Origin of the sequence: Microbacterium testaceum, assembly GCF_029761935.1 — a bacterium.
Taxonomy (GTDB): Bacteria; Actinomycetota; Actinomycetes; order Actinomycetales; family Microbacteriaceae; genus Microbacterium; species Microbacterium testaceum_A.
This window is the reverse complement of the sequence record NZ_CP121699.1, coordinates 1,467,601-1,524,295: the sequence shown is the minus strand read 5'-3', so window position 1 is coordinate 1,524,295 and position 56,695 is coordinate 1,467,601. Positions and strand designations below refer to the sequence as shown.

General features: G+C 69.3%; 54 protein-coding genes (2 of these 54 running past the window's edge). 27 read left to right on the top strand and 27 right to left on the bottom strand.

Annotation, left to right across the window (positions count from 1 at the left end):
* Positions 1–1,843: the 3' portion of an ATP-dependent helicase gene (locus tag QBE02_RS07375; RefSeq protein WP_279367731.1), read on the top strand. Its footprint begins 593 nt before the window's first position; the window shows 1,843 of its 2,436 coding nt (coding positions 594–2,436); the start codon falls outside the window, past its left edge; the stop codon is at positions 1,841–1,843.
* 545 nt (positions 1,844–2,388) lie between these two features.
* Positions 2,389–3,483 carry an SseB family protein gene (locus QBE02_RS07370; protein ID WP_279367730.1) on the top strand — a complete coding sequence of 365 codons (1,095 nt, stop codon included), beginning with the start codon at positions 2,389–2,391 and terminating at the stop codon, positions 3,481–3,483.
* A gap of 53 nt (positions 3,484–3,536) precedes the next feature.
* Here the strand turns inward: QBE02_RS07370 and QBE02_RS07365 are convergent, their stop codons facing one another.
* Positions 3,537–4,163, bottom strand: a complete 627-nt coding sequence (locus QBE02_RS07365; protein ID WP_279367729.1) for a DUF1684 domain-containing protein — start codon at positions 4,161–4,163, stop codon at positions 3,537–3,539.
* Between the two features lie 486 nt (positions 4,164–4,649).
* Here QBE02_RS07365 and ligD point away from each other — a divergent pair, with 486 nt between their 5' ends.
* The gene (gene ligD, locus QBE02_RS07360; protein WP_279367728.1) at positions 4,650–5,675 is read left to right on the top strand and encodes a non-homologous end-joining DNA ligase; all 1,026 of its coding nucleotides are present in this window, start codon (positions 4,650–4,652) and stop codon (positions 5,673–5,675) included.
* On the opposite strand, the gene QBE02_RS07355 is transcribed toward ligD, so the two are convergent.
* A complete protein-coding gene (locus tag QBE02_RS07355) occupies positions 5,672–6,622 on the bottom strand; it encodes an ArsR/SmtB family transcription factor (RefSeq protein ID WP_279367727.1) in 951 nt (316 codons plus the stop codon). The genes ligD and QBE02_RS07355 overlap by 4 nt on opposite strands.
* Positions 6,623–6,677: 55 nt before the next feature.
* Here QBE02_RS07355 and QBE02_RS07350 point away from each other — a divergent pair, with 55 nt between their 5' ends.
* Entirely contained in the window at positions 6,678–7,949 is a 1,272-nt protein-coding gene (locus QBE02_RS07350) for an MFS transporter (protein WP_279367726.1), read from the top strand.
* A 171-nt stretch (positions 7,950–8,120) separates the two neighbouring features.
* Here the strand turns inward: QBE02_RS07350 and QBE02_RS07345 are convergent, their stop codons facing one another.
* The 4 genes from QBE02_RS07345 to QBE02_RS07330 form a co-directional block, all read right to left on the bottom strand.
* Entirely contained in the window at positions 8,121–9,164 is a 1,044-nt protein-coding gene (locus QBE02_RS07345; RefSeq protein WP_279367725.1) for an ATP-dependent DNA ligase, read from the bottom strand.
* Positions 9,165–9,169: 5 nt separating this feature from the next.
* Positions 9,170–10,342 (bottom strand): AI-2E family transporter, encoded by a 1,173-nt coding sequence (locus QBE02_RS07340; RefSeq protein WP_279367724.1) that lies wholly within the window; start codon positions 10,340–10,342, stop codon positions 9,170–9,172.
* 204 nt (positions 10,343–10,546) lie between these two features.
* Entirely contained in the window at positions 10,547–11,788 is a 1,242-nt protein-coding gene (locus QBE02_RS07335) for an acyl-CoA dehydrogenase family protein (RefSeq protein WP_279367723.1), read from the bottom strand.
* A 187-nt stretch (positions 11,789–11,975) separates the two neighbouring features.
* Positions 11,976–12,644, bottom strand: a complete 669-nt coding sequence (locus QBE02_RS07330; protein WP_279367722.1) for a TetR/AcrR family transcriptional regulator — start codon at positions 12,642–12,644, stop codon at positions 11,976–11,978.
* Positions 12,645–12,809: 165 nt separating this feature from the next.
* Between QBE02_RS07330 and QBE02_RS07325 the strand changes: the two genes are divergently transcribed.
* A complete protein-coding gene (locus tag QBE02_RS07325; protein WP_279367721.1) occupies positions 12,810–14,291 on the top strand; it encodes an FAD-dependent oxidoreductase in 1,482 nt (493 codons plus the stop codon).
* Positions 14,292–14,394: 103 nt separating this feature from the next.
* On the opposite strand, the gene QBE02_RS07320 is transcribed toward QBE02_RS07325, so the two are convergent.
* From QBE02_RS07320 to QBE02_RS07290, 7 genes are all read right to left on the bottom strand, one after another.
* Positions 14,395–15,027, bottom strand: a complete 633-nt coding sequence (locus QBE02_RS07320; RefSeq protein ID WP_279367720.1) for a LysE family translocator — start codon at positions 15,025–15,027, stop codon at positions 14,395–14,397.
* 358 nt (positions 15,028–15,385) lie between these two features.
* Complete coding sequence (locus tag QBE02_RS07315) at positions 15,386–16,951, bottom strand: FAD-dependent oxidoreductase (RefSeq protein ID WP_279367719.1); 1,566 nt, start codon at positions 16,949–16,951, stop codon at positions 15,386–15,388.
* A complete protein-coding gene (locus QBE02_RS07310) occupies positions 16,944–19,217 on the bottom strand; it encodes a molybdopterin oxidoreductase family protein (RefSeq protein WP_279367718.1) in 2,274 nt (757 codons plus the stop codon). Before QBE02_RS07310 ends, QBE02_RS07315 begins: the two co-directional genes overlap by 8 nt.
* A gap of 4 nt (positions 19,218–19,221) precedes the next feature.
* Positions 19,222–20,607 carry an MFS transporter gene (locus QBE02_RS07305; protein ID WP_431844585.1) on the bottom strand — a complete coding sequence of 462 codons (1,386 nt, stop codon included), beginning with the start codon at positions 20,605–20,607 and terminating at the stop codon, positions 19,222–19,224.
* Positions 20,608–22,120: 1,513 nt separating this feature from the next.
* Entirely contained in the window at positions 22,121–23,293 is a 1,173-nt protein-coding gene (locus QBE02_RS07300) for a hypothetical protein (RefSeq protein WP_279367717.1), read from the bottom strand.
* Positions 23,290–24,171: a protein kinase domain-containing protein gene (locus QBE02_RS07295; RefSeq protein ID WP_279367716.1), complete on the bottom strand. Its 882-nt coding sequence runs from the start codon at positions 24,169–24,171 to the stop codon at positions 23,290–23,292. The genes QBE02_RS07300 and QBE02_RS07295 overlap by 4 nt, the downstream gene beginning before the upstream one ends.
* 194 nt (positions 24,172–24,365) lie before the next feature.
* On the bottom strand, positions 24,366–24,920 hold the full coding sequence (locus QBE02_RS07290) for a CGNR zinc finger domain-containing protein (protein ID WP_279367715.1): 555 nt from the start codon (positions 24,918–24,920) through the stop codon (positions 24,366–24,368).
* Positions 24,921–25,007: 87 nt separating this feature from the next.
* On the opposite strand from QBE02_RS07290, the gene QBE02_RS07285 reads away from it, so the two are divergent.
* The 3 genes from QBE02_RS07285 (at position 25,008) to QBE02_RS07275 (ending at position 28,198) form a co-directional block, all read left to right on the top strand.
* Positions 25,008–26,186: an epoxide hydrolase family protein gene (locus tag QBE02_RS07285; protein ID WP_279367714.1), complete on the top strand. Its 1,179-nt coding sequence runs from the start codon at positions 25,008–25,010 to the stop codon at positions 26,184–26,186.
* 621 nt (positions 26,187–26,807) lie between these two features.
* Positions 26,808–27,365: a type IV toxin-antitoxin system AbiEi family antitoxin domain-containing protein gene (locus tag QBE02_RS07280; protein ID WP_279367713.1), complete on the top strand. Its 558-nt coding sequence runs from the start codon at positions 26,808–26,810 to the stop codon at positions 27,363–27,365.
* Positions 27,362–28,198 carry a nucleotidyl transferase AbiEii/AbiGii toxin family protein gene (locus QBE02_RS07275; protein WP_279367712.1) on the top strand — a complete coding sequence of 279 codons (837 nt, stop codon included), beginning with the start codon at positions 27,362–27,364 and terminating at the stop codon, positions 28,196–28,198. The genes QBE02_RS07280 and QBE02_RS07275 overlap by 4 nt, the downstream gene beginning before the upstream one ends.
* Before the next feature lie 138 nt (positions 28,199–28,336).
* Here QBE02_RS07275 and QBE02_RS07270 read toward each other — a convergent pair whose 3' ends face one another.
* The 3 genes from QBE02_RS07270 to QBE02_RS07260 form a co-directional block, all read right to left on the bottom strand.
* On the bottom strand, positions 28,337–28,747 hold the full coding sequence (locus QBE02_RS07270; RefSeq protein ID WP_279367711.1) for a RidA family protein: 411 nt from the start codon (positions 28,745–28,747) through the stop codon (positions 28,337–28,339).
* Positions 28,748–28,770: 23 nt separating this feature from the next.
* Positions 28,771–28,962 carry a hypothetical protein gene (locus tag QBE02_RS07265; RefSeq protein WP_279367710.1) on the bottom strand — a complete coding sequence of 64 codons (192 nt, stop codon included), beginning with the start codon at positions 28,960–28,962 and terminating at the stop codon, positions 28,771–28,773.
* A gap of 460 nt (positions 28,963–29,422) precedes the next feature.
* Entirely contained in the window at positions 29,423–29,803 is a 381-nt protein-coding gene (locus QBE02_RS07260) for a nuclear transport factor 2 family protein (protein WP_279367709.1), read from the bottom strand.
* Positions 29,804–30,107: 304 nt separating this feature from the next.
* On the opposite strand from QBE02_RS07260, the gene QBE02_RS07255 reads away from it, so the two are divergent.
* The 7 genes from QBE02_RS07255 (at position 30,108) to QBE02_RS07225 (ending at position 37,714) form a co-directional block, all read left to right on the top strand.
* A complete protein-coding gene (locus tag QBE02_RS07255) occupies positions 30,108–31,613 on the top strand; it encodes a class I adenylate-forming enzyme family protein (protein ID WP_279367708.1) in 1,506 nt (501 codons plus the stop codon).
* A gap of 40 nt (positions 31,614–31,653) precedes the next feature.
* On the top strand, positions 31,654–33,483 hold the full coding sequence (locus QBE02_RS07250) for a DUF3556 domain-containing protein (RefSeq protein WP_279367707.1): 1,830 nt from the start codon (positions 31,654–31,656) through the stop codon (positions 33,481–33,483).
* Positions 33,480–34,919: a phytoene desaturase family protein gene (locus tag QBE02_RS07245; protein ID WP_279367706.1), complete on the top strand. Its 1,440-nt coding sequence runs from the start codon at positions 33,480–33,482 to the stop codon at positions 34,917–34,919. Before QBE02_RS07250 ends, QBE02_RS07245 begins: the two co-directional genes overlap by 4 nt.
* Positions 34,916–36,205, top strand: a complete 1,290-nt coding sequence (locus QBE02_RS07240; RefSeq protein ID WP_279367705.1) for a PucR family transcriptional regulator — start codon at positions 34,916–34,918, stop codon at positions 36,203–36,205. The genes QBE02_RS07245 and QBE02_RS07240 overlap by 4 nt, the downstream gene beginning before the upstream one ends.
* Positions 36,202–36,798, top strand: a complete 597-nt coding sequence (locus QBE02_RS07235; protein ID WP_279367704.1) for a hypothetical protein — start codon at positions 36,202–36,204, stop codon at positions 36,796–36,798. Before QBE02_RS07240 ends, QBE02_RS07235 begins: the two co-directional genes overlap by 4 nt.
* A gap of 126 nt (positions 36,799–36,924) precedes the next feature.
* A complete protein-coding gene (locus QBE02_RS07230; RefSeq protein ID WP_103206644.1) occupies positions 36,925–37,182 on the top strand; it encodes a nuclease in 258 nt (85 codons plus the stop codon).
* 145 nt (positions 37,183–37,327) lie between these two features.
* Positions 37,328–37,714, top strand: coding sequence for a DUF3021 domain-containing protein (locus QBE02_RS07225; RefSeq protein WP_103207080.1), 387 nt, complete (start codon positions 37,328–37,330; stop codon positions 37,712–37,714).
* A gap of 85 nt (positions 37,715–37,799) precedes the next feature.
* Here QBE02_RS07225 and QBE02_RS07220 read toward each other — a convergent pair whose 3' ends face one another.
* Entirely contained in the window at positions 37,800–38,201 is a 402-nt protein-coding gene (locus QBE02_RS07220; protein ID WP_279367703.1) for an aldehyde dehydrogenase, read from the bottom strand.
* A gap of 203 nt (positions 38,202–38,404) precedes the next feature.
* Here QBE02_RS07220 and QBE02_RS07215 point away from each other — a divergent pair, with 203 nt between their 5' ends.
* Positions 38,405–39,016 (top strand): LysE family translocator, encoded by a 612-nt coding sequence (locus tag QBE02_RS07215; RefSeq protein WP_279367702.1) that lies wholly within the window; start codon positions 38,405–38,407, stop codon positions 39,014–39,016.
* Between the two features lie 58 nt (positions 39,017–39,074).
* On the opposite strand, the gene QBE02_RS07210 is transcribed toward QBE02_RS07215, so the two are convergent.
* The 5 genes from QBE02_RS07210 to QBE02_RS07190 form a co-directional block, all read right to left on the bottom strand.
* Positions 39,075–39,677, bottom strand: coding sequence for a hypothetical protein (locus QBE02_RS07210; RefSeq protein WP_279367701.1), 603 nt, complete (start codon positions 39,675–39,677; stop codon positions 39,075–39,077).
* Positions 39,678–39,762: 85 nt separating this feature from the next.
* Entirely contained in the window at positions 39,763–39,999 is a 237-nt protein-coding gene (locus QBE02_RS07205) for a DUF1653 domain-containing protein (RefSeq protein WP_279367700.1), read from the bottom strand.
* Positions 39,996–40,337 (bottom strand): hypothetical protein, encoded by a 342-nt coding sequence (locus QBE02_RS07200; RefSeq protein ID WP_279367699.1) that lies wholly within the window; start codon positions 40,335–40,337, stop codon positions 39,996–39,998. Before QBE02_RS07200 ends, QBE02_RS07205 begins: the two co-directional genes overlap by 4 nt.
* Before the next feature lie 29 nt (positions 40,338–40,366).
* Positions 40,367–40,837 carry a hypothetical protein gene (locus tag QBE02_RS07195; protein ID WP_279367698.1) on the bottom strand — a complete coding sequence of 157 codons (471 nt, stop codon included), beginning with the start codon at positions 40,835–40,837 and terminating at the stop codon, positions 40,367–40,369.
* 147 nt (positions 40,838–40,984) lie between these two features.
* Complete coding sequence (locus tag QBE02_RS07190) at positions 40,985–41,485, bottom strand: small multidrug efflux protein (RefSeq protein ID WP_279367697.1); 501 nt, start codon at positions 41,483–41,485, stop codon at positions 40,985–40,987.
* 213 nt (positions 41,486–41,698) lie between these two features.
* Here QBE02_RS07190 and QBE02_RS07185 point away from each other — a divergent pair, with 213 nt between their 5' ends.
* The 3 genes from QBE02_RS07185 to QBE02_RS07175 all read left to right on the top strand — a co-directional run bounded on the left by QBE02_RS07185 (position 41,699) and on the right by QBE02_RS07175 (position 43,842).
* Positions 41,699–41,980 carry a hypothetical protein gene (locus QBE02_RS07185; protein WP_279367696.1) on the top strand — a complete coding sequence of 94 codons (282 nt, stop codon included), beginning with the start codon at positions 41,699–41,701 and terminating at the stop codon, positions 41,978–41,980.
* Positions 41,981–42,055: 75 nt separating this feature from the next.
* Positions 42,056–43,243 (top strand): sensor histidine kinase, encoded by a 1,188-nt coding sequence (locus QBE02_RS07180; protein ID WP_279367695.1) that lies wholly within the window; start codon positions 42,056–42,058, stop codon positions 43,241–43,243.
* Positions 43,240–43,842: a response regulator transcription factor gene (locus tag QBE02_RS07175; RefSeq protein ID WP_279367694.1), complete on the top strand. Its 603-nt coding sequence runs from the start codon at positions 43,240–43,242 to the stop codon at positions 43,840–43,842. The genes QBE02_RS07180 and QBE02_RS07175 overlap by 4 nt, the downstream gene beginning before the upstream one ends.
* Here QBE02_RS07175 and QBE02_RS07170 read toward each other — a convergent pair.
* Positions 43,839–44,546, bottom strand: coding sequence for a DUF998 domain-containing protein (locus QBE02_RS07170; RefSeq protein ID WP_279367693.1), 708 nt, complete (start codon positions 44,544–44,546; stop codon positions 43,839–43,841). The two genes, QBE02_RS07175 and QBE02_RS07170, sit on opposite strands and share 4 nt — an antisense overlap.
* Before the next feature lie 271 nt (positions 44,547–44,817).
* On the opposite strand from QBE02_RS07170, the gene QBE02_RS07165 reads away from it, so the two are divergent.
* Positions 44,818–45,309 carry a hypothetical protein gene (locus QBE02_RS07165; RefSeq protein WP_279367692.1) on the top strand — a complete coding sequence of 164 codons (492 nt, stop codon included), beginning with the start codon at positions 44,818–44,820 and terminating at the stop codon, positions 45,307–45,309.
* A gap of 171 nt (positions 45,310–45,480) precedes the next feature.
* Here the strand turns inward: QBE02_RS07165 and QBE02_RS07160 are convergent, their stop codons facing one another.
* The 3 genes from QBE02_RS07160 to QBE02_RS07150 are packed head-to-tail and all read right to left on the bottom strand — an operon-like array spanning position 45,481 to position 47,353.
* Positions 45,481–45,888: a RidA family protein gene (locus QBE02_RS07160; protein ID WP_279367691.1), complete on the bottom strand. Its 408-nt coding sequence runs from the start codon at positions 45,886–45,888 to the stop codon at positions 45,481–45,483.
* A 26-nt stretch (positions 45,889–45,914) separates the two neighbouring features.
* Positions 45,915–46,448, bottom strand: coding sequence for a hypothetical protein (locus QBE02_RS07155; RefSeq protein WP_279367690.1), 534 nt, complete (start codon positions 46,446–46,448; stop codon positions 45,915–45,917).
* A 23-nt stretch (positions 46,449–46,471) separates the two neighbouring features.
* Complete coding sequence (locus QBE02_RS07150; RefSeq protein ID WP_279367689.1) at positions 46,472–47,353, bottom strand: bacteriorhodopsin; 882 nt, start codon at positions 47,351–47,353, stop codon at positions 46,472–46,474.
* 240 nt (positions 47,354–47,593) lie between these two features.
* Here QBE02_RS07150 and sucC point away from each other — a divergent pair, with 240 nt between their 5' ends.
* Positions 47,594–48,757: an ADP-forming succinate--CoA ligase subunit beta gene (gene sucC / locus QBE02_RS07145; protein ID WP_144782578.1), complete on the top strand. Its 1,164-nt coding sequence runs from the start codon at positions 47,594–47,596 to the stop codon at positions 48,755–48,757.
* A gap of 17 nt (positions 48,758–48,774) precedes the next feature.
* On the top strand, positions 48,775–49,677 hold the full coding sequence (gene sucD / locus QBE02_RS07140; RefSeq protein ID WP_268103368.1) for a succinate--CoA ligase subunit alpha: 903 nt from the start codon (positions 48,775–48,777) through the stop codon (positions 49,675–49,677).
* 351 nt (positions 49,678–50,028) lie between these two features.
* Here the strand turns inward: sucD and QBE02_RS07135 are convergent, their stop codons facing one another.
* Positions 50,029–51,480: an NCS2 family permease gene (locus tag QBE02_RS07135; RefSeq protein WP_056226630.1), complete on the bottom strand. Its 1,452-nt coding sequence runs from the start codon at positions 51,478–51,480 to the stop codon at positions 50,029–50,031.
* A 66-nt stretch (positions 51,481–51,546) separates the two neighbouring features.
* Between QBE02_RS07135 and QBE02_RS07130 the strand changes: the two genes are divergently transcribed.
* From QBE02_RS07130 to QBE02_RS07110, 5 genes are all read left to right on the top strand, one after another.
* Positions 51,547–51,984, top strand: coding sequence for a nitroreductase family deazaflavin-dependent oxidoreductase (locus QBE02_RS07130; RefSeq protein WP_056226632.1), 438 nt, complete (start codon positions 51,547–51,549; stop codon positions 51,982–51,984).
* A 306-nt stretch (positions 51,985–52,290) separates the two neighbouring features.
* Positions 52,291–54,870: a nitrite reductase large subunit NirB gene (gene nirB / locus QBE02_RS07125; RefSeq protein ID WP_279367866.1), complete on the top strand. Its 2,580-nt coding sequence runs from the start codon at positions 52,291–52,293 to the stop codon at positions 54,868–54,870.
* Positions 54,867–55,355: a nitrite reductase small subunit NirD gene (gene nirD, locus QBE02_RS07120; protein ID WP_431844584.1), complete on the top strand. Its 489-nt coding sequence runs from the start codon at positions 54,867–54,869 to the stop codon at positions 55,353–55,355. Before nirB ends, nirD begins: the two co-directional genes overlap by 4 nt.
* Positions 55,352–56,629, top strand: coding sequence for a uroporphyrinogen-III C-methyltransferase (gene cobA, locus QBE02_RS07115; protein ID WP_279367688.1), 1,278 nt, complete (start codon positions 55,352–55,354; stop codon positions 56,627–56,629). The genes nirD and cobA overlap by 4 nt, the downstream gene beginning before the upstream one ends.
* On the top strand, positions 56,626–56,695 hold the start of the coding sequence (locus QBE02_RS07110) for a uroporphyrinogen-III synthase (RefSeq protein WP_279367687.1). It continues 1,070 nt past the right edge of the window; the window shows 70 of its 1,140 coding nt (coding positions 1–70); it begins with the start codon at positions 56,626–56,628; the stop codon falls past the right edge of the window. Before cobA ends, QBE02_RS07110 begins: the two co-directional genes overlap by 4 nt.

Genomic DNA, 56,695 nt, shown 5'->3' with positions numbered 1-56,695 from the left:
CCAGCGCGAGCTGCAGCGGGCCAACGCGTTCGACTTCGACGACCTCATCGCGCAGACGGTCTACCTGTTCCGGGCGTTCCCGCAGGTCGCCGACCGCTATCGCAAGCGGTTCCGCCACATCCTCGTCGACGAGTACCAGGACACCAACCACGCGCAGTACGCGCTCATCCACGAGCTCACGCGGCCTCCGGGATCGGATGCCGAGCCGTTCTCGTCCGGCGGCATGATGATCTTCGACGCCGAGCCCGCCGGCGAAGACGCCGCCTCGCTGACCGTCGTCGGCGACTCCGACCAGTCGATCTACGCGTTCCGCGGTGCCGACATCCGCAACATCAGCGAGTTCGAGCGCGACTACCCGGGCGCCAAGGTCGTGCTGCTCGAGCAGAACTACCGTTCGACGCAGAACATCCTCTCGGCGGCAAACGCGGTCATCTCGAACAACTTCGACCGCAAAGACAAGAAGCTCTGGACCGACGTCGGCGCGGGCGACCCGATCATCGGCTTCACCGGGTACTCGCAGCACGACGAGGCGCAGTTCGTCGCCGACGAGATCGAGGCGCTGCACAAGAAGGGGCTGCCGTACTCCGGAGTCGCGGTGTTCTACCGCACCAACTCGCAGTCCCGTGCGCTCGAAGAGATCTTCATCCGTTCCGCGGTGCCGTACAAGATCATGGGCGGCACCAAGTTCTACGAGCGCGCCGAGATCAAGGACGCGCTCGCGTACCTCATCGCCGTCGCGAACCCCGCCGACTCGATGGCGCTGCGTCGCATCCTCAACCGTCCGCGCCGCGGCATCGGCGATGTCACCGAGACGGCCATCGCTCGATACGCCGCCGAGCACGGCATCACCTTCCGCGATGCCCTCGCCAACTCGGCCCAGATCGGTGTCGGCCCGAAGCTGCAGAAGGCCATCGACCAGCTCGACGCGGTGCTGACCGAGGCCACGGCGATCATGCTGCCGGCATCCGGAGAGCTCGCCCCCTCCACCTCGGTCACCGAAGGCCTCACGCTGCTGCTGAACAAGAGCGGCTACTTCGATGCCCTGCGCGCCAGCAAAGACCCGCAAGACGAGGCGCGCCTCGAGAACCTCGACGAGCTCGTCGCCGTGACCCGCGAGTTCGCGCGCAACAACCCCGAGGGCACGATCATCGACTTCTTGACCGAGGTCACCCTCGTCGCCGATGCCGACGATCTCGACGACGCGTCGGGCTCGGTGTCGCTCATGACCCTGCACACGGCGAAGGGCCTCGAGTACGACGCGGTGTTCCTCACCGGTGTCGAAGAAGATCTGCTGCCGCACCGCATCTCGGCGAACGAGCCGGGCGGTCCGCAAGAGGAGCGGCGGCTGTTCTACGTCGGCATCACGCGGGCCCGCAAGCGCCTGCACCTGTCGCTCGCGATGACCCGCGCGCAGTTCGGTGAGGTCACGGTGGCCATGCCCAGCCGGTTCCTGCAGGAGATCCCCGCCGACCTCATCGACTGGCGGCAGTCGCCGGGCGACGTCAACGGCCGTGGCGGCTCGCAGTCGCGCGCGCTCAACGCCCGCGGCGGACGACGCCCCGGCCAGCCCGGGGGCGGAAGCCGGTACGGTGACGACCTGGTGCCGCTGCCCAAGCGCGCGCCGGCCGATCCAAGCAAGTTCCCCAACCGCATCCCGGCCAAGGTCCGCGACAACGGCGACATGCAGCTGGCGTCGGGCGACCGCATCCGGCACGACGACTTCGGCGAGGGTCGAGTGGATGCCGTGACCGGCGAGGGCGCGAAGCGCGTGGCGCACGTGCGCTTCGACACCGTCGGCCCGAAGAAGCTGCTCGTCAAGATCGCGCCGATCACCAAGCTGTAGGCGCCGTGCGCTGGGCGCTGCGCTGAGCGCTGGGCGCTGGGTTGGGCGGCAGGCGCCGGGTCTCCCGCGTGCGGGCGATCTTCCCCGCGCGCGGGGCGGTTCGGGGTGCGTTCCGTGCACCGGGGCGTGCGCGGTGCACCCCGATGCACGTGCGGCGCCCCGTTGCCGCGGTTCGCTCGTGTGGGGCGGTCGCGGCGGAGGTGGGACAAGGCTGCCGGCGCGCACGTGCAGCACCCCATCGCCGCAGTTCGCTCGTGTGGGGCGGTCGCGGCGGAGGTGGGACAAGGCTGTCGGCGCCGAGATTCTCAGGGTGGGGCGCGTTCTTCCGTTTGGGGCGCGAAAGATCGCGCTCGAAACGTCATGCCCAGCCCCAGAGCCTGTGCCTGAGCCCGCCGAGCCCGCGTCACGGGCGCCCCGCCAGTTCCATGGGCCGCACCTGCCGAGCCCACGGCGCCGCGCTCGGCGGACCGGGCGGGCCCCCACGGAGCCGCGCTCGCGGACCGGGCTGGGGAGCGGGCGGGGAGCGCCCCGGCTAGGCTGAAACAATGGCTCTCTTCTCGCGCCGCAAGAAGTCCGACTCCGACGACGCATCGGTCGACCGGCCCGACACCACGATCGAGCCGGGCGAACAGCCCATCGATCCCGCGGGCCCGAGCGACGCTGCTCCGGCCCCGGAGGTTCCGGCCGAGGCCGCGCCCACCGTCGGCATCTCGATGTCGTCGTTCCGCGGTGTGGGCGCCGGCCCCGACGCCCCCGAACCGTCGTCGACCCCGCCCGTCGCTGCTCGCCCTTCGGCGCGTCAGCCCGGCGCGATGGAAGCCCCCGAGGCGCCCGAGACGGTGCCGGGGCTGCGCGACAACGTGCTGCTCGGCAACGCTCTCGCCGAGATCGAGGGGCAGCCCGAGCCCGCTCAGCTGCTCAACATCGCGCGTCAGCTGCTGCAGGGGCACGTCTTCCTGCGAGTGAAGGGCGACGCCCGCGCGCTGCTGGCCGAGGGCAAAGACCTGCCGCTCGCGGTGGCCAACAACGGCGACGAGCAGCTCGTGCTCGCCTACAGCGGTGGACCGGCGCTGCGCGCCAGCGTCGACGCCGATGGCGACCGCGACACCTCGGCGATGGGGCAGCCGGTCATGGCACTGCTGCGTCACGTGCTCGCCGGTCCCTACGCGGGCATCATCCTCGACCCCGCGTCGGGCGCGAATCGCGCGGTGCTCCCCAAGGCGCTGCTCGAGCGCATGGTCGCCGAAGTCGACCCCGAACTCCGCATCAAGACGGCCCTGTGCGAGACCCGCGACGACTCCACGGCATCCACCATCGTCGACGCGATCGTCGCCGAGGCTCCGCTGTGGATCGGCGTGAACCGCTCCGAGGAGGGCGGCCCGATCGGCGTCGCCGAGTCACGCTCGGCGACAGGCGAGCGTTTCCTCGAGGTGTTCACGCACCCGCTCGAACTGCTCGCCCTCGGTCGCGGCGACCAGCCGCTGCCCATCACGCGCGACCAGCTCGCGAAGGCGCTGGCCGGGGACACCGGGCTCACCGGCATCCTGATCGATCCGGCGGGACCGTGGATGCGCATCGACCGCGACGAGCTCGCACCCGTGATCGCCCTCGCGCAAGAGGGCGCCGAACCCACCGCCTAAGACACGAACGACGGCGGGCCGATCCCTCTCGGGGTGGCCCGCCGTCGTTCGTGTCAGACCCCGTACAACTCGCCGACCGGCACCGCGACGGGCAGGACGTTGCCGGCCGGGGCCAGCGGGCACGCCCACATCGGGTCGTAGGCGCACGACGGGTTGTACGCGAAGTTGAAGTCGATGACCAGGGTGTCAGGGGCGGAGCCGCGGCCGAGGTCGGCGCCCTTGATCGTGTCGAGCAGGTAGCGCCCGCCGCCGTACGTGCCACCGGGGCGTCCGGCCGCGGCATCCCGCACCGGGACGAACAACCCTCCGCCGTACGAGGTGAGCCGCCACACATCGAGCGAGCCCGTGTCGGGGAGCTCGACGCGACCGATGCGTTCGAATCCGACCTCGCCGTCGGTGCCGGTCGTGGCGACGAACGACGCCTCGTCGGCGTCGAGCAGCGGCACCTCGAACCGCCACGCGGCGTCGTACGGCGCCAGCGGCAGCCCGACGAAGCCCTGGCGCTGTTCCGGAAGCAGGGGAGTGGCCGGGTGATCGGCGAACAGCGCGTCGCGCTCGATCCGCCAGAGCTCGTGAGCGTCTTCGGGGTCGTCGGCTTCGCGCACGGCGTCGTACAGCGCGAATACGCGGCGGCGCCAGTCGGCGATGTCGAGGGCGGAGCGGGCGGCGGCGGAAGTCATATACCGAGCGTAGGACCGGGGCGGATGCCGCGGCTCGGGCTGGACACGCCCGCCGCGGGGCGTCGGTGCTGTGCGTACGTGGCCCCGGTGCCACTTCTGGCGCCCCGGGGCCACGGATGGCGACCTGATCCGCGCCGGATGCGGTGTGGCCCAGGGGTCGGATGCGGTGCGCGGGCCGAGCGAGGGTGGCAGGGAGCGTGCGGGTGCCGTGCGTAGGTGGCCCCGGGGCCATCTCTCGCGCCCCGGGGCCACGAAGCGCGCCCCGGAACGGCCGCGGCGCCCCACGGCAAGGGTGCCCCACGAAACGTGCCCCGGAACGGCCGCGGCGCCCCACGGCAAGGGCGCCCCACGAAGCGTGCCCCGGAACGGCCGCGGCACCCCACGGCAGTGACGCCCCACGGCAGTGACACCCCGCAGAAGCGGAGCCCCGCCCGAATGCCCGCAACGGGGCAGACACGGCCCCGGCCCGCGCACTAGCGTCGGGTCATGGCATCCCCCCGCATCACGCTGACCGTTCCGGGACCCGAGGGCGAGCGCGAGGTGGGCATCTCGAACCCCGACCGCGTGTTGTGGCCCGAGGTCGGAATCACCAAGCGCGAGCTCGCCGAATACCTGATCGCCGTCGCCGACCCCTTCATCGCCGCGAACGGGAACCGGCCGGTCTCGCTCGAGCGCTTCCCCGAGGGCGTCGGCGGTGAGGCGTTCTTCTCGAAGAACCCGCCGAAGGGTGCGCCCGCTTTCGTCGAGGCGGTGACCGTGACGTACAACAGCGGGCGGCGGCATCCGCAGCTCTTCCTCGGCGAGATCGCGTCGGCGGTGTGGGCGGCGCAGATGAACACCATCGTGTTCCACCCGTGGGCCTCGCTCGCGACCGATCCCGACCACCCGATCGAGCTGCGCATCGACCTCGACCCGCAGCCGGGAACGGGTATCGCAGAGGCCGTCACCGCCGCCCACGAGCTGCGCGCTGTGCTGCGCGAGGCGGGGCTCGAGCCCTGGATCAAGACCAGTGGCAACCGCGGCCTGCACGTGTTCTGCCCGATCGAGCCGACGCACGAGTTCCTCGACGTGCGGCACGCGGTGATCGCCGCGGCTCGGGAGCTGGAGCGACGGATGCCGGATGCCGTGACCACCAACTGGTGGAAGGAAGAGCGCGGCGAGAGGATCTTCGTCGACTTCAACCAGGCGAACCGCGACCGCACCATGGCCGGGGCGTATTCGCCACGGGCCCTTCCGACCGCGACGGTGTCGACGCCGGTGGCCTGGGACGAGCTCGACGACCTCGACCCGCTCGCGTTCACCGTGCGCTCGATCCCCGAGCGACTGGCATCCGTCGGTGATCCCTGGAAGGGGTTCGCCGACAAGCCCGGACGCATCGACACCCTGCTGGAGTGGTGGCAGCGCGACCTCGACAACGGCCTGGGCGAACTGCCGTTCCCTCCCGAGTTCCCGAAGATGGCGGGAGAGCCGCCGCGCGTGCAGCCGTCTCGGGCGAGGAACCCGGAGGCCTAGGGCGTCAACGCATCGCCCGCGGCGCTGCGGTAGTACAGCACCGCGCGGCCGTAGCGCGCCCGGTTCAGGAGCCCGGCACGCTCCATCACGCGCAGGTGCTGATTGATCGCGGAAGTCGAGACGCCCAGTTGGAGAGCGAGATCGGTGGAGGATGCCGGCTCGCCCAGGGCCGCGAGCAGGGTGGCGCGCGTCCGCCCGAGCAGGTCGGACACGGCGTCCGGCGCGGGCTGCCCGCTCGTCGACCACATCGCCCCTTGGCCGCGGGCCGGGTACATCACCGTCGGCGGCAGGTCGTCGTCGATGGGCGTCGAGACGCGGACCGTGAAGATCGAGGGGACGAGAGTGAGCCCGTCACCGCGCACCGGGCGACGGCGGATCTCGGGGTTCCACAGCCGCACGTCGAGGTGGCGGCCGTCGTAGCGGGCGGCATCCGAGAGTCCGTTGAGGACGGTGCCCATTCCGGATTGCGCCGCGATGCGGCCGCGGTAGGCGATGTCGGCGCGCAGCACGGTGCTCATGCGCGCCCAGTGCGGGGCGAAGCACAGATCCCACGTGGTGGCGAGGGCGCGTTGCAGGCGGGCGATGACCAGGTCGTGTCGGCCCCGGAACACCGCGGGCACCTCCCCGTGCACGCGCTCGAGGTCGGTCGTGAAGTGGGCGCGGGTGATCCGTCCGAGCGCGGTCAGCTCGTCATCGAGAGAGGTCAGCGGAGAAGCCGGCCGAGGGTTCACGAAGTCGGCGGTCCAGGTGCGGTCGTTGACGAGCGCGAGCAGCACCTCGAGGTCGAGCAGCGGGCGCACCGACGCGATCCGCTCGAGCCACGGGCGCTGCAGCGGAAAGCCGTCGGGCTGTGAGAGCGCGCGCAGACCGAGCCCGAGTTCGGAGAGCGGCGAGATGCCGAAGCGGATCGCCGAGATGTCGGCGGCGTCCAACTCGTATCGGATCATGAAGCCCCACGCTACATCGATTGAACGACTCGGCCGTGCCTGGATCAATGGAGACGTGACCAGCACGATCCCCACCGTTTCCCTGAGAACCCTCGTCCAGACGGACAAGACGCTCCGTCGCCTGCTGACGATCACCCTGGTCGACACCCTCGGTCGCGGCGCGTTCTTCACCCTCACCACGCTCTACCTCACGCTCATCGTCGGCCTCGAGCCGGTCACGGTCGGAATCGGCCTCACGATCGCCGGCGCGGTCGGTGTCGCGAGCTCGCTTGTCTTCGGGCACCTGTCCGATCGCTTCAGCGCGCGCACGATGCTCGTCGTGCTGCACGTCGTGCAGGGCGGCGCCCTCATCGGCTACCTGTTCGTGCGCGATCTGCCCACGCTCGTGGTCGTCGCATCTCTCGTGCTGCTCGCCCAGCAGGGCGGCGGCAGCGTGCGCTCGTCCGTGGTCGGCCGCGCGTTCCGCGGCGAGGATCGCGTGCGGATCCGCGCCACGATGCGGACCGTGACCAACGTCGGCATCGGGGTCGGAACCGCGATCGCGGCGATTCCCCTGGCACTCGGGACGCCTTTCGCCTTCCACCTGACGATGACTCTCGCCGGGTCGCTCTTCCTGGCCTCCGCGGTGCTCGTCGCCGGCCTGGACCCGGCGCGCGTCGACGTCGTGGTCACGGCACCTGACTCGACGGCCGCCGCCGCGGGAGGCCGGAGTCCTTACCGCGACCCACGTTTCCTGTGGCTGACCGCTCTGATGGGGGTCTTCGGCATCCAGTTCGGGGTCTTCGAAATCGGTGTGCCGTTGTGGGTCGTCGCGCACACGATCGCCGCCGACGTGGTGGTGAGCCCGCTCCTGCTGGTCAACACGATCGTCGTGGTGCTGCTGCAGGTGCGGATGAGCCGCGGCACCGGAACCTTCGCGGGCGCGGGACGCGCGATGACGCGCGCCGGGTGGCTGATGGTGGCGGCGTGCGCGCTGTGGGCGAGTGCCGGATGGGTCGGGGGAGAGGGCTGGGGGCCCGCAACGCTGGTGATCGTGGTGCTTCTGGCGGCCGCCGTCGTGCACTCCCTCGCCGAGATCATGTCGAGCGCCGCGGGCTGGAGTCTCAGCTTCGACCTCGCCCCGCAGGAGCGTATGGGCAGCTACCAGGGCGTCTACGGCACGGGGTACGCGGTGGGGGCGATGTTCGCGCCCGCCGTCGTGACGCTGACGGCGATCGACCTCGGGACGGGCGGGTGGGTCATCCTCGCCGCCATGTTCGCCGGAGCGGCGGCGGGCGTCGTGGTGATCGCCCGCCGGGCGGCATTGAAGGCGGACGCCGCGGGGTAGCGCCCGCGGTCGCCGTCACGAAAACATGACGCGGCGTCGAGAACAGGACGGTTGCGCCGCCAGTTTTGGCCTGTTCCGGGGGCGTTCCCTGTCTTCGAGACGCGCGCGGACAGATCAGAGCGCACGGATGCCATACCCCGACCGCACCGCCAGCTCGACGAGCAGCCGGCCTCAGTCCAAAACGTCGCCCAGGTCGTACGAGGTGACGGTCTCGAGCTGCGCGAAGGTGCAGGAGCGGGCGTCGCGGTCGGGGCGCCAGCGGTCGAACTGCACGGTGTGGCGGAAGCGCTTGCCCTCGAGCTGGTCGTAGCGCACCTCGAGCACGAGCTCGGGGCGCAGCCGCACGAATGACACGTCCTTCGACGCCGAGAAGCGCGAGCGGTCGGTCTCGCCGACCACCGCCTCGCCGTCGGCGTCGCGCTCCACCAGGGGCGCAAGCTCGTCGATCAGCTCTTTGCGGCGCTTGTCGGTCCACGCCGAGACCCCGCCGACGCCGTGCAGACGGCCTTCGTCGTCGTAGAGGCCGACGAGCAGCGAGCCCACGCCCTCGCCCGACTTGTGGATGCGGTACCCGAGGGCGACGACGTCGGCGGTGCGGGCGTGCTTGATCTTGAACATCGTGCGCTTGTTCGGTGCGTACGGCTGGGCGAGGGGCTTGGCGATCACGCCGTCGAGGCCCGCGCCCTCGAACTCGGCCAGCCAGCGGCGGGCGAGGTCGGGGTCGTCGGTCGTGCGCGTGACGTGCACGGGATGCGGCACGGCACCCAACAGGTCTTCGAGCTGCGCCCGTCGCTCCGAGAACGGATCGTCCTGCAGGTCGCGGTCGTTGCGGGCGAGCAGGTCGAACGCGATGAACATGGCCGGGGTCTCTTCGGCGAGCATGTTCACTCGCGAGGCCGCGGGGTGGATGCGCTGCGAGAGGGCCTCCCAATCGAGGCGCTGCTCGCCCTCCGCCCCACGGGCCACGACGACCTCGCCGTCGATGAGGCACGGCTCGGGCAGCAGCTCGGCGAACGCCGCGACGAGCTCGGGAAAGTAGCGGGTGAGCGGCTTGGCGCCGCGGCTGCCGATCTCGACGTCGGTGCCGTCCCACGAGATGAGGGCGCGGAAGCCGTCCCACTTGGGCTCGTAGCTGAAGCCGCCCTCGACCTTCGCGTGCTCGGGCACCTCGGGCACGGACTTCGCCAGCATCGGCGCCGGGATGTCGTACGGCACGGGCGTCAGCTCTCGTTACCCGACAGGGGGACGGGATCTTTACGCTTCTTGCGGCGCGCCCACTCGGCCGGCTTGTCGGGGCCGTTCCAGACGGTGATGATGCCCCACACCACGGCGGTCAGGGGCACGGCCAGCAGGGTGCCGAGGATGCCGCCGATCGCGGTACCACCGGCCAGCACGACGAGCACGACGAACGAGTGCAGCTTCATCGAGCGACCCATGAGCACCGGCTGGAGGAAGTTGCCCTCGAGCTGGTTCACGAGCACGACGATTCCGACGACGATGAGGGCCACGATCGGACCGTTGGTGACCAGCGCGACGAGCGCGGCCAGGATGCCGGCGGTGACCGCACCCACGATCGGGATGAACGCGAGCAGGAAGACGAGCACGGCCAGCGGCAGCGCGAGCGGCACCTGCAGGATCGCGAGGCCGATGCCGATGCCGATCGCATCGACGGCGGCGACGGATGCCGTGCCGCGCACGTACGAGCCGAGGACGGTAACGGTCTTGTCGCCGATGCGGCGCGCCCGCTCGTAGTCGCTGCCGTGGAACGGACGAAGGACGAACTCCCACATGCGCGGGCCGTCTTTGAGGAAGAAGAAGAGGATGACGACCATGAGCACGAAGCCCGTCACGAACGAGGCGACCGCGCTCACGCCCGCGAGTGCGCCGGTGCCGAAGGACGAGCTCGTCACGAAGTCCTGAATACCCTGGATCGCCTGATTGACCTGGTCTTGAGAGATCGCGAAGGGCAGCGTGTGGTACCAGTCCTGAGCCTGCTCGAAGCCTTGCACCGCCTGCGAGCTGAGGTAGTCCCACTGGTTGATGACGGCGTTCGCCACGAGCCAGCCGAGGCCGGCGAGCACCACGACGACGGCCAAGAGCGTCAGCAGCGTAGCGATGACCGCGGGCACGCCCTTGCGGCGCATCCACATCGTGACCGGGCCGAAGGCCGAGGCGAAGATGAGCGCGAGCACGAGCGGGATGATGACGAGCGTCACCTGCTGGATGCCCCAGATGATCCCCGCGACGAGCACCACGACGACGATGATCTGCACGGCCCGCACCGCGAGGCGGCCGAACCCATCAGCCCAGAGGCTCTTCGGCGGAGTCTGGACGGCCTGCGCGACGGAGGTGATGGCGTCGCGCGGCGCGGGGTGACGAGAGAACAGGCCCATGCTCACAAGGTAGCGGGGGCCTCCGACATGGGTGCGGAGGTTGCGCGCCATCCCGGGGGCGGATAGGGCGACGGATGCCGGGATCCCCGGCGTTCCGCGGGCCGCAGGCCCGCGCGGGCCCGCTCAGACCGGCCACGGCATCTGAGACCGAACGCGCGCGACGTCATCGAGAGGAGTCGGCCGCCGGTCACCCGGCATCCGGGATCAGACGAACGCGCTCATGCCCGTGATGTCGCGGCCGAGAAGCAGCGCCTGGACGCTCTCGGTGCCCTCGTAGGTGTGGATCGCCTCGATGTCGGCCATGTGCTGCATCACGCCGTTCTCGAGCAGGATGCCGTTACCGCCGAGCAGGTCGCGGGCGATCGCGGCGACCCGGCGCGCGGCCCGGGTGTTGTGGTATTTCGCCAGCGACGCCTGAGTGGGACGCAGGCCGCCCGACGACTCGAGGTCGGCGAGACGGCGGCAGTACAGTTGCATCGCGGTGAGCTCGTCGAGCATCTGTGCGAGGCGCTCCTGCACCATCTGGAATTTCGCGAGGGGCTTTCCGAACTGCATGCGCTCGGTGGCATACGTCCGCGCGATCTCGTAGCAGGCGGTCGCGTGGCCGAGCGCCGACCAGGCGACGCCCGAACGCGTCGCGAAGAGCACGACCGACGCGTCCTTGAAGGTGTGAGTGCCGGGCAGCACGGCATCCGCGGGAAGACGCACGTCGTCCATCGCGATGTGAGCCTGGTGGATGCCGCGGAGCGACACCTTTCCGGTGATGACGGTGCCCGTGTAGCCGGGGGTGTCCTGCTCGACGAGGAAGCAGCGCACGTTGCCGTGGTCGTCGCCGCCCTCGTTCTCGACGCGGGCCCAGACGAAGGTGATGCCTCCGGAGGCGCCGTTGCCGATCCACTTCTTCGTGCCGCTGAGCGACCAGCCGTCGTCGGTGCGCGTCGCGGTGGTCTCGAGCGAGACGGAGTCGGAGCCGTGGTCGGGCTCGGTCAGCGCGAAGGCGCCGAGGACGGTGCCGTCGGCGAGGGGCTTCAGCCAGCGCTGCTGCTGCTCGGGCGAGCCGTAGAACGCCAGCGTCCGCAGCGCGAGTCCGCCCTGCACGGCGAGGGCGGTGGCGAGGGAGCCGTCGTGGCGCGAGATCTCCATGTTGACCAGGCCCGCGGCCAGGGGCGAGGTGTAGGGCAACTCGTCGTGCTCGATGCCGTCGGTGAACAGCTCGAGCTCGCCCATGCGCTTCACGAGGTCGATCGGGTAGCTCGCGGCATCCCATTCACCCTGCATGCGCGTGCCGACCTCGTCGGCGAAGGCCTTGGCGGTGTCCCACACGGCGCGGTCGGCGTCGGGGATGTCGGCGAACACCGCGTAGTAGTCGGTGTCGCGGCGACCGAGCAGGTCGTAGTGGGCGACGCGCTCACCGGGGAGCGTGCGGGCATCGGCGTCGATGGTCATGGTTCCCAGTATCGCGCATGTTGGTACTCGGTGTCACGGTTCTGGTAGCTCATCGCACGATGAGTGTCCAGAACACGCGGACGATTTTCGGAAGTGTCCGGGCGTCTCGGACACTCAACGGTCAGGCGGGGCGGCCGAGCGGGCGGCCGCACCCCCGCGCTCAGTCCCCGAGCGCCGCGCCCCGAACTCAGTCCCCGAGCGCCCCGCGCAGCCGCCGCGTGACCTCCGCCGCGGGCATGCGCCGCGGGAACGCCGCGACGATCAGGTCGTCTCCGGCCGCGTCGTCGCCGTCGGGGTGCACGCCGTAGCGGCGCAGCACATCGTCGAGGGCGCGACGAAGAATGGATGCCGGCACCCGCGCACCCCGCATCAGCCGCCGCAGCACGTGGTTGTGCACCGCCGTGACCGAGGCCGCGAAGCCGACGGCATCCAGCGGGTCGAGACCGGGGAGCGCCTCACGCAGGTATTCGTCGAAGAGGCGTTCGTAGCGGAACACCGTGACAATCTCGCGGTCGCGCAAGCCCGGGATCTGCCGCACGATCGCGTAGCGGCGCCGGGCGAGCTCGGGGTCGGCGGCGAAGTGCCGGAACACCCGCACCGATGCCTCGCACACCGCCGCCCAGGGGTCGTCGTGCGGCTGCGCGAGGTACGCGCGCGTTTCGGTGAGCAGCACCTCGTGGTCGGCGAAGACGACGTCTTCTTTCCCCCCGAACTGCCGGAAGAACGTCGACCGCGACACTCCCGCCGCTTGCGCGATCTGCTCGACGGAGGTCTGGTCGTAGCCGTGCTCGACGAACAGGTCGATCGCGGCGGACACGACGGCCGTCCGGCTCGAGGGGGCGGCGCTGTCGGTCACGTCCCGAGCCTATCGACGGGGCACGGCCGCTCGCGTGAGGGGTCGGAAAGTGTCGCCCAGATCGATCCTCGGCGACACTTCTCGACCGCTCACGCGGCGATAGACGATTCGGACGATGGAGGCAACCGGATGCCGAGACCCCCGCGCCCGCGATGGGATGAACGCATGACCTCCTCCCTGTGGCACCGCGACCAGACGTCCCTCGACGGGACGCCGTTCGAACCCGACGCGCGGCACGACGTGGTCGTCGTCGGGGCGGGGATCACCGGCCTATCGACCGCGGTGATGCTCGCCGAAGCGGGAGTCGACGTCGCCCTGGTCGACGCCGGCGAGGTGGGCCAGGGGGCGACCGGGGCGTCGGTGGGGATGGCATCCCTTCTGCAGGGGACGACCCTCGCGGCGCTCCGCGCGCATCACCCGGCCGGGCTCGTGAAGGCCTACGTCGACGCGAACCGCGCGGGGCAGGAGTGGCTCGCGGAGCGCGCCGGTGCCGCCGCCGACCGGCGCACCGCCTTCACGTTCGGTCGGGGCATCGCGACCGATTCGGCGATCGACGCGGTGCGCGACGCCGCGCGCGAGGCGGGGCTTTCCGTCCGCGAAGACGCCCCCTCCGACCTCGGCGGTCGCACGCCCGTGCGAGCCCTCGCCCTCGACGATCAGCTCGCCCTCGACCCCGCGGCGCTCTCGCGCACGCTCGCCGAAGCAGCCCTCGCGGCCGGGGCGACGCTGCACACGGGCGTCCGCGTGACCGACGTGCACGCCCTCCCCACGGGTCGTGTCGACACCGATCACGGCAGGATCTTCGGCGACACCGTCGTTCTCGCCACCGGCACGCCCATCGCGCGCCGCGGCCTCTACGACCTCAAGACGCGCGCGCTGCGTTCGTGGGCGATCGCGTTCGAGATGGAGGGGGATGCCGAGGCCCCCGGTGGCATGTGGAGCGAGGTCGGCGCCGACGGCCGCAGCGTCGTCGCGGCACCGTCCTCATTCGGACGCGGTGTTCTGCTGGTGACCGGGGCGCGGCATCCGGTCGGCTCCGCCCCCTCGGAAGTCGCTCTCGCCGAAGGCCTCGCCGCCTGGGCCCGTCGCACACTGCCGGTCGGCGCCGAGATCGCTCGCTGGTCGGGCCAGGACTACCAGTCGCACAACCTCGTGCCCTTCGTCGGAGGGATGCCGAGAGGCCTCGGACGCCTCCGCTTCGCCACCGGATACGCGGGGTGGGGGCTGACCAACGGCCCCGCCGCAGCGATGCGGTTGACCGACGAGATCCGCGGGGTCTCGCGCAGCGACCGCCCGCAGTGGATGCGCACGATCGGCACCCGCATGACCGTTCCCGCCGACCTCGGCCGGGGGATCGGCGAGGCGGGGCGGCGCGTCGGCGTGGCCGCGGGGGCGTTCGCTGCGGCGGCTCCGGCGCCGGTGAAGCGGCCGGCCGAGGGCGCCGGTCTGGTGTCGCGGCAGGGGCTCCGGACCGCGGCGGTCTCGACGATCGAGGGACAGACGCGCGCGGTTGTCGCCCCGGCCCCGCTCACCTGGAACGACGCGGAACGCTCCTGGGACAGCCCCGTCGACGGCTCGCGCTACGCGCCGGACGGCACGCGGCTCGAGGGCGCGGCATCCGCCGATCTGGGCGTTCGGGCGCGCTGAGGCGCCAGCGGTCGCGGTGAGGCGCCGAGACTGCATCTCGCTGACACATCGGCTGCAGGATGACGCTGAGTTGTCAGCGAAGTGCAGTCTCGAGGGCCCGGTGTCAGCTCTTCGCGCCGGTCAGCGCGAGCGCCCCACCCAGGCCGATCATCATGAACCCGCCCGTGCCCGAGAGGGCCGACAGGCGCTTCGGCGACCCCGCGAACCAGGTGCGCGCGGTGCCGGCGGCGAGGGCCCAGGTCGAATCGCAGACCAGAGCCAGCACCTGGAAGATCAGGCCCAGCGCGAGCAGCTGCAGCCACACGGCTCCCGCGTGCGGGTCGACGAACTGCGGCAGCACGGCGACGAAGAACGCGATCGTCTTGGGGTTGGTGACGCCGACGACGAAGCCCTGACGCAGGAGGGTCCAGCGCGACTTGGGGCTCGGCGCGGGGCCGGCGACGTGATCGCGGCGGTGACGGATCGCCTGGATGCCGAGCCACACCAGGTACGCCGCCCCGACGATTTTGAGCACGGTGAACGCCACGATCGACGAGGCCACGATCGCCCCGATGCCGAACGCCGTCGCGAGGATCGCGGGGATGTTGCCGATCGCGTTGCCGAGCACGCTGAGCAGCCCCGCACGGCGGCCGAGCGCGATGGAGCGCCCGATCACGAACAGCACGCCGGGACCCGGGATGACGATGAGCACGAGCGACGCCGCGACGAAGGCCAGCAGGTTCTCGATCGGAGGCATGCGTGAACTGTACTGCCGTCGCGTTTCGGAGTCGTGTCGCGCGTGGCGGGCGGTCACGAGGGGATTCCGGATGCCGCGACCACGCTGCTGCGGCGGTTGAGTTGCCGCGAATGGTCGGTGTGGGGTGCGCGGGCAGCCACATGGGGCAAGTGGGGCGACCGTTGGGCGGGCTGCGGCGGTTGAGTTGCCGCGGATGGTCGGTGTGGGGTGCGCGGGCAGCCATGTGGGGCAAGTGGGGTGACCGTCGGGCGGACCGCGGCGGGTGAGTTGCCGCGAATGGTCGGTGTGGGGTGCGCGGGCAGCCATGTGGGGCAAGTGGGGCGACCGTTGGGCGGACTGCGGCGGATGAGCTACGTCCTCACGCCGGAACGGCCTCGCGCGCCAGCAGCTCGGTGATGCGCCCGACGCAGCCGCCGCAGCCGGTGCCGGCGCGGGTCGCGGACTTCACGCACGCGACCGTCGGCTCGCCCGCGGCCACGGCCTTGCGGATCGCCCCCGCGCTCACCCCGTTGCACCAGCACACGGTGGCATCGGCGGCGAAGGGATCGCCGACGGCGGGCATTCCGGCGTCCGCGGCGTCGAGGCGCAGCAGCCATGAGCGGTCGGCGGGCAGCTCCGACCCGCGCTCGAAGAGCAGCGTGAGCTCGGCTCCGGTCCGCGGCATGCCGACCGCGACGAAGCCGGTCAGCACGCCCTCGACGGTGACGAGTTTCATGTAGGCGCCGCGCGCGGGGTCGGCCCAGAGCGTGACCTGGGGGCCGTGGCATCCGGGAGCGTGTGAGAACGGATCAGCGTCGACCGCGCCTCCGGCGACCACGTCGATGCCCTCGGCCTTGAGCATCACCACGCCGGGGCGTTCGACGGAGGCGGGTCCCTCGACCCCCGACGACAGCAGCGCCGCGAGGCGGTCGGCCTGCCGCCAGCCGGGTCCGACGAGTCCGCTCGGGCCGCCCGGCACGCGGCCGTCGGGCTCGGCGTCGGCGGGATCGGCAACGTGCGCGCAGTCGCCGATGGCGAAGACGGTCGGGTCGCTCCACGAGCGCGACGCCGCGTCGACGAGCACGCCGGCCGAGGTCGCGAGGCCCGAGAGCGACGCGAGCTCGGTGCGCGCTCCGACGCCGCACGACAGCACGAGCAGGTCGCCCGCGAGCACCTTGCCGTCGGCGCAGACGAGTCCGTCGAACCAGGCCTGACCGTGATCGTCGTAGCGCTGCACGATGCTCTCGGCGCGCGCGTGGTGCATCATCTCGACGCCCACGGCGCTCGCCGCGGCGGCGAGTACGCGTCCGCCGTTCTCATCGAGCGTCCGGTTCATCGGGGCGGCTGAATGGTACGCGACGACCACCTCGGCGCCCGCTTCGGCGGCGGCGAGGGCGAGTTCCATGCCGAGCACTCCGGCGCCGAGCACGACGATGCGCTGACCCGCCGAGACCGCCGCGCGCACGTGCTCGGCGTCGGCGAGATCGCGCAACGCCACGACGCCGCGGGGGAGCGGAGCGGTGCCCTGATCCAGGGCGGAGGGATCGGCCGGCCGCGCGGACCGGTGCCGTTGCGCCCGCTCGAGACCGGCGAGCGTGGGCACATTCGCCCGCGCACCGGTGGCGAGCACGAGTCGGTCGTAGGGGATCCGGATGCCATCGTGCAGGCGCACCACCCGAAGATTCCGGTCGACGCCGACCACCGTCGTCCCGAGCGCGAATCGCACGCCCGCGTCTTCGGCGACGCGGCGGTCGCTCATGTCGAGCCCGTCGCGATCGGTGCGGCCGACGGCGTACTCGGCGAGCAGCACGCGGTTGTAGACGTCGTGCGGCTCGGCGCCGATGACGGTGAGATCGATGCGCCCCTCACGCACCGCGGGCAGGAGCCCTTCGACCAGCCGCGCCCCGACGGGGCCGTAGCCCACCAGCACCACACGCTCAGACATGGGTCTCCTCCTCGGTGCGCGACGACGCAGTGCTCGACGACGCGGCGCTCGTCGACGGTCCGCTCGGCGATGTCGCGCCCGCCAACAGCGCGCCCGCCAGTAGCGCGCCCGGCGCCGCACCTCCCGAGACGCCGACGAGCGCGGGCGCGACCCCCGGGTGCTCCGCCACCACGACCGGCGCAGCCGAAACGTGATGATCCGCCGGGGTCACGGCATCCGGAATCGCCTGCACCCGAACCCGCGTGCGCTTGAACTCGGGCATGGCCGAGGTCGGGTCGACGATCGCCTCAGTCAGCCGGTTGGCGCACCCCTCGCCCGCGTAGTGGAACGGCAGGAAAACGGTGTCGTGGCGGATGTCGGTGGTCACGCTCGCTCGCGCGCGCACGGTGCCGCGCTCGTTCGAGACGGCGACGAGGACTCCGTCGCGGATGCCGAGCCGAGACGCCGTCGCGGGATGGATCTCGAGCCGCGCCTCGGGGCGGGCGTCGTTCAGCTCGGTGACGCGGCGGGTCTGGGTTCCCGACTGGTACTGCTGCAGGTACCGGCCCGTGGTGAGGGTGAGGTCGGCGCCGCGGTCGGCGGGGGTCGGGGGAGTCGCCTCGACGGGGACGAGCCGCGCCCGGCCGTCGGCGTGGGCGAAACGCTCCGCGAACGGACGCGGTGTGCCCGACGAGCGGTAGGGCCAGTACGCCTCGACGCCGGTGTCGAGCAGCGCGTGCGAGAGGCCGGAGTAGTCGGCGATGCCGCCCTCGGAGGCGCGGGCGAGCTCGTCGAAGACGTCGGCCGGATCGATCGACCACGTGGATGCCGCTCCCAGACGCCGCGCGATCTCGGCCAAGATCCACAGCTCGCTGCGGGCGCCCTCGGGTCCGGGCAGGGCGCGCCGGCGGCGGATCACGCGACCCTCGAGCGAGGTCATCGTGCCCTCCTCTTCGGCCCACTGCAGCACCGGCAGCACGATGTCGGCGAGCTCCGCGGTCTCGCTGAGGAAGAAGTCGCAGACGACGAGGGAGTCGAGGGCCTGGAGCTGCTCCCGCAGCGCGTCGACGTCGGGTGCCGAGACGACGACGTTGGAGCCGGCGACCAGCAGTGTCTTCACCGGCCCGCCCAGTTCGCCGAGCAGGGCGGTGGCCGGGATGCCGGCATCCGGAAGCTCGTCGGCTTCCACGCCCCACACCCCGGCGACGTGCCGACGCGCTTCGGGGTCGCGGATGGAGCGGTAGCCGGGCAGCTGGTCGGCCTTCTGGCCGTGCTCGCGTCCGCCCTGGCCGTTGCCCTGGCCGGTGAGGGTGCCGTAGCCCGAGCCCTCGCGGCCGACGAGACCGAGCACGAGCGCGAGGTTGATCGCGGCGGTCGCGGTGGCGGTGCCGTCGACGTGCTGTTCGACGCCGCGTCCGGTGAGGATGTACGCGCCGCCCGCGGCGAGGCGTCGGGCGATTTCGCGGAGCTGCACCACGGGGACGCCGGTCGTTGAGGATGTCCGCTCGGGCCACCATGCGGCGACCGATCGCCGCACCGCGTCGAACCCCGTCGTGCGCTCCTCTATATAGGCGCGGTCGGCGAGGCCCTCGGCGAGGGCGATGTGCGTGAGTCCGAGCAGCAGGGGCAGGTCGGTGCCGGGCGCGGGTTGCAGGTGCGTGCCGGCGCCGTCTTCGGTGAGGCGCGCGGTGGCCGAGCGGCGCGGGTCGACGACGATGAGTCCGCCCGCGGCGCGCGCCCCGGCGAGGTGCGCGAGGAACGGCGGCATGGTCGCGGCGACGTTCGAGCCGAGCAGCAGAATCGTCCGGGCGTCGTCGAGGTCAGTGACGGGAAACGGGAGGCCGCGGTCCATCCCGAAGGCCCGATTGGATGCCGCGGCCGCCGACGACATGCAGAAGCGGCCGTTGTAGTCGATGCGCGAGGTGCCGAGCGCGACGCGGGCGAACTTGCCGAGCTGGTAGGCCTTCTCGTTGGTGAGTCCACCGCCGCCGAAGATCGCGTTGGCGTCGGGGCCGTGGGCGGCTCTCGTGTCGCGGAACGCCGTGGCGACGGCATCCAATGCCTCATCCCAGGTGGTCTCGGCGAGGGTGCCGTCGGGGCACCGCATCAGTGGCATCCGGAGTCGGTGGGGGGATGCCAGGAGCTCCGCCGACGTCCAGCCCTTGGCGCAGAGTCCTCCCCGGTTGGTGGGGAAGTCGCGGCCGCTGACCGTCGTGTGGCCCGCGTGGCTGACGGTCATGGCGCACTGCAATGCGCAGTAGGGGCAGTGGGTGTCGGCGGAGCTCATGGGGTCAGATCCGCGTTCCGGTCTTCTTCGACATGCGGAGGTATACGCCCGCGGTGAGGGCGAGGAACGCGACGTAGGCGAGGGCGAACCAACCGAGGGCGGGGGTGTACGAGCCGAACGTCGTCTTCGAGAAGCCGAGCAGCTGCGGGATGAAGAAGCCGCCGTACGCGCCGATTGCCGAGATGAGGCCGAGAGCCGCGGCGGCCTTGCGCTGCGCGCCGACGCCGCCGTTGGCCTTGAGGGCGAAGATCGTTGGGATCATGCGGTAGGTCGAGCCGTTGCCGATGCCCGCCGCCGCGAACAGTACGAGGAAGCAGAGCAGGAAGATCGCGAAGTTCTGCGTCGGCAGGGTGAGGATCACGCTCAGGATGCCGAGACCCATCACCGTGAACGCGCCGATCGTGATGACCGTGCCGCCGAAGCGGTCGGCGAGCTTGCCGCCGTAGGGCCGGGCGAGCGAGCCGACGAGGGCGCCGAGGAAGGCGAGGGTGACGGTCGCCGTGCCGATCGCGATGCCGGTGAAGTCGGGGAAGGTGTCGGCGAGCAGCTTGGGGAAGACGCCCGCGAAGCCGATGAACGAGCCGAAGGTGCCGATGTAGAGGACGGCGAGGATCCACAGGTGCGGCTCTTTCAGAGCGGCGAGGGATGCCGTGATGTCGGCCTTCGCGGCGGAGAGGTTGTCCATGCGGAGGTAGGCGCCGATCATCGCGACGAGGATCAGCGGCACCCAGATGAGGCCAGCGAGCGGCAGGTTGAGGGTCGCTGCGGCGCCGACGGTGATGACGATGGGGACGACGAACTGCGCGACCGAGGCGCCGAGGTTGCCGCCGGCGGCGTTGAGTCCGAGGGCGTATCCCTTCTGCGCGGCCGGGTAGAAGAACGTGATGTTCGACATCGAGCTCGCGAAGTTGCCGCCGCCGAAGCCGGCGAACGCGGCGATGAGGAGCAAGAGGGCGAAGGGGGTCTGCGGGTTCGACACCGCGATGGCGAGGCCGATGCTCGGGATGAGCAGAAGGCCCGCCGAGACGATCGTCCAGTTGCGGCCGCCGAAGCGGGGAACCATGAACGTGTAGGGGATGCGCAGCGTCGCGCCGACGAGGCTCGGCATCGAGATGAGCCAGAAGATCTCGCCCGTCGACAGCTGGAAGCCGACGGCCGGCAGCGAGACGACGACGACGGACCACAGCTGCCAGACGACGAACCCGAGGAACTCGGCGAAGATCGACCACCGCAGATTGCGGGCGGCGATGGCCTTGCCCTCGTTGGCCCACTGGGTGGGGTTCTCGGGGTTCCAGTTGTCGATCCAGCGGCCGGGGCGGTGGGTCAGTTCTACGCTGGCTGCTTCGGGCGGTGCCGTGGTGGCTTCGGGGCGCGGGTCGGTGACGGTCACGGGGGTCCTCCGGTGGGCGATGCGGGGGAGGTGCAGCGCCTCGCATGGGCGGGGCGTGCCGTCAGCGTAGGGAGGAGGCGTTACCCGGGACCGCGTCGGGAGGGGCGGGGAGGTAACGGTTGTCTCACCCGCGGTGGGGGTGGGGGAGAGGGGGAGTTTACGTAGGCGTTACATGCAGGTCGGCGCGGCGAGCTCAAGGCGGAGGGGAGGCTGGCCTCTCCTCTGATGTTCTCGGCGGACCACGGCCATGGTTCCCGCCCCTGTCCAGGACGGACCACCCTTCGCTTCAACAAATGTTTAAGATGGGTGTACACGGACTGGGGGTGAAGCAGTTGGACAGTAGCCTCCCGCACGGCGATCGATCGGCCCACGCTCAGCCCGTCCTTGAGATCCTTCGCATACTCGGAGAAAGATCGCTTGAAGGAGCGAAAGAACTCGAGAGGCTGACCTCGGCGTCCTCGGATGCCAATGTACAAGACGAGCTTTGCGACACTCTAAGAGCGGCGCACTTGACGACACGGGCGGCTGCAGATCTTCGCGCTTTTGTGTCAGCCTACGCTCATCGGTTCCTTGATCCCCGTCCCGTGATCTCAGCTCTAGCGCGGGCGCAGGACATCAGCCCGCAAGGGTTCGTTCGTCGGTATTCCCCTGACACAGTACGGGCGATTGCGTCTCTACTGTCACCCGCTCCAGACGTGAAGGTCATATTGGCTGGCCTGCCGTCGCTGAGGGAGGGCGACCTTCTGGGGGTCGGCATCGGCGGCGGGGCCGCCACGCGTAATACGTTCATTCAATCTGATTCACCGCCCGATCGACCCGCAGATACAGCAGACTCTCTCCATGCCTCAACTGAGCTAATTCCTGCAGGGGACTCGAAGGGCGGCCGCAGGGTCGGGGTGCCTAAGGCGGAAGCGCACCTGACTGCTCAGCTCGCTCGAAGTGCCGGAGCTCTCTTCGCTCCAGGTCCTGGACGCTCGTCATGGCTCATTCTTGAGCCAAAGACGGGTTTCGGTATTCCAGACGCATTGATGGTTCAGGCTTCGTCGCAGGCCGTTCTATTTGCTCAGCGTCGGCAGCTGCGCATACCTACGCTCTCTGCAGCTCGGGTTCTGGCCGCTGGGCGCGGCGGGTCAGCACCCGGATTGTCGCCGCAGCATGCGCGGGCTATCGAGCTGCGGATGTCACGAGAGGGGTGGGACTCAGATGGGGTGCGCCGCATGTCTGATTTGGTGCATGACTCACTGGCGATTGAAGTCAAGTTGAATGATGCGAAGCGCGCGCTGCAACAGCTGAACAAATTTAGAGTCTCCGTCCATCGCGCGGCTGTTTGCATGCCAGCGACCACGGCCCACCGCGCCTCGAGGTCAACCCTCGAACACCTTGGGGGTGGGCTGATCGTCGCCGACATGGACGGTGTGCGGTGGGAAATTTTGCCGACACGGCGGGAGATCCCTTCGTACAGAAGGTTATGGCTCGCGGAACTTCTGCTGCGTGGCATCGAAAGCGAAACTGCTCACAAATTCTCTGCCTCACGAAATCGAGCAATAGCACTGCCAAGCGACTGAATGCGTCCCCGATAGCGCGCGCTCAGGGGAATTCCTTCCTGTTCTATGCTGCGCAGATGCTCGTTCGCGTTAGAGAGAGCTACCCCCAAGTAGTCGAGTCGATTGGGGGTGGGGCCCTTGCCAAGCACAATTCGCGCTTGCGAAGCTATGTTCTGCAGGTACTGCAATTGCGCATCCACGAGGCCGAGGTTTTCTAGGGGCTTCTGGTCTATGAATCGCAATTCCGCCTGAGTAAAGACTTGCTCTCGCATTCTCGAGTGGTACAGGTTGTCGGTTTCGCTTGTACTCAAAAGGGGAGACCACAATTTACGTACATAGAATCGGTTGTTAGGCGGAGCGCCGCCCTTCCTGTCCGAGGGCTGCCACTTTGAGGGCTTGAATTGGCGAAGCGAATAATTCCATCCTGCTGCAAATGCCGATGCGCCGGCCGCCAGTCCGAGGATTCCTTCGCTGTCAGCGTATCCCCACATCACCTCGTAGTCGTTGAGCTCGGACAACACGTAGATCATGCGCAAGAGATTCGCGAGGCGCTCCGTCGGCCAGGCGACAGGCGGGTAGCTCGTATCCTTACGGCCCACGAGGATGTAGAAGCCGCGAACCTCGAGGGTCGTTGCGACGTCCAGCCACTCATCTACCTGCCGCCACGTGTCCAATGCTGTGTCTTCGATGGCAAGGGTTGCGATCGTATTCTCTCGTCCCCACTCGGCGGCCGAGGTTCGCGCAAGCTGAAACGCGGTGGACGTCCATACATCATCCAATGACGTCTGTAGGACCGTTGGGGCGAACTTAGGTGCCCCAGGGTTCACAGCATCGTGCATCGCGCCTACCCTCGCGATTTGCCGTCCGATAGCGGAGACCTCCTGAGACCAGTGCAGATCATCAAACCGGACCTCGTGCGAATCGTGTTTCCTGCCGACCCCCTTAGGCGACATCGAGTAAATGTATGTCTGCGGATCGACTCTGACCTGCAGGCCAAGCTCCCGAGCCTCTCCAACGGTGCGTGACAGAACGTTTGAGTCCTCGTCCGCAGGACTTAGGATGACGCCGTCGATCGCGTTCGAGGCGGCAAGCAAGGTAATCTTGCGACCCTTCCCGTACCCGTGCTGTAGGTAAAGGCTCATATGGCTCCGAGCACCTCCAAGGGCTCTAGTGTCGAACGGAATCGACGATTGGGTTTCGGTGCGAGGAGGCGACCGAGTACTGTTCTCAGTTCTGCGCGACATGGCAGAGATGAAACGTCGATGCGATCGAAAGACAGCAATCTGGTTATGAACGCATTTCGATCCATACCAATCGTCAATATGGGATGCACTCCGCTTACGGCAAGGAACCCAACTATGCCTACCAGGAAGTGGTCTGTGCGAAAGTCAATCTGGGCATACCTTCTGGCTTCGTGTTGTTCGGGGGCGGAGAAGCCGAGTGTCATTGGCGAGCTATGTGACGATTCCGTCAGGTCATCGAGGTCAACGTGAAGCGAGATGCCGGGATCGATCAGTACTGACCGGCCCGTGGTGTCGAAGACGATATTGCCCGGCTTGATGTCGCGGTGAACTATCCGGACCTTCCACAGTTCATGAACTGCGAGAAGCTGCTCGATCACGAGGGTCTCGGCTTCGGCGGAGGAGAGTGGGGCAATCTTTAGACGCTCCGCGAGGGTGCCGCCGCCGTAGAATGGCTCCTCGTACGTTACGTATCTGGCCCCGCCGATCTGCACCGCTCGGGGTTCGGCGCTGATTGAGCCGAGGTGGGGTGAGTCGGCCGACTGCATCGCCCGAATCTCCCGGGCGAATCGCTCCGGGAGGAGGGATGCATCCACGTCTGTTCCGTCTACGTCGGCCGGAAGTGGCTCTGTCAGGACTTTGACCACGGCCAGAGTTCCATCATCAGCCAAAAACGCTGCTTTGTAGGAGCCACGACCCAAAGGTGGAGTCACGAGCGCCCTGCCTTCGAATGCGGCAGCCAGTTCGTCGTCCGAAAAAGGTAGTGGCGGTAGGCTCATGTCGTCCTTGGCAATCGCTCTCGGTCACAGGTCATCCGAGCCTATATGTGCTCAACCCGCTCTACAGTGTTTCCTTGAGAAGGAAATCCATATTCGCCGCATCTCAGCCCGCGACGTCTTGATGCGGTCGCGAAGGTGGTGGCGCTGCCAGACACACACCGGTTAGTGCGAGGGATGCGTCGGATTGCGCAGCCTTAGCCCCGCCGCGCCCGCAACCGCACCTTCTTCTCGTGGTTGCCGCACGTGTTCATGTCGCACCACCGGCGGGTGCGGCCGCGACTGGTATCGAGGAACGCTGCGCGGCAGGTGGGGGAGGCGCAGAGCGCCAGGGCGCCGGGGCGCACGCCGGCGACGATCTCGATGGCGTCGGCGGCCACGACCCCGAGGGCTGCCGCGACGGTCGCGGGCTGTCCGAGGAACCATCGCCGGCGGCCGTCTTCGGCGAGCACCGCCACGGCACCGCCGCGTTCGCTGAACCCGTTGATGACCTCGACGGCGTCGCGAGGGCGCGGCTGCCCGACGGCCTGAGCCGACGCCGCGATGTGGATCGCCTCGCGCAGCTCCACCGCGGCGGCGAGATCGTCGGGCGAGCACGCGTCGACGGGCAGGTCCACCTCCCGCAGCCAATCCGCGAGGCGAGCGGGGGTTGGGATCCGCTCTACGGGTGCGCCGAACCGTTCCGTGAGTGTTCCCGTGAAGGTGGTGGCAAGCACGGAGCCGAGACGAAACTCCGGGTCGCGAGCAGGCATGGAACCAGCATAGGTGGTTCCGCGTCGTCGGCCAGAGTGTTAGAACCGTCACAGCCGGTTCCATCCGCCGGTCGACGAGGAGCATCGATGAGCGACCAGATGACGACGGACCGGATCGAGCGCTTCGAGACGCACACCACCGACGAGGACCTCGCCGCGCTGCGCGCACGCCTGACCTCGACGCGACTCCCTGAACGCGCAACGACACCCCACGACGCGCGAGGCCGCGATCGGTGGGAGCAAGGCCCGCCCCTCGCCGACATCGTCGAGCTCATCGAGTACTGGCGAACCGGGTACGACTGGCTGCCGTTCGAGCGCAGGCTCAACGAGATCGGCCAGTTCCGCACGGTCATCGACGGGCTCGGCATCCATTTCCTCCACCGCCGTTCGCCGCGGCCGGATGCCACCCCGCTCGTCCTGACCCACGGCTGGCCGGGGAGCGTCGCCGAGTTCGTCGACGTCATCGACGAGCTCTCCGAACCTCAGGATGCCGGTGCCCCGGCGTTCCACGTCGTCGTGCCGTCGCTGCCGGGGTACGGCTACTCCGACAAACCCGCCGAAGAGGGATGGGGCACCGAGCGCATCGCGGCCGCGTGGGTCCAGCTCATGCGCCGGCTCGGCTACGACCGGTTCCTCGCCCACGGCGGCGATTGGGGCGGGCCGGTCACCATCGTGCTCGGTGGTCGGTTTCCGGAGCACGTCATCGGCATCCACACGACCATGCCGAGCGCGCCGCCCGGCCTCCGTCTCGACGGGCTCGACGACACCGAACGGCAGTGGGTCGAGCACACCCGCGCCTTGGGGAGGAACCGTCTCGCTTACGCGAAGGTCATGGCAACCGCGCCGCAGACGATCGGGTATTCCCTAGTCGACTCGCCCGTCGGGCTGCTCGCGTGGATCCTTGAGAAGTTCTTCGAGTGGAGCGACACGGTCGACTCGCCGTTCGAGACCATCTCGCGCGACCGCTTCCTCGACAACGTGACCTTGTACTGGCTCACGGCGAGCGGCGCGTCAGCGGCGCGAATCTACTTCGAGAGTCACCAGTCGCTCGACCCCGACCTGCGGGTGGCGGTGCCCGCGGCCCTTACGACGTACCCGCACGACATCGAGAAGCACCCGCGGTCCTGGGCGGAGGAGCGGTTTCGCCACATCGTGCGATGGCGGGCACCCGAGGCGGGTGGCCACTTTCCCGCGTTGGAGATGCCGGGGGAGTTCGTGCGCGACCTGCGGGAGGGGTTGGTGGCGGTGCTGGCGGCGTCGCGGTGAGGCGTTGCGAGCCTGATCGTGCCCCACCCTCGAGCCGCGTCGTCGATGCGTATCGCGATGCCTGGTCGGATAGCTTGTCGGTCGCGGTTCCCCAGGCGCATCTCGATCGGCCGCTTCCCGTAGGAGGAGTCGTCGCAGAGCTTGCGGTGTGAGACGAAGACGCCGCGGCCAAGCGTGACAACATGATCGGTGCCGCTGTCACCTGGCGCATCCCCCCAGTCTTCATGCTGCTCATGGTGTGGGGCGCCGGGGTCTCTGGGTTGCCTCTCGGCGGCGACGCCGACGCGGCCAACGCGTCCGCCCGGCCGGAGGAACGCTGGGCTTCGACGACGTGTGGCGTCCGTCGGCGGCGGAGACGCGGGTGGTGTGGGAGGTCGAGCAGTCGACGCCGGTTCCCACCCCGACACCTGACCGCGGGCCGGGCGTCATCGATGGGAACCGCATCGTGATCGAGGCAGCGACTGTGCGGCATCCGGATCCGGCGAAGCCCCATTCCCGCGAGTAGGCCTGAGGGTGGAAGTTGCCGACCCGCCGTGGTCCGCGTCCTCGCCGACGCCACCGGGACAGATCGTTACCAGGTAACGTTACCTGTGAATGTTTTGTGTCAGAGAGAGGGAAATCGTGCGACCTGTCACGCCGAACTCAGCTGTGCAGGGCAAGGGCAGCCGCAGCGGCTTCTACCGCAGCGCGAACAGGGGAGCATGGGAGCGGATCGCTCGGGGCCTCTACCTTCCCGAAGGTGCGCCCGCAGCGGACTGGGACCAGCTCGAAGCATCGGCCCGTCGCCCCGAGGCGACCATCTGCCTCATTTCGGCGCTTGCGTACTACGACCTCACTGATGTCATCCCCGACGCGCTCGACGTCGCTATTCCTCGTGGTACCCGCGCTCCCGCGTCAGAAAGCGCCATCCGTTGGCATCGGTTCGATGCGGGCACCTTCTTGTTGGAGCGAGAAGGCGTCGTCATCCCCGGCAGCACTCAGCGGATCGGCATCTACACGCCGGAACGAACGATCGTGGACTGCTTCCGCTTACGAGCCGACACGGGTTACGAGATTCCGCGCGACGCGCTGAAAGAGTGGTTGCGACGCGGGGGGAAGCCCGCGACCTTGATGAAAGTGGCTCAAGCCCTTCCTCGGAGCACCAAGCCTGTACGCGACGCACTCGAGATTCTCGCGTGAGCGGCGTTGAGGTTTTCCGAGCGGTGCAGGCGCTCGCGCGCTCGGGCGCCACGAACGGCGCTCCGGTGGCGACGCAGGAGTATCTTCTCCGGCACGCACTCGAATCCTTTCTCGCGAGGCTCACGCAAACGATGCATGCGGAGGATTTCGTCCTGAAAGGCGGCCTCTTGCTCGGCGCATATGGCGTGCGCCGTTCCACCAAGGACGCCGACTCGAACGCGATAGCAGCTGATGTCACGCCTGCGCACCTTCGCCGGGTCGTTCACGACGTCGCCGCCATCGAAGCTAACGACGGCGTTGAGTTCTTGCTCGACAGTCTCGTAGTGAACGACATCCGGGAGGATGCCAACTACCCGGGCATGCGGCTTCGTCTCAAAGTGAGCATCGGTAGCTGGCAGGGTGCCATCGCGTGGGACGTGTCGACGGGCGATCCCGTCGTCCCCGCGCCGCGCAGGGTGACGCTGCCTCGTCTTCTCGGGCAGCCCATCACGCTCCTGGGATACGCGCCGGAGTCGACGATTGCGGAGAAAGGCGTGACCATCCTGGAGAGGGGGGTCACGAGCACTCGCTGGCGCGACTACGTAGACATCGTGACCCTCGGTGAAGCGGGCATCGACATCGCAGACCTGCGCGAGGCCGCTCGGGCCGTGGCGTCCTACCGAGGCGTCGAGTTGCAGGTGATCGGGCCCGTTCTCGAGGGATACGGCGCCGTCAGCCAGCGGAAGTGGGCCGCCTGGCGACGAAAGGAACGGCTGGAGGCCGTGAGCGAGGAAAGCCTCGACGACCAGATCGTCCGTGTCGCTGCGATTCTCGATCCCGCTTTCAAGGACTGATGACTCGCGGCCTCGCACAAGGACCCGCGTCACGATGCGCTTCGCGGCAGGGTGTGACTTCCTCGCGTGGGTTCCCGGCCCGACCGCTGTCGACCTTCATTCGACGAGAGGTCCCGCGTCCGGCGGGCGGGCTGAGCCCTAGCGGTCGACAACCGCCGCCACAGCCTCGATCTCCACGAGCTGATCGTCGTACCCGAGCACGGTGACGCCGAGGAGCGTGCTCGGCGCGTCGTGCTCGCCGAATGCCTCCCGGACGACCTCCCATGCCGACACCAGGTCGGCTTGGCGAGTGGAGGCCACCAGAACGCGCGTACTGATGACATCCGTGAGACCGGCGCCGGCCTCGCGCAGCGCGATTCTCATGTTCTCGACGCACTTCGCCGCCTGGGCTGCGTAATCGCCGATGCCCGTGGTCGTGCCGTCGAGGTTCAGTGGGCAGGAACCGGCGAGGAAGATCAGCCGCGCCTCGGCGGGAGCGGCGGCGGCGTACGCATACTCCGCGCTGTCGGAGAGTGCAGTCGAACGGATGAGCGTGACGGCGGAGGGCATGTTCTGACCTTTCGAGGGCGGGCTCAGACGTTGCGGGCCATGAGCACGATCGGGGCGTCGAGGGTCTCGGTGTCGGCGACGAATCCGAGCGACGGCAAGCCTCTCACCGTAGACCGGGCCGCTGCTGCCACCGCAGACTCCGCTGATCCCCTCGGCATCCGGGCGCTCGTCATCGCGCTCAGCGTTCCCGCTCCGGCACCGGAGACCGCGGCCACCTCTCCTCGGTCCCCGCCTCCACCGGCTTGTACGCCGGCCGGCCGCGAATACACAGTCGTACAACCAGGTCGTTCCGCACGCGTCGCAATGCGCGAAGAGGACGATCGTGTCCTTCAGGTCGGATTCCGCCAACGGCACCATGTCGCGGAGGGCGACGTCGGCGCGGAGGACGTGCCTGCGCCCGTCATCCAGTCGCTCGGCAAGCCGGCCCTCGGCGACGCGAGTGTCCAGCTCGCGCTGGCCGTAGCCCATCCGGTACTCAGCGACCGACGTGCAGACGTCGCAGTCGGGGAGTGGGGGATCGGGCGGGAGGGGCGGCGTCCTTCGATTCTGCCTGGCGCCCTGAAAGGAGGTGCGCCTCCCGCGACCGACCGAATCACGTCGGCGGTGTGCCGGAACGACCGTCGATACTCCGTTAGCTCGACGTGATCACCGCGCTCCCGATCAACAGCACGCGATTCACGGCGCCGGTTGGGCGCTGCCGGCGACGACCTGCCACCGCCCATCGATGATCGACCAATAGCGGAGGTAGCTCATCTTTCCTTCGATGCGGTGACCGTCGTCGATCAGCCGTGCGTCGACCAACGAGTCGACCCGAGCCCTCCCCGCGTGCTCTCGCGTCGATCGGTGCAGTTCGAGTATCTGCTCGAAGCGCACCGCTCCGGTCGAGTGGGCGTTGAGGTCGGCTTCGCGGTCGGTCACCGAGCCATCAGGAAGCTCGAATGCCAGACCCTCGAAGAGCACGTTCCGCAAGGCATCCGTGTCGCTGCGTCGCATGGCTTCGTGGAGGGCGTCTTGAGCCTCGTCGACGGAGCGCCCCGACGCATCGCGCGTGGTCATGCCCCGAGGCTAGCGCGGGAAGAAATGGCTCGGGACGCGCTTTGCGACGGGCCCGACGGGGTTGTGCTCGTCCGCCCAAGAACGACGACCACCCTCCCGACAGCGCGAAGCCGATGGGCCGGGATTCCTCCCCGCCGACGCACCGTGGCATCCGTGCACCGTGCACACTCCCCGGTGTGAAGTTCGCCACCCGCGCCACTGTGCCGCCTGCGCGATCTTCCTAGCGTGAGGGGAGCGCGAAGACGCGCACCAGAACGCTCGAATCGCGTCCGACGCAGCCGTCGGCGCGGGGAGGTGAACGACGATGTCTCTCGACGAACTCGACACTCGCACCACGACACCGCTCTCGGTGTCCGGCCTCGCGCACCTGCCGTGGCGGAGCCCCTCAGCCGGGACCGGTCGGCCCGCTGTGCGCGACGTGACCGAAGAACTCAGCTATCGCGGCCTCGAACGGCGTGCGGCCGCGTGCGCGGAGCAGTTCGCCGCGCGCGGGATCGGCCGCGGCGACGTGGTGGCGATCATGCTGCCGAACTCCGTCGCGTTCCTCACCGCGATGCTGGGTGCCTGGCGCGTGGGGGCCGCGGTCACGCCGGTGAACCCCACGTTCACGGAACGGGAGCTGCGCTACCAGCTCGACGACTCGGGTGCGCGCCTGCTCGTGACGGCCGGCGCCCCCGCGGTCGAGGTCGAGACGCTGGCGCCGACGGATCTCGCGCGTATCCCCGACGGATCCATCGCCGATCCGCCCATCACCCCCGACACGCTGGCCTTGCTCGTGTACACGAGCGGTTCGACCGGCCAGCCGAAGGGCGTCATGCTCGATCACGCCAACCTCAGCGCGATGGCCGCCTCCCTCCGCCGCCACATCGAGCTCGGACCCGACGATCAGGCACTGCTCGTCCTGCCGCTCTTCCACGTCAACTCGCTCTGCGTGAGCTTCCTCGCCCCCATCAGCGCGGGCGGCAGCGTGTCGATCCTGGAACGTTTCGCCCCGGGCACGTTCCTCGACGCGGTCCAGCGCTATCGACCCACCTACTTCTCGGCGGTGCCGGCGATCTTCGCGAGACTGGCCGAGGTCCCGCGGGAACAGATTCCGCGCCTGCCCTCGCTGCGCCTGGCGATCTGCGGCGCCGCACCGGCCAGCCCCGAGCTCCTCGCCCTCAGCGAGAAGCGATTCGGCATCCCGATCCTCGAGGGCTACGGCCTCACCGAAGCCACGTGCGCTTCGGCGTGCAACCCCCTGTGGGGCGAGCGCAAGCCGGGCACCGTCGGTCGCGCCCTCCCCGGCCAGCAGATCGCCATCCTCGACGACGAGGGCCGTCTCGTGCCCCCGGGCGTGCGGGGGGAGGTCGCGATCCTCAGCCCCACGGTCATGCGCGGGTACCTCGGACGACCGGATGCCACGGCAGAGGTGATGCGCGGAGGATGGCTGCGCACGGGGGACATCGGCATCCTGGACGAAGACGCCTATCTGACGCTCGTCGATCGGGCCAAGGACATGATCATCCGCGGCGGCGAGAACCTCTACCCCAAAGAGATCGAGGGCTTCCTCGCCACGCACCCCGCGGTGCTCGAGGCCGCGGTCATCGGTCGTCCCGACCCCGTGTACGGCGAGGTCCCCATCGCCGATGTCGTGCTGCACCCCGGCGAGGTCGTCACCGAGGATCAGCTCCGCGCCCACTGCGCCGAGGGCCTGACCAAGATCAAGGTGCCCGCCGAGATCCGCATCGTCACGGATCTCGCGCGCAACCCGGTCGGCAAGGTCGACAAGCCCGCGATGCGCCGCGCACTCGCCGCGGCCACTGCCTGACCTCTTCGCTTCCCCCATCCCGTCACCGAAGGAGTTGATCATGGGATTCAAAACCGCGGAGTTTCCGCCCGTCGACACGAGCACATTCCTGCACCAGCCACTGCGCGAGCGAATCAGAGCCCTGACCCTGCACTGGGTGGAGTACGGCTTCGGATCGCCCCGCATGATCGCCGCGACCTACCTCGTGAAGATCGCCGTGCTGTGGCTCCTCATCGGCAGCATCGTCATCACCGCCACCAGCGGTGTGGGGTGGTTCTGGCAGGTCGACCAGTGGTGGAACCAGCCGATCGTCTACCAGAAGGCGATCATCTGGACCATGCTGCTCGAAGCGATCGGCCTCGCCGGATCGTGGGGGCCGACGGCGGGCAAGTTCAAGCCCATGACCGGTGGCATCCAGTTCTGGGCGCGACCGGGCACGATCCGGCTTCGACCGTGGGCCTGGGTGCCGGGAACGGCCGGTGACACGCGGACCGTGTTCGACGTCGTCGTCTACCTCGGGTTCCTCGCGGCGCTCGCCACGGCGCTCGTGCTCCCCGGCACGGTGACCCCTGCGCTCGCCGCGGCGCTTCCCGAGAACACGAGCGGGTTGGTGCAGACCACCCCCGTGATCGTCGCGATCGCGCTGCTGGTGATCGTGGGCGTGCGCGACAAGACGATCGCGGTCGCCTCGCGCATCGAGCAGTACCTACCGGCGCTGGTGTTCTTCTCGGTGCTGTCGTTCGTCGACATGATCATCGCGCTGAAGCTGCTTATCGTGGCCGTGTGGGTGTGCGCGGGCATCTCGAAGTTCGGCAGGCACTTCGTCAACGTCATCCCGCCGATGCTCAGCAACACCCCGTTCTGGCCGCCGAGATGGCTCAAGCGCGCCCTGTACCGCGACTTCCCTCGGGACGTGCGCCCGTCGAAGCTCGCGCACTTCATGGCGCATGCGATGGGGACCACGGTCGAGATCGCCGTTCCGCTCGTGCTTCTGTTCTCGCAGAACTTCTGGGTGACGCTCGCGGCGGTCGTCCTCATCGTGGGCTTCCACCTCTTCATCTTCTCGACCTTCCCGCTCGCCGTCCCGCTGGAGTGGAACACCCTGTTCTGCTACGCCGCGGTGTTCCTCTTCCTCGGCTTCCCCGCGCAGGCGGGGTACGCGGTCACCGACTTCTCGAACGGGTGGCTGCTCGCCGGGATCGTCGTGGCCCTGCTGTTCTTCCCCGCGCTCGGCAACCTCCGCCCCGACAAGGTCTCGTTCCTGCCGTCGATGCGTCAGTACGCGGGCAACTGGGCGTCGGCGCTGTGGACCTTCACGCCGGGAGCGGAGCAGAAGCTGGATGCCGTCATCCGGCCCACGTCGAACCAGGTCGATCAGCTCGTTCAGCTGGGTTACGCCCCCGAGATCGCCGAGATCACGATGCAGCAGACGCTCGCGTGGCGCTCGATGCACAGCCAGGGTCGCGGACTCTTCTCGGTGCTCTACCGGGCACTGCCCGACATCGAGACCCGCACGATCCGCGAGGGCGAATTCGCCTGCAACTCGGTGATCGGCTTCAACTTCGGAGACGGCCACCTGCACGACGAGTCGCTCATCCGTGCCCTGCAGAGCCGCTGCCACTTCGCGCCCGGGGAGTTCGTGGTGGTATGGGTGGAGTCCCAGGCCATCCACGCGGACTTCCAGGAGTACAAGGTGATCGATGCGGCCCGTGGTGTCATCGAGCGGGGAAGATGGCGCGTCGCGGATGCCGTGGCCGCCCAGCCGTGGCTCGCGGACGGCCCCATCCCGCTCGAGCGCTCCTGGAGGGCTGACGCGAAAGCTCCGACGACCGATGTGACGAACAGCGTCCGCACGGTCTCGCGCAGGCGAGGAGAGCGGGTCTCGAAATGACGCGCGCAGTGGTCGTCGGCAGCGGTCCCAACGGGCTGGCCGCTGCCGCGACCCTGTCGGACGCGGGCCTGGACGTACACGTCGTCGAGGCGGCGGACGAACTCGGGGGAGGGGCGCGCAACAGCGAGCCCCTCCTCGCGGGGCTCATCCAGGACCACTGCGCCGCGGTCCACCCGATGGCGGCCGGCTCGCCGTACTTCGCCGACCTCGACCTGCCGGAATCGCCCTGGGTCCTCCCCGAGATCGACTGCGCCCACCCGCTCGACGACGGCGACGTGGTGTTGCTCCGTCGCTCGATCGTCGAGACCGCGGCCGGCCTCGGCGCCGACGGATGGCGGTGGCAGACCCTGTTCGGCCCCTCGTCGCGCTCGTTCGCGGCGCTGTCGGAAGACATCCTCCGCCCCCTCGTCGGCATCCCTCGTCACCCCCTGCTTCTCGCGCGGTTCGGCGCCGCTGCCGCGCTGCCCCCGGTGTGGACCGCGCGTGCCTTCGCCGAGGAGCGAACCCGTGCTCTGTTCCTGGGCGTCGCGGCCCACGCGTTCCAACGCCTCGACCAACCGCTCGTCGGCGGGATCGGCGCGGGCATCATCACCGCCGGACACGCCGTGGGGTGGCCCGTCGTCGCCGGCGGAACCGGAACGCTCACCGCAGCCGTCATCTCCCGGCTCCGCGAGCGAGGCGTGACGTTCGAGGCCGGCCGCCGCATTCGTTCCCGGCGCGATCTGCCCCCGCACGACGTCGTCATGCTCGATGTGCACCCGCATGCCGTGGCCGAGATCCTCGGGGGGAGCCTGCCCCGTCGCACCGCCGAGGCGTTCCGCCGCTTCCGTCCCGGCCCCGCCGCCTTCAAGGTGGAGTTCGCGGTCGCCGGCGGCGTGCCGTGGCGCGCGGAAGAGACCGGTCGTGCCGGCACCGTGCATCTGGCGGGCTCGGCGCGCGAGATCGCGGCGGCCGAGCGCGCCGTCGCCGAGGGGCGGATGCCGGAACGCCCGTTCGTGCTCGTCGGTCAGCAGCACGTCGCCGACCCGCAGCGCTCGGCGGGCGACATTCACCCGCTGTACGCGTACGCCCACGTGCCCGCCGGATACACGGGGGATGCCACCGAAGCCGTGGTGTCGCAGATCGAGCGGTTCGCGCCCGGATTCCGGGACCGCATCCTGGCGATGCGGGTCATCACCGCGACGGAGTGGAGCCGGCGGAACCCGAACTTCGTCGGGGGAGACATCCTCACCGGCGCCAAGACACCGCTGCAGTTCACGCTCGGCCCGCGAATCTCGGCGCAGCCGTACGATACGGGGGTGCCGGGCTTCTACCTCTGTTCCGCTGCGACGCCGCCGGGGCCGGGAATCCACGGACTGTGCGGCGTGAACGCCGCCCGGCGCGCGCTGCGGGGCCTTGCGCCCGCGAGACGGGCCAGGGAGGCGCAGCCCGCGTGACGACGGCATCCGGTTCCGCCGAAGAGCACACGGGCGACGTTTCCGAGCTCCTCGCGCTCGTCGCGCGGCAGCTCGACCTGCGCATGCCCGAGATCGTCCGCGAGATGCGAGACCTGTTGGCATTCCGCATCGACGACCTGGGCGGCGACCCCCAGCTGGTGGAGATGCTGCAGGCGAGCATCGAGGGCAACGTCACGACGATCTGCCACATCCTCGCGAACGGCATCGATCTCGAGAGCCTGCAGCCGACCACGGCCGCCGTCGAATACGCGGCGCGTCTCGCGCAGCGCGATGTGCCCCTGGCGGCCCTGACGCGCGCCTACTACCTGGGTCAGAGCATGTTCCTGAGGCTCGGCATGGACGAGGCCGAACGCCTGGGTGTGACCGACCGCGTCAAGATCGACGTCGTCCGCGACATCGCCGACGTCGTGCACCGCTACATCGACTGGATCCTTCAGCTCGTGACCGGCGTGCACGAGCAGGAACGTCGGCGCTGGTGGACCACCCGAGCGACCCTCAACGCGAGCATCATCCTCAAGGTGCTGCGCGGAGACTCCCTGCCGATCCGCGGGTTCGTCTCGGAGACCGGATACACGCTCGCACAGACGCACCTCGGGGTGATGGCCTGGTCCGACGTGGATGCCGAGGACGCGGCGCGCCAGCACGAGATCGACCTCCTGCTGCGCCGACTGGCCACGGTGGTGCACTCGTCCGTCGCGCCGCTCATCACCGTGGTCGATCGATCCACGGCCTGGGCATGGTTCGGCGGGGCTCGGCTCGACGCGGGAGCGCTGGCACGGGTGGAAGAACTCGTGGCGACGGTGCCCGGCGTGCGGACCGCCCTCGGCGAGCCGGGCCACGACGTCGAGGGTTTTCGCCGAACGCACGAGCAGGCCGCGATCGCACGGCTCGTGGCGTTGTCGTCGCCCCGCTACCGGGACCGAGCGGTGGTGTCGTACGCCGACCCCCAGGTCGCGCTGGTCCAGCTGCTGACAAAGGATGCCACGGCGACGGCGACGTGGGTGCGCGAGGTTCTGGGCGACTACGCCGGTGCCGGCGAGCAGGCGCGCGTGATGCGCGACACCGTCGCGGCCTACTACGCCGCCGACAAGAACGCGGTGCGCACGGCGGAGCAGCTCGGCGTCCACCGCAATACGGTGCGCCAGCGCGTAGACCGGTTCGAGGCCTCGGTGGGAGCGCGGGGAGTCGATCCCCTGCAGGTGGCGCTCGCCCTGCGGATCTACGACGACCTTCTGCTCGAGGGAGCCGACGCGCGCCACACGTGACGGGCGTTGCGCCGCTCGGCGTGTCCATGCGCCTTCGACTTTCGCCACCAGCGTGCGCCTCGGCGTGCTGCCCCAGCCTCCCGGGTGTCGGTGGCGGGGGCTATCGTCGTGATCGCGCGGGTGACGTGCTCGCTGAACGGTGTGCTGCGAGGGCGACGGAGAACCCGCCGACCCCGGTCGCGAGCCGCGAGCTTTCTCGCGGGAACACGATGCAGACGGAGAGGCTCGACATGGGAAAGCGCAAGACTCCGGAGGAAAGAGCCGACGAGGAGCGCCGGTACGCGAGGGCGTCGGCGGCGAGTTCCGATGACGAGTTCGAGCCGTTCTTCACCGATCCGAACCAGGCGATCCGCAACGTCGCCGCCCTGAATCCGAACGCCAGTGCTGCCGTGCTGGATCGTTTCGCCGACGACCGTTTCTGGAGCGTCAGGATCGCCGTGGCCGAGCATCCGTCGACCACGCGTGAGACGCTGTTACGTCTCCTGGAGACCGATCCGCGGCGGCGCGGCGTCGTGCATCACGCGGCACGTGAGCGGCTCGAAGCCGAGGGTGTTCGTTTCGACGACGACGACGGGGGGATCGTCGCCGAGTGACGCCCGGACTCTGTCGTTGACCTACGTCGTCACGTGCGGTGTTACGCCCCGCTACGCCCCAGATCGCCCGCCCCCGCGGCATCCCGTAGCTTCATCACACCAACCACTCCGAAGGCAGGTGAAGCCATGTCCCGCACGATCTCGTCGACTGTCCACCCGATCCAGCGCTGCATGGCAGCCTCGAACCCGTCTGCGTGGTGGGACGGCCTCGTCATCGAGGCCAACGGCTCGACCGCAACGGTCGCCCTGCTGAACGGCACAACGGTTCAGCTGCGGATCGTCGGTCCGGCCGTCGATATCGAGGCGGGGGAGCCGGTGGCGTACCACCCGGTCGCCGAACTGCTCAGCGCGTCCGCGATCATCACGACCGCGCGCGCCGCATAACGGAGCGCCCGTCGACGTGAGTTCGGTGGGTGGTGCTTCGCGAACCGCTGCAGGCGATTGCGCCTTGGCGAAGTCGGGTCGCGACTGAGTTGATGCTTGTCGCGGTTGCGGGTTTGAGTCCGAGGCCCGTGATTGACTCGTGATTATGAGCCCCATTGCGCAGGCCGCCCTTCGAGGTGGCATCCCGCTCGTCATCATGGGCGGAATCGGAAGTGCGCTCCTTCTTCAAGGGCAAGCGGAGAACGGACGCGCGACGCTCGCGGTCGCCGTCATAAGCGCTGCGGTTGCCGGTACCTCGGTCATCTATCAGATCGACCGCTGGTCGCTGCGACGGCAGTCAATTCTTCACTTCGCGATCATGGCGGTGACCGTGTTGCCTGCCCTTTTTCTCAGCGGATGGTTTGCGATAGATACTCCCGCTGGCGTTCTTCTTGTTATCAGCTTGTTTCTGTTTGTGGGATTCGTCCTCTGGTCGAGCTTCTACCTGATCTTCCGCGCGATTAACGCTCGGCCGGCGCGAGCATCGCGCTGAGAAGCACCTCGCCCGCTCCCTGGTTGATGGCTGAAAAGCCGAGCGGCCGCCGACGACACGTCAGCGGCCGCGCGAAGAAGAGAACTCAGGCGGTCATCGAGGCCATCATCGCCTCGCACTTCATGACCATGTCGTCGCAGGCCATGGCGCAGTAGCGGCACATCTCGTCCATGTCGCCGTGCGCACGGCACTCGGCAGCGCATGCCTTGCCCATGGTCTTGCAGGCGGTCATCATGGCGCTCATCACGTCCATGTTCATGCCGGCGGGACGCATCATCATGTGCATCGTCGCCTGCGCCATCTCGACCATGTTCGAGCACATGGCGCAGCACGTGGCCATCTCGGCGCCGTGCATCATGTCGCTCCCGGCGCACATCGCCGCGGCCATCGCGCACGCGTTGAGAGACTGCATGCATTCCTGCATGGCATCCATGTCCATGGTCATCTCGCCCATGTCCATCGACTTCATCATCGCCATCGTGTCCATCTGGATCTCCCGTGTTCTCGTCGGTTCGGAGGGACCGGATGCCGCGGAGGGACTCCGGCGTACCGGCGATGCTACGCCGCGGATGCCCGTGCCCGACAGGTCTCCGGCTGACTCTTAACCCCGTCTCGGCTTGCGCAGCTCGTTCTCACCGCGACCCGCAGAAGCTGTACTGTGCGGGAGCAACGACTCTCGGAGGAGCAACGATGAGCATTGCCTTTCTGCTGACAACCCTGGTGGTGGTGGCTACGCCCGGCACCGGTGCCGTGTACTCGATCGCTGCGGGACTCTCGCGCGGTACGAAGGCCGGGATCATCGCCGCGTTCGGCTGCACGCTCGGTGTCGTCCCCCACATGATTGCGGCCATCACAGGACTAGCGGCGATCCTGAACGCCTCTGCCATCGCCTTTCAGACGATCAAGTGGTTGGGAGTCGCCTACCTGCTCTATCTCGCCTGGCAGACGTTCCGCGACATGTCGCTGATAGACGTAGACGCGAGCGCGGAGCCCGTCTCGTTCTGGCGCGTGATCCGAACCGCCATCCTGATCAACCTGCTTAACCCGAAACTCACGATCTTCTTCTTCGCCTTCCTCCCGCAGTTCGTTCCCGCGGGCGAAGCCAACGGCACCTGGCACATGGTGTGGCTCAGCCTCGTGTTCATGGCGCTGACGTTCGTCGTCTTCGCCTTGTACGGCGCTTTCGCTGCGACCATGCGCACCCAGGTCATCACCCGGCCGAAGGTCATGGCGTGGCTGCGCCGCACCTTCGCCGCCACCTATGTCTTGCTGGCGGGTCGCCTCGCACTCGAGAGTCGGTGAGCTCAGAGGGACGCATAAGTCTCTGCAGATCACCCCGCGGCCCGAGTGCCGGGAAAATTCATCGGGGCCGGATGCCGACCGACCTCAGCTCGAGTCCGGCGAGGCGGTTCATGACCTCGGCGTCTCCCCGTCGCCACGCGGAGACGGCGTCGGGGGAGACCTTCGCGATGGCTCCGACCTTCTGGTTGGTGAGGGCGCGCAGGGCCAGCAGATCGGTGGTGAGGCCTCCGCGAATGAGCCGACGCGTGCGGGTTGCACGCGTGGCGAACCGCAGGCGCGGGAGCAGCCACACCAACAGAACGATGAGGATCGGTAGCGCCGCGACTCCGACGCCGAGCGCGATCGCCGCCTGGCGAACGATGTCCTGCTGCGTCTGGCCGACCGCCGTGAGGGTGTCGCCCGCGGAGCTCGCCGTGGTGAACGGGCTGCTGATCCCTTCTCCGATGAAAGGAACTCCTCCGAGTCGCGTGCCCGCGTCGGTCATCGACGTGCGGAAGTCCACGCCGGTGGTCTGCAGCTGACGGCCGAGCTGAGAGAACTGGTCGACGGCGGAGAAGACGGTGATCCCCGCGAAAATGCTCACCGCGATGAGCGCGAGAGCGACAATGTCGGCGATCACCTGACGCCCGCGTTGCACGGCGAAGTCGGAATACAGTTTCACGCCGTCACTCTGTCACGGGAGAGCTGCCGTCGAGGGGAACGTCGAACGGATGCCGTGAACCCGACGGAGCACACCGGGCGCGATGTCAGCTCGAAGGGCCGACGCGCCGGAACCGCGGCCCCGAGTACCCGTCCCGCTCGACGTGCTCGGTGAACGTCGCGATCGGGCGCACCCACAGGGAGTGGTCGCCGTAGAGCGTGCGGTACGAGACGAAGACCTCTTCGGTCTCGGAGTGGCGCGCGATGCCGAAGACCTCGTACCGCTGGCCCTTGAAGTGCTCGTAGATGCCGGGCTCGATGTGCGGCAGCTCGGCGTCGGTCACGAGGCCGCGACGGCTTCGTCGGTGCGCGCCTGCAGGTACTCGCACAGCTTGCCCGTCGTGTAGAGCTCCTCGCCGAGGGCGATGAGATTGCCGCCCGACAGGGGGAACTCGCCGGAGCGCTCCGAGAGCGAGGCCGTCCACGTCCGCTCGCAGTCCACGTTCAACGAGATCGATGCGGGGCCGTGGTTGAGATGGATCGCCACCATGCCGGACTCGAGGTGCTCGGGGTCGTCCTGGCGAAGGACGTGCACCGTGGCGTGGGCGACACGGTCGTGCTTCTCGTACTCGGTCACCCACTCGTGGATCTCGGCGAAGGTGGGGCGAGCGGAGCAGGTCATGCCTTGAGACTAACGGGGCTGGCTGCTTGTCAGCCGCCCGACCCCCGCACCCCGACGAGGTCGTGGAGCGCAGCGAAGGTCGCCGCGTACCGCTCCCGCAGGGCCTCCCACCCGAGACCCGGATCGATCTCGCTGGGCGACGGCACGGCGACGGCGTACCCGTGCTGCGCGCGCGGAACGGGCTCGCCCGGCAGGCGCAGCTCCTGCGTGAACGCGCCGGTATCGGGCGCGAAGGTGAGGGTGTGGGCGGCGATGTCGTGGTCCCAGTCGGCGGACGGCCACGACATGAACGAGACGTGCCGCGGGGGATCGAGAGGGGCCGTGGCCGAGACCCAGCACCCGTGGTGATCCTCGCCGGGGGAGAGGATCGTGTACGTCCCGCCCCGGCGGTAGACGAGCAGCGCCTCGCGGAACGGCTTCTGCAAGAACATCGCCGTGTAATGGAGGGCCTGCGCGTAGATCGGCTCTCCGAGAGTCAGAGTCACGGTCTGCTGCGGCATCGGGCTGAGGGTCCTCTCGAATCCGGGCGGGGTCCCTTCCATCCAGGCATACGGGCCTCGGGCCCCGATTACGCGGAGCGAGGTCTTCGCTATGACCTCGCTGAGTCGTTCGAGAACTCAGTTGCGGCCTCCACCCTGCCGGTCTCGTCACGCCACCGCGCGGATCACGCCCGTGATGATCAGCGTGATCACCGTCGTCCACAGCACGATCGCGGCGGCCTGCCAGGCGATGACGCGCATCGGCGGGACGCCGGTGGACGTGAGGGCTGCGGCGGTGAACTGCGTCGGCAACAGCAGCGGGCCGAGCAGGCTCACGCCCGGGGTCCCGTAGCGGTGGTACGCCTTCTCGAACTTCTCGCGGCGGGCCGACGTAGGCTTTCCGGGGACTCCGCGGCGGGTGGTCACGGCGGTGCGCACGCGTGACGACACGACGACGACCACGGCCACGCAGAGCAGATTGCCGATCGCGCCGGCGAGAGCGGCGACGACGGGAGGGATGCCGCCCAGGATGCCGATCGCCGCCGCACCCTCACCCTCGATGAACGGCACGGCCCCGGCGAGGGCGACGATGAGCGGCTGGACGAGGTCGGGCACGTCGGCGACGAGGCCCTGGAAACCGAGGATGAGATCGGAGACGGGGTTCGACATGAAGACTCCTGGGGGTGAGTTCGCGGCGTGTCCCGCGGTGATTCCATCCCAGCGGTGCGCGGTTCGCGGCGGCAGTGTCGTGGTGTCACGAGCGAGCGGGAGGATACGTGGGCGCACCCGTGACGAATGTCAGGGCCGCCCTTTCGGGCGCCGCGCGCGTGGCGTATCGTCGCAACCCCCGCGAGAGACCGCGGTCGATCCGAAGGAGGAACGATGCCGAGCTTCTTCATGTGGGTCGAATACCTCTTCTGGGCAACCATCGCGGTCGGGGTGCTCGTGCGTCTCGGGATGGTGCTCGGACGCCGTCGCGCAGGCCGACGGAAGGACGCCGTGCGACAGGCGATCCGCCCCGTCATCGACGCGGGCGCCGTCGAGTCGGCCTTCTACGGGTGGCCGCCGTCGACCTCGTTGCAACTGAGGGCGGAGCCCACGTCGGTCGAGACCGCGCAGGACCGCGATCGGGTGCCGCCGGAACTCCCCGACAGCTACCGCTGACCGCCGCGCACGCCGCCCCGCGGGACGATTCTCCGCCCCACCCGTGACGAATGTCACGCCCGTACAGTGGCGGGTGTGAGCGCCCCCGCACCCGCATCCGTCCGCACGCCCGCGGCCACGTACGCCCGTGACGTCCGCGTCACCTGGTGGTACACGGCGTCGTCGATCCTGTTCCTCCACGTCTTCGCGGTCTTCATGTGGGCGCTGGTGGTCGTGCTGCGGGGGACGACGCTCGACATCGTCCTCGTGCTGATCGGGGCGGCCGGGTCGGTGGCATCCGGAGTCCTTCTTCTCATCCACTACCGACGCGAACCCCTCGACGACGGTGACGACTCCGCGCGCAGGCCGGTGTGGCCCCTCGTGCTGCTCGGGGTCGGGTCGGCGGTCGTGCTCGGCATCGGTGCCGGGTCGGTGCTTCTCGCCGCAGCCCTCGCGGCGCAGGCGCTGTGCACGGTGCGGTGGCGGGGTGGCATCCGGGTGCGGCTCGTCGCGCTGATGCTCGTCATCGTCATCGCGGTGTGGGTGATCGAGGCGACGCGGCTGAGCCCCGACGGCTACATCTCGCTGACGTTCGCGCTGCCGCTGTTCGTCACAATGCTTGCGCCGCTCACCGCCACTTCGCTGTGGTGGTGGGACATCGTGCGCGAACTCGACCGCGCCCGCCGCGCCGAGGGGCGTCTCGCCGCAGCCCAAGAGCGCCTGCGCCTTGCCGGCGACCTGCACGACCTGCAGGGCCACCACCTGCAGGTGATCGCGCTGCAGCTCGAGCTCGCCGAGAAGATGATGGGGAGGGATCCGGATGCCGCGGTCGAACAGGTGCGCGCGGCTCGTGCGAGCGTCGATGAGGCGCGACGCGGCACGCGGGATCTGGCCGCACGGTTCCGCGGGGTGCCCCTGCCCGACGAACTCGCGAACGCCGCAGATCTGCTGCGCGCGGCGGGCCTGACCGTCGACCTGCTCGTGGACACGGAGGCCGACCGCGCGCCCGCCGACGTGCTCGGACCCGTCGTCCGCGAGTCCACGACGAATGTGCTGAAACACGGGGGTGGGGTGTCGGCATCCCTCTCCCTCGCCCGCCACGACGGATCGTGGGTGCTGACCGTCGAGAACGACTCGCGGGGTGCCGCGTCTCCCGTCGGCGATGGGGCGGGCCTGTCGGGCATCGCCGAGCGCGTGGGTTCGGTGGGAGGAACGGTGGATGCCACCCGCCTCGGCGACCGCTTCCGCGTGACGGTTCGCGTGCCCGAGGAGGTTTCCGAATGATCCGCGTGCTCATCGCCGACGACGAGGACATGATCCGTACCGCGCTCGCCGCGCTGCTGCGACTGGAGGACGACCTCGAGGTCGTCGCCGAATGCCGCGACGGCGAGAGCGCCGTGACCGAGGCGCAGCGGCTCAAGCCCGACGTGTGCCTGCTCGACCTCGAGATGCCCGGGCTCGACGGCGTCGACACCGCGGCGAAGATCCTGCGGAGCGTGCCCTCGCGCTGCGTGATCGTCACGCGGCACGCGCGGCCCGGAGTGCTGCGGCGCGCGCTCGGCGCCGGGGTCAGCGGGTTCCTCCCCAAGTCGCGGCCCGCGGATGACGTGGCGGCCGTGATCCGTGAAGTCGCGGCCGGGCGGAGGTACGTCGACCCCGAGGTCGCGGCCGACGCACTGAGCGACGAGCGGAGCCCGCTCACCGACCGGGAGCTGGACGTGCTGCGCGCGGGGGCGCGGGGGCAGACGGTGGCGGAGATCGCTTCGTCACTGCACCTGTCGGCGGGGACGGTGCGCAACCACGTGTCGTCGGTGCTCGGCAAACTCGGGCTCGCGAGTCGGCAGCAGGCGACGATTCATGCGCGTGAGCGGGGGTGGATCTAGGGGGTCGCCTCCGGCGCGGCAGACGACGGCCGCAGACCCCTCGTCGTCGGAGTTCGGCGCGCGACCTGAACCGCCACGCTGACACCGACGGCTGCCGTCCACAACGTCAGCGTGTCGAAAGCGAGCCGCTCCGCTATCCCCAGGGGCAGGAGCGGCGATCGTCCGCCTTCGAGGCCATCGACGAACACCACGAAAGACGCGAGAGACACAGCGACGGTGGCGAACGTGAGCGCCCGGAAAGCACCTCGGCCCGCGGCGGCCGCCAGGAGAATCATGGCCGACCATTGCGTCAGCGCCTGCCCGAGGGCTGCGGCATCGTGGAGTTCGGGGAACGTGTTCCAGGGGAAGCAGCCCACCAGGATGACGAAGACTCCCGACACCGCGGCGAGCACCGAGCCCGTTCGGCCTGTGCGGCCGCCCCACGAGCCGCCGAGCAGAACCGCCCCCGCCGTGATCAACGCACCCGATACGACCATCCCGCCGTTGAACACCGCGTGCCACGGCGAGCAGATGAGGCGCGCGGTGGTGGCGTAATCCGAGAAGACTCCGCAGCTTGTGACGCCGAGATCACTGATCGCGTTGTCGGCGATCGAGTACCGGCGCGGCCACTGCAGAGCGACCGCCATCTGCAGCGGGAGCAGAACAAGAGTGACCGCCCACAAAGCTGCGCCGATCTGCAGTCGCCGGATAGAGCATGTGTACATGTGAGGTCCTCCCGACGATGATGGTAGCGCGCCCCGCGGCCGAATGATGTGGTGCTCGTCGAGCGGTCGATGGTGGCGTTCACGTGGAGCCAACGCCGCAAACCGTGCGAGCGGTGGCCGGTTTTGACGCGACTGCTCCACACTCGCCCGCGGGTGAAATTCCGACGGCTGGGCGCGGTGAATCGCAACTTCACGCGCTCTGAGGGCGATTGCGGTGACACTGGCCGCCTAGCATGCAAACATGCTAAACGCTACCTTCCGCCGTTGTTTCATGAGCAGAGGTCCGTCGGCCCCCGAGCAGCGGACGCCCGGGACGGAGACGGCATCGCCGACCGACGTCGCGGGCCGAGTCGATGCGCGCTTCCGTATCGCGGCGTGGCTCGTCACTGCTCAAGGCGTGGTGATGGAGCTGGGTGCGCTGCTGGCACTCCCGGTTCTCGTGGCGACCGGCCTCGATCAGGATGACGTCGGCGATCATTTCTCGTTCGCCCTGCCGTATCTGCAGAACAACCTCTACCTGCTCATGATCATGAGCGGCATCTTCGGAACCCTGCGGGTTCTCGGGGGTGTCGGCATCCTGTGCGACCGTCTCTGGGGTCTCGGAATCACCCTTGTGATGTGCGTCGTCACCCTCGTCCTGATGGTGTTCATGCTCCCGGCGGGTATCGCTGATGGTGTGCTGTCTGGAGGGGCGCTGGTGCTCATCGCCTTCGCGTGGTTCGGCTCCCGCCCCATCTCCACGCGGAGGTGCTCCGAGCGCTGAGGGGCGGTCGTCAGGCAGCCGCGCCTCGGTGGCGGCGCCAGGCGGCGGTAACTCGTCGACGTCGGAGCCGCGTGAACGGTGGTCGCGCAGTGGGGTCGAATCGGCGTCAAGGAGAGTGACGCCGCAGATCGTCCCCCGTGGTGGACGCGATGGAGGGCCGACGTCCGACGGTCAGTCCACGACCGCGGCCACCGCCTCGATCTCGACCAGCTGGTCGTCGTAGCCGAGGACGGTGACACCCATCAGCGTGCTCGGGACGTCGTGGTCGCCGAAGGCGTCGCGCACGACCTCCCAGGCCGTGACGAGATCCGCCTGACGGGTGGATGCCACGAGCACGCGCGTGCTGATCACGTCGGTGATCTTCGCACCCGCCGCTCGCAAGGCGCCGGTCATCGTCCCGATACACTTCGCCGCCTGCGCCGCATAGTCGCCGATGCCGGCGGTCGAGCCGTCGTCGTTCAGGGGACACGATCCGGCGAGGAAGATCAGCCGCGCGTTCGCCGGAGCGGTGGCGGCGTACGCGTACTCCGCCGCGTCGGACAGTGCGGTCGCGCGGATGAGGGTGACGGCGGAGGGCATCTCGGGTCCTTTCACGACGGATGCGGTCAGCGGGTCGGGCCGCAGGCGACGGCGAACGTCAGCGTCGCGTCGACGGGGGGAGCTTTTCGCAGATCCAGGTCGCCGATCTTCAGCGCGGGGTCGGATCCGACGGGGAGGGCGTTCGCGGTGCCGTGGATTTCGGTGCCGCGGAAAGCGTCACCGGTGACCGTGACCTCTCCCTCGCCCAGGAACTGCACGGCGTACCCGTCGATCGCCCAGGCCGAGACGGAGGTCGCCTCCTCGCGGTCCCTGAGCTGGGGCACCATCACCCCGGCATTCGGACTCGGCGAATCAGCCGTCACCCGCGTACGCGCGTCATCGCACGCGCGCAACCCGTCGCCGACGCTCGCCGAGACGGTGCGCTTATCGCCGTCCGCGACGAAGGTGATCTCCACGCTGTCGATCGCCGCGGGCACCGCCTGCGTCGAGGTCGGTGAGGAAGTGGCATTCGGAGTCGGCGCCGTGCAACCGACGAAGCCGAGAGCGGAGAAGGATGCCAGCACGGCGAGCGTCGTGCGCGGGTACGGGCGAGGGGGCATGCCCTCCAACCTGGCACAGGTGTTCAGCGACGCGAAGAGCGGGTGTTCTGGCGTCCGGCGCGGGGGCCCATGACCTGCTCGCCGTTCATCCAGATCGGACCGGTGTGACCGGTGTCGATGCCCGCCGCGATGTCCTCGGCCGTGCGCTGTTTCGCGATCTTGTGGATGAGAGCACCGAAGCCGATCTTGGCGATGATGTCCGCCACGCTCAGCAACACCTGCGCCGTCACGTAGCTCCCCGAGGTGACGGTGAACCCCTGCAGGGCGAACACGATGGGGTAGGCGAACCAGATCACGCAGAGGAGGGCGATGGTGAGGTTGAAGGTCGGAAGGGCCGATGAGCCGGCCATGTCTCGACGGGCACGCATCATCATGAAAATGAACATCACGTAGAGGCCGACCATGCACAGGGCACTCAGGGTGCCCCAGATCCACAGGGCGGTGAGATTCGCGCCGTCGTCGATCGCGACGCCGCCGATGAAGCCCGTCACGATCATGCCCACGGCGAGCGAGACGCCGATCGTCCGGTAGCGCGAGGCGGTGGAGCCGACGAGCGTCGACACCGCGATCAACTCCGTGATCAGCAGCGGAACCGTGACGGTCCAGTCGAAGTAGCGCGGCGCCCAGCTCAACACCGCGTTCGAAGTGGCGACCCACCCCTCGCTCGTCTGCGTGTAACCCGCATCGAATTTCAGCACGAGGACGACGTACGAGAGGAAGGCGACGGCGGCCACGCACATGCCCGCGATGATCGCGGGTCGGTAGCGGACTGACACTTCGTGCTGAGTGGCGAACGATCGGAGGGCGAACGCGGCGAGGGCGAGCCCGGCGACCGAGAGGGCATAGAAGACGAGCGAGTGCTGACCGTCGGTCAGCGTGACGTTCCACAGGGCGTTGGCGTTCATGATTTCTCGATCTCGGAGGGTGCTGCGGGGCAACCGATGCTCTCGAGGTATATCGGCGCTCATCCAGCGGGAGGGGGCACTGGCGCCGCGGCATGTTCTGTGCTCTGTGCCCCTCCCATCGAAGGGGCAAGGGTCGGGGGTCTCCAGCCCCGTCTAGTAGGGTTGTCGACTGGCGAAGATCTCTTGATATCGAGAGAGTTCGCCTCCTCCCACCACCGATCGCCCAGCGAAGGATTGTCCGTGGATCTTTACGAGTACCAGGCACGTGATCTGTTCGAAAAGTACGAGGTGCCGGTACTCGCCGGCATCATCGCCGACACCCCTGAGGAGGCGAAGGCGGCCGCGGAGAAGCTCGGCGGTGTCGTCGTCGTCAAGGCTCAGGTCAAGACCGGAGGCCGCGGCAAGGCCGGCGGCGTGAAGGTCGCGAAGAACCCCGACGAGGCGTTCGAGGCGGCCCAGGCCATCCTCGGCCTCGACATCAAGGGTCACGTCGTCAAGCGCGTCATGGTCGCCGCCGGCGCCCGCATCGCCAAGGAGTTCTACTTCTCGGTGCTGCTCGACCGCGCCAACCGCTCCTACCTCTCGCTCTCGAGCGTCGAGGGCGGCATGGAGATCGAAGAGCTCGCCGTCGAGCGTCCCGAGGCGCTCGCGCGCATCGAGGTCGACCCGATCGAGGGCATCACGCCCGAGAAGGCCCTCGAGATCGCCAAGGCCGCGAAGTTCGACGACGAGCTGGCCCCCAAGGTGGCCGACGTCTTCGTCAAGCTCTTCAACGTCTACAAGGGCGAGGACGCAACCCTCGTCGAGGTGAACCCCCTCATCCAGAGCGAAGACGGCGACATCATCGCCCTCGACGGCAAGGTCTCGCTCGACGAGAACGCCGGCTTCCGTCACCCCGACCACGAGGCGCTCGAAGACAAGGACGCCGCCGACCCGCTCGAGGCCAAGGCCAAGCAGCACGACCTCAACTACGTCAAGCTCGACGGTCAGGTCGGCATCATCGGCAACGGAGCGGGCCTGGTCATGTCGACCCTCGACGTCGTCGCGTACGCCGGCGAGAAGCACAACGGCGTCAAGCCCGCCAACTTCCTCGACATCGGCGGCGGCGCCTCGGCGACCGTCATGGCCGCCGGCCTCGACGTCATCCTCGGCGACGAGCAGGTCAAGAGCGTCTTCGTCAACGTCTTCGGTGGCATCACCTCGTGCGTCGCCGTGGCCGAGGGCATCGTCAAGGCTCTCGAGATCCTCGGTGACACCGCCACCAAGCCGCTCGTCGTGCGCCTCGACGGCAACCAGGTCGAAGAGGGTCGCGCGATCCTCGCCGCCGCCAACCACCCGCTCGTCACCCTCGCCGCCGGTATGGACGAGGGCGCCGACAAGGCCGCCGAACTGGCCAACGCGTAAGGGATAGGGACAGAAACATGTCGATCTACCTCAACAAGGACTCCAAGGTCATCGTCCAGGGCATCACCGGCGGTGAGGGCACCAAGCACACCGCCCTCATGCTCAAGGCCGGCACCCAGGTCGTCGGCGGCGTGAACGCCCGCAAGGCCGGCACCACGGTCTCGCACAAGGACGCGTCGGGAGGCGACGTCGAGTTGCCCGTCTTCGCGTCGGTCGAAGAGGCCATCCGCGAGACCGGCGCCGACGTGTCGATCGCGTTCGTGCCCCCGGCCTTCACGAAGGACGCGATGGTCGAGGCCATCGACGCCGAGATCCCCCTGCTCGTCGTGATCACCGAGGGCGTTCCCGTCGGCGACACCGCCGAGGCGTGGGCGTACTCGAAGGCCAAGGGCGAGAAGACCCGTATCATCGGCCCGAACTGCCCCGGCATCATCACGCCCGGCGAGGCGCTCGTGGGCATCACCCCCGCGAACATCACCGGCAAGGGACCCATCGGCCTCGTGTCGAAGTCGGGCACCCTGACCTACCAGATGATGTTCGAGCTGCGCGACCTCGGCTTCTCGACCGCCATCGGCATCGGCGGCGACCCGGTCATCGGCACGACGCACATCGACGCCCTCGCGGCGTTCGAGGCCGACCCCGAGACCAAGGCCATCGTCATGATCGGTGAGATCGGTGGAGACGCTGAAGAGCGCGCCGCCGACTTCATCAAGGCCAACGTCACCAAGCCGGTCGTCGGCTATGTCGCGGGCTTCACCGCTCCCGAGGGCAAGACCATGGGCCACGCCGGCGCCATCGTCTCGGGCTCGGCCGGAACCGCTCAGGCGAAGAAGGAGGCCCTCGAGGCCGCCGGCGTCAAGGTCGGCAAGACGCCGTCCGAGGCTGCCGCCCTGATGCGCGAGATCATCGAGAGCCTGTAAGCAGCACTCTCCGCGGGGCCCGGATGCCATGGCATCCGGGCCCTTTCTCGTGTGCGGAGGGCGCGGGCTGGGCGGCGGGGCGTCGGGCGGCGGGGTGGGCCGCGCGAGGACGCACTGATTCGACGAGGACGTATCGGATGGGCGGCAAACGGGTGCGGTCTCGGCGAACGGGTGCGTCTTCGGGCTACGGGTCGGTCGCTCCGCCGCGCGGCGCGCGACGGCGGCCAGGCGCGCGACGACGGCTGGGCACGGGGCGGCGACACGTGGGGCCGCGACGCGCACCCGGCCCGCGGCGGCGATCAAAAAGGGGCCCGGATGCCGTGGCATCCGAGCCCCTTCAGAGCACCGGGCTCAGCCGAGCAGGGCCTCGACCGGACCGCGGGCGAAGAAGACCACGAAGCCGGCGGCGACGATCCACAGCAGCGGGCTGATGCGGCGCGCGCGACCCGACAGCGCCTGAATCAGCACCCAGCTGACGAAGCCCGCGCCGATGCCGTTGGCGATCGAGTAGGTGAGGGGCATCACGGTGACGGTGAGGAACACCGGGATCAGCACCGACATGTCGCTCAGGTCGACGTGGCGGATCTGCGCCATCATCAGCGCCCCGACGATCACGAGGGCCGCGGCGGCGATCTCGGTGGGGACGATGCTCGTCAGCGGTGTGAAGAACATCGCGAGGAGGAACAGGCCGCCGGTGACGACGTTCGCGAGACCCGTGCGGGCACCCTCGCCGATGCCGGAGCCCGACTCGATGAACACGGTGTTCGACGACGACGACGTCGCTCCACCCGCGACGGCGCCGATGCCCTCGATCACCAGCGCCGAACGCAGGCGCGGGAAGGTGCCGTCGGGAGCGGCGAGGCCCGCCTCGCGCGAGAGGCCGGTCATCGTGCCCATGGCGTCGAAGAAGTTCGTGAACACGAGCGTGAAGACGAGCATGAGCGCGGCGAGCACGCCGATGCGCCCGAAGGATCCGACCAGGTCGACCTGACCGACGAGCGACAGGTCGGGGAGGCTCACCCACTGCGCGGGGAGGGTCGGGACGCTCAGGCCCCAACCGCCGGGGTTGCCGTCGGCCTTGGCCCCGAGACCGGTGACGGCCTGGACGATCACGGCGATGACGGTGCCCGAGAGCAGACCGATCAGCAGGGCGGCTTTCACCTTGCGGACGAGGAGCACGGCGGTGATGACGAGGGTCAGCACGAACAGGGCGGTGGGGATCGTGGTGATCGAGCCGCCGACGCCGAGACCGACCGGGGGAGAGCTGAGGCCGGTCGAGGTGACCAGGCCGCTGTCGACGAAGCCGATGAACGCAATGAACAGGCCGATGCCGACGGTGATCGCCGTCTTGAGCGCGAGGGGCACGGCCTCGAAGATCATGCGGCGCAGGCCGGTGACGGCGAGCAGCACGATGATGAGGCCGTTGATGACCACGAGGCCCATCGCCTCGGGCCAGGTGACCTGACCCACGATGCCGACCGCGAGGAACGAGTTGATGCCGAGACCCGCGGCGAACGCGAACGGCAGGCGCGTGACCAGTCCGAAGAGCATCGTCATGACGCCCGCGGTGAGTGCGGTGACCGCGGCGACCTGCGAGAAGCCGAGCGCGTTGCCCGCGACGTCGGGGGTGCCCGACAGGATGATCGGGTTCAGGATGACGATGTACGCCATCGTGACGAAGGTGACGACGCCGCCGCGGATCTCTCCGCCGACGGTCGAACCGCGGGCGGTGATCTCGAAGAACCTGTCGAAGGCGTTCTTCGGTTCGGGGACGGCCGTGGTCTCGGGAGCGGAAGCGCTCATGAAGGCTCCAGAAAAAAGGGGGAGGGACTAGACCGGAGGGGAAGACGCCGACGTATCGTGTGAGCTATGTCACTCTCAGGAGAGTATCTACCCAGCACCAGCGAATGGGCCCGCCAGCAGGCGGAGACCTTCGAAGCCACGGGGGGCAAAGAGTCCGCCGACATGCGGGGCGTACCCATCATCGTCCTCACCACCGTCGGTGCCAAAACGGGCGGCCTGCGCAAGACCGCGCTGATGCGCGTCGAGCACGACGGAAAGTACGCGGTTGTGGCATCCAAGGGCGGCGCCCCTGAGCACCCCGCCTGGTTCTACAACCTCGTCAAGAACCCCCGCGTCGCCCTGCAGGACGGCGACGTGAAGAAGGAGTACGACGCGCACCAGGCCGAGGGTGCCGAGCGCGAGGAGTGGTGGGGCTACGCGACCGAGGTCTGGCCCGACTACGACGAGTACCAGAAGAAGACCGACCGCCGCATCGAGCTGTTCGTGCTGGAGCCGGTCGAGTAAGTCCTCTCGGTCGCTCATCCGCGTGAGTGTCCACGACACCCGGACGGATCGAGCACTCGTCCGGGTGTCTTGGCACACGACGGCGTGGGCCGACGCGCAACGTGGAGCAGAGGTCGGGATGCCGGGATCCAAACCTCACACCGAGCCCTCGGCCGCGTGAGAGAAACGTTCGCCGGGGGTAACGCGGGCGCGAGGGCGGGGGAAACCTCGGCTGCCTAGCGTCGGGGCATGGCCCGCTCGAACCCCGCAATCGGAACGAAACACGCCGCTGACGCGTCGGCAAAGTCCGCCGCGTACGGTGACGGCATGCTCCACCCCGCTCCATCCGGATCCGTCGTGGTCGTGGGTGCGGGAATGGTGGCCCACCGCTTCGTCGAGAGCCTCACGAGCCGCGACACCGAGGGCCGCTGGTCGGTCACGGTGCTGGGCGACGAGGCCCGCGGGCCGTACGACCGCGTGGGCCTGACCGGCATCTTCAGCGGCAGGACCCCCGACGACCTCGCCCTCGATCCCGCGGTACTCGCCCACGAGCGGGTGCGGGTGAAGACCGACGCCCGCGTCACGAAGATCGACCGCGCGGCGCGCACCGTCACCACGGCGGGGGGCTCGACCCACGCGTACGACCGCCTCGTGCTGGCGACCGGCTCGTTCGCCGCTCGTCTGGCCCTCGACGGGTTCGACCACCAGGGGTGTTTCGTCTACCGCACGCTCGACGACGTCGCCGGCATGCGCGCCTGGGTCGCGAAGCGCTCGGCCCAGCTCGGCCGCCCCCTGCGCGGAGCGGTCGTCGGCGGCGGTCTGCTCGGACTCGAAGCCGCGGGAGCCCTGCAGGCCGAGGGCGTCTCGCCGTTCGTGCTGCAGTCGAACGAGCGTCTGATGTCGGCCCAGCTCGACCTGGGCGGGGCGCGCACCCTGCAGCGGCTCATCGAAGCGCGGGGCATCGAGGTGCGCACGAGCTCGGTGACGACCCGGGTGGATGCCGACAAGACCGGCGCCGTGTGCGGCCTCGAGCTGCGCGACGGCACGTGGGAGGCCGTCGACATCGTGGTCTTCACGGTCGGCGTCCGGCCCCGCGATGAGCTCGCCCGTGCCGCCGAGCTGCGGGTCGACGCCCGCGGCGGCGTCGTGATCGACGAGGGCTGCGACACCTCGGACCCCACGATCATGGCGATCGGTGAGGTCGCGAGCTTCGACGGACAGTGCATCGGCCTCGTTGCCCCCGGCTACGCGATGGCTGAGGTCGCCGCGACCCGCCTGCTCGGCGGCGAGGCGGCCTTCCCCGGTTTCGACACCTCGGCCAAGCTCAAGCTCTCGGGCGTCGAGGTCGCGAGCTTCGGCGACGCGTTCGCCGAGACGCCGAACGCGCTCGACGTCACCTACGCCGACCCGGTGTCGGGCGTCTACAAGAAGCTCGTGCTGAGCGACGACGCGCAGACGCTTCTCGGCGGCATCCTGGTCGGCGACGCCTCGGCGTACACCTCGCTGCGTCCGCTCGTCGGCCGTGCCCTCGGCGGCGACCCTGCGGCCTACCTCATGCCCTCCGACCTCGCCCCCGCCCCGCAAGGCGACCTGCCCGCCGACGCGATCGTCTGCTCGTGCAACGGCGTCACCGCCGGAACCGTGCGCGAGGCCGTCACCGAACACCAGTGCGCGGATGCCGCCGAGGTCAAGGCCTGCACCAGGGCCGGGGCCGCGTGCGGCTCGTGCTTCACGCTCGTGAAGAAGCTCGTGGCGACCGAGCTGGCGGCATCCGGAAAAGAAGTATCGAACGGACTGTGCGAGCACTTCTCGTTCACCCGGGCGCAGCTGTTCGACGCCGTCCGGGTCTCGGGGCTGCGCACCTTCACCTCGATCGTCGAGCGCTTCGGCACCGGCCGCGGTTGCGACATCTGCAAGCCGGCCCTCGCGAGCATCCTCGCCAGCCTCTACTCGGGGCACGTGCTCGACGGCGAGCTCGCGACGATGCAGGACACCAACGACCACGTCATGGCCAACATCCAGCGCGACGGCAGCTACAGCGTCGTCCCGCGCATTCCCGGCGGTGAGATCACGCCCGAGGGGCTGGTGGTGATCGGCGAGGTCGCGCGCGACTTCGGGCTGTACACGAAGATCACCGGCGGACAGCGGATCGACCTGTTCGGTGCCCGCCTCGACCAGCTGCCCGACATCTGGAAGCGCCTCGTCGACGCCGGCTTCGAATCCGGACACGCCTACGGCAAGTCGCTGCGCACCGTGAAGTCGTGCGTCGGCTCGACCTGGTGCCGCTACGGCGTGCAGGACTCGGTCGGCATGGCGGTGCAGCTCGAGCTGCGCTACCGGGGCCTGCGCTCGCCGCACAAGCTCAAGTTCGGCGTCTCGGGCTGCGCGCGCGAGTGCGCCGAGGCCCGCGGCAAGGACATCGGGGTGATCGCGACCGAGGCCGGGTGGAACCTCTACGTCGGCGGCAACGGCGGCTTCACCCCGCGCCACGCGGTGCTGTTCGCCGAGGGCCTCGACGACGAGGGGTTGCTGCGGGCGATCGACCGGTTCCTCATGTTCTACATCCGCACCGCTGACCGGCTGCAGCGCACCGCCCCCTGGGTCGAGGAGTACGAGGGCGGCCTCGAGGCGCTGAAGGGCGTCGTGTTCGACGACACGCTCGGCATCGCCGACGATCTCGACCGGGCCATGGCATCCCATATCGACGCCTACGAAGACGAGTGGGCCGCGACCCTCGCCGACCCCGAGAAGCTCAAGCGCTTCCAGAGCTTCGTGAACGCGCCCGAGGTCGCCGACCCCTCGCTCGCCTACGTCGCTGAGCGCGGCCAGGCCCGACCCGCCACGGCAGAGGAGCGCGCGTCGGGCGCGGTGCTCATCGGCGGAACGACGCTGGCGGTGCGGTCATGACCCTGATGCAGGCGACTCCGGATGCCGGAAAGCCGGCCATGACGTCGGGTTCGGCCGGCGCTCCCGACGGGCCGGCGGCACAGGGCTGGATCCGCGTCTGCCGCGTCGACGACCTGCTCGTGGAGCGCGGGGCAGCGGCCCTGCTCGGCGGTGGGCAGATCGCGCTGTTCCGCACGTTCGACGGCCGCATCTTCGCGACCGACCAGATCGACCCGTTCAGCGGGGCGGCCGTGCTCTCGCGCGGGATCGTCGGCGATCGCGGGGGAGTGCCCACCGTCGCCTCGCCCATGTACAAGCAGGTGTTCGACCTGCGCACGGGAGCCTGCCTCGACACGCAGGGCAAAGAGTCGCTGACCGTGACCGTGCACCCCGTCGCGGTCGCCGACGGCGACGTGTTCGTGAAGCTCGTGACCGGCTCGGTGCCGGCGGGCAGCGCGCACGCCGACCCCGCGCACGCCGCACCCGCAGAAGGAGACGCCCGATGATCGCTCTCGCAGGACTCGATCTCACCGACAAGCTCGTCGTGTGCGTGGGCGGCGGCTCCGTCGCCGAGAAGCGCATCGCTCGGCTGCGCGCCGCCGGCGCCCGGGTGCGGGTGGTCGCACCCGTGACGACGCCGGGTCTCGCCGCGCTCGCCGCCGCGGGTGACATCGAGTGGCACGCCAGGGGATTCGCCGACACCGACCTCGACGACGCCTGGTTCTGCCACACGGCCACGGGCGCGGCATCCGTCGACGCCGCCGTCGTCGCCGCAGCCGAAGCGCGCCGCGTGTGGTGCGTCAACGCGGGCCACGGCGGCAAGGGCACCGCGCGCCTCGCCGCCGAGACCACGAGCGGCGACGTCATGGTCGGCGTCGTCTCCGCCGCGGGAGCCGACCCCCGCCGCAGCGTCGCCGTGCGCGACGCCATCGCCCAGCGCCTCGCCGAAGGCGCCCTTCCGCTCCGCCGCCGACGTCGCCCGCTCGTGGGGAGCGTGGCGCTCGTCGGCGGCGGTCCCGGCCCGGTCGACCTGCTGACGGTGCGCGCCCGCGCGCTGCTGGCCGAGGCCGACGTCGTCGTGCACGACCGGCTCGGACCCACCGGCGTGCTCGCCGAACTCGGCGACGACGTCGAGCTGATCGACGTGGGCAAGCGGCCGCAGCACCACCCGGTGCCGCAGCACGAGATCAACGCGATCCTCGTCGACCGCGCGGCTCGCGGGCTGCGCGTCGTCCGACTCAAGGGCGGCGACCCGTTCGTCTACGGCCGCGGCGGCGAAGAGGTCATCGCGTGCCGCGAGGCCGGCATCGCGGTCGAGGTCGTGCCCGGTATCTCGAGCGCGATCGCCGTTCCCTCATCCGCGGGCATTCCCGTGACGCACCGGGGCGCCGCCGGTACCCTGCATGTCGTGAACGGTCAGGACACCCCGAGCGAAGCGACCCTCGCCGCCCTGCGCGACGACAGTGCCACGGTCGTCGCGCTGATGGGTGTCAGCGCCCTGCCGCGCTTCGTCGCCGCGGCCCGCGCCGTCGGTGCTCCTGAGTCACGCCCCGTCGCCTTCGTCGAGAACGGCCACACGCCCGCTCAGCGTACGATCCGCACCACGCTCGGGACGGCGATGGCGGATGCCGAGACCCACCGCCTCGCGAACCCCGCGGTGCTGGTGTTCGGTGAGGTCGCTCGGGCCGACCTGCTGCTGCCGGTCGCGGCGCCCGCGGCGGCTCAGGCGCCCGCGGCATCGGGCGCGGTCGCGGTCGCCCGGAGCGAGGGCATCGGGTGACCACACCCGCGCGGACGATCAGCACGGTGCTCCAGGGGTGCACCGTGCTGCTTCCCGTCGACCGAC

Coding starts and splice junctions, on each gene's coding strand:
- QBE02_RS07325 (WP_279367721.1), top strand. CDS start 12,810: ATGACCTCCTCCCTGTGGCACCGCGACCAGACGTCCCTCGACGGGACG.
- QBE02_RS07340 (WP_279367724.1), bottom strand. CDS start 10,342: ATGGGCCTGTTCTCTCGTCACCCCGCGCCGCGCGACGCCATCACCTCC.
- QBE02_RS07245 (WP_279367706.1), top strand. CDS start 33,480: ATGACGCGCGCAGTGGTCGTCGGCAGCGGTCCCAACGGGCTGGCCGCT.
- nirB (WP_279367866.1), top strand. CDS start 52,291: ATGCTCCACCCCGCTCCATCCGGATCCGTCGTGGTCGTGGGTGCGGGA.
- QBE02_RS07185 (WP_279367696.1), top strand. CDS start 41,699: ATGCCGAGCTTCTTCATGTGGGTCGAATACCTCTTCTGGGCAACCATC.
- QBE02_RS07225 (WP_103207080.1), top strand. CDS start 37,328: ATGAGCCCCATTGCGCAGGCCGCCCTTCGAGGTGGCATCCCGCTCGTC.
- QBE02_RS07150 (WP_279367689.1), bottom strand. CDS start 47,353: ATGAACGCCAACGCCCTGTGGAACGTCACGCTGACCGACGGTCAGCAC.
- QBE02_RS07220 (WP_279367703.1), bottom strand. CDS start 38,201: ATGGACACGATGGCGATGATGAAGTCGATGGACATGGGCGAGATGACC.
- QBE02_RS07160 (WP_279367691.1), bottom strand. CDS start 45,888: ATGCCCTCCGCCGTCACCCTCATCCGCGCGACCGCACTGTCCGACGCG.
- QBE02_RS07200 (WP_279367699.1), bottom strand. CDS start 40,337: ATGACCTGCTCCGCTCGCCCCACCTTCGCCGAGATCCACGAGTGGGTG.
- QBE02_RS07260 (WP_279367709.1), bottom strand. CDS start 29,803: ATGACCACGCGCGATGCGTCGGGGCGCTCCGTCGACGAGGCTCAAGAC.
- QBE02_RS07130 (WP_056226632.1), top strand. CDS start 51,547: ATGTCACTCTCAGGAGAGTATCTACCCAGCACCAGCGAATGGGCCCGC.
- QBE02_RS07230 (WP_103206644.1), top strand. CDS start 36,925: ATGTCCCGCACGATCTCGTCGACTGTCCACCCGATCCAGCGCTGCATG.
- QBE02_RS07215 (WP_279367702.1), top strand. CDS start 38,405: ATGAGCATTGCCTTTCTGCTGACAACCCTGGTGGTGGTGGCTACGCCC.
- QBE02_RS07285 (WP_279367714.1), top strand. CDS start 25,008: ATGAGCGACCAGATGACGACGGACCGGATCGAGCGCTTCGAGACGCAC.
- QBE02_RS07310 (WP_279367718.1), bottom strand. CDS start 19,217: ATGAGCTCCGCCGACACCCACTGCCCCTACTGCGCATTGCAGTGCGCC.
- QBE02_RS07355 (WP_279367727.1), bottom strand. CDS start 6,622: ATGATCCGATACGAGTTGGACGCCGCCGACATCTCGGCGATCCGCTTC.
- QBE02_RS07295 (WP_279367716.1), bottom strand. CDS start 24,171: ATGAGCCTACCGCCACTACCTTTTTCGGACGACGAACTGGCTGCCGCA.
- QBE02_RS07270 (WP_279367711.1), bottom strand. CDS start 28,747: ATGCCCTCCGCCGTCACGCTCATCCGTTCGACTGCACTCTCCGACAGC.
- QBE02_RS07320 (WP_279367720.1), bottom strand. CDS start 15,027: ATGCCTCCGATCGAGAACCTGCTGGCCTTCGTCGCGGCGTCGCTCGTG.
- QBE02_RS07155 (WP_279367690.1), bottom strand. CDS start 46,448: ATGCCCCCTCGCCCGTACCCGCGCACGACGCTCGCCGTGCTGGCATCC.
- QBE02_RS07195 (WP_279367698.1), bottom strand. CDS start 40,837: ATGCCGCAGCAGACCGTGACTCTGACTCTCGGAGAGCCGATCTACGCG.
- QBE02_RS07135 (WP_056226630.1), bottom strand. CDS start 51,480: ATGAGCGCTTCCGCTCCCGAGACCACGGCCGTCCCCGAACCGAAGAAC.
- cobA (WP_279367688.1), top strand. CDS start 55,352: ATGATCGCTCTCGCAGGACTCGATCTCACCGACAAGCTCGTCGTGTGC.
- ligD (WP_279367728.1), top strand. CDS start 4,650: ATGGCATCCCCCCGCATCACGCTGACCGTTCCGGGACCCGAGGGCGAG.
- QBE02_RS07175 (WP_279367694.1), top strand. CDS start 43,240: ATGATCCGCGTGCTCATCGCCGACGACGAGGACATGATCCGTACCGCG.
- nirD (WP_431844584.1), top strand. CDS start 54,867: ATGACCCTGATGCAGGCGACTCCGGATGCCGGAAAGCCGGCCATGACG.
- QBE02_RS07250 (WP_279367707.1), top strand. CDS start 31,654: ATGGGATTCAAAACCGCGGAGTTTCCGCCCGTCGACACGAGCACATTC.
- sucD (WP_268103368.1), top strand. CDS start 48,775: ATGTCGATCTACCTCAACAAGGACTCCAAGGTCATCGTCCAGGGCATC.
- QBE02_RS07255 (WP_279367708.1), top strand. CDS start 30,108: ATGTCTCTCGACGAACTCGACACTCGCACCACGACACCGCTCTCGGTG.
- QBE02_RS07365 (WP_279367729.1), bottom strand. CDS start 4,163: ATGACTTCCGCCGCCGCCCGCTCCGCCCTCGACATCGCCGACTGGCGC.
- QBE02_RS07165 (WP_279367692.1), top strand. CDS start 44,818: ATGAGCAGAGGTCCGTCGGCCCCCGAGCAGCGGACGCCCGGGACGGAG.
- QBE02_RS07300 (WP_279367717.1), bottom strand. CDS start 23,293: ATGAGCCTTTACCTACAGCACGGGTACGGGAAGGGTCGCAAGATTACC.
- QBE02_RS07370 (WP_279367730.1), top strand. CDS start 2,389: ATGGCTCTCTTCTCGCGCCGCAAGAAGTCCGACTCCGACGACGCATCG.
- QBE02_RS07315 (WP_279367719.1), bottom strand. CDS start 16,951: ATGTCTGAGCGTGTGGTGCTGGTGGGCTACGGCCCCGTCGGGGCGCGG.
- QBE02_RS07170 (WP_279367693.1), bottom strand. CDS start 44,546: ATGTACACATGCTCTATCCGGCGACTGCAGATCGGCGCAGCTTTGTGG.
- QBE02_RS07190 (WP_279367697.1), bottom strand. CDS start 41,485: ATGTCGAACCCCGTCTCCGATCTCATCCTCGGTTTCCAGGGCCTCGTC.
- QBE02_RS07335 (WP_279367723.1), bottom strand. CDS start 11,788: ATGACCATCGACGCCGATGCCCGCACGCTCCCCGGTGAGCGCGTCGCC.
- QBE02_RS07290 (WP_279367715.1), bottom strand. CDS start 24,920: ATGCCTGCTCGCGACCCGGAGTTTCGTCTCGGCTCCGTGCTTGCCACC.